At 61.0% G+C, this 56,972-nt stretch carries 50 protein-coding genes (2 of these 50 running past the window's edge); 8 read left to right on the plus strand and 42 right to left on the minus strand.

The window, feature by feature from the left end:
* Positions 1 to 1,801, plus strand: the 3' portion of a protein-coding gene (locus tag E5K00_RS10475) for a penicillin acylase family protein (RefSeq protein ID WP_135463167.1). Its footprint begins 404 nt before the window's first position; the window shows 1,801 of its 2,205 coding nt (coding positions 405–2,205); its start codon lies off the left edge, out of view; the stop codon is at positions 1,799 to 1,801.
* A gap of 74 nt (positions 1,802 to 1,875) precedes the next feature.
* Here the strand turns inward: E5K00_RS10475 and E5K00_RS10480 are convergent, their stop codons facing one another.
* From E5K00_RS10480 to E5K00_RS10500, 5 genes are all read right to left on the minus strand, one after another.
* Positions 1,876 to 2,508, minus strand: coding sequence for a hypothetical protein (locus E5K00_RS10480; RefSeq protein WP_135463168.1), 633 nt, complete (start codon positions 2,506 to 2,508; stop codon positions 1,876 to 1,878).
* Between the two features lie 88 nt (positions 2,509 to 2,596).
* On the minus strand, positions 2,597 to 4,798 hold the full coding sequence (locus tag E5K00_RS10485) for a glycoside hydrolase family 97 protein (RefSeq protein ID WP_135463169.1): 2,202 nt from the start codon (positions 4,796 to 4,798) through the stop codon (positions 2,597 to 2,599).
* Positions 4,799 to 4,899: 101 nt separating this feature from the next.
* Positions 4,900 to 5,223: an antibiotic biosynthesis monooxygenase family protein gene (locus tag E5K00_RS10490; protein ID WP_210114294.1), complete on the minus strand. Its 324-nt coding sequence runs from the start codon at positions 5,221 to 5,223 to the stop codon at positions 4,900 to 4,902.
* A 22-nt stretch (positions 5,224 to 5,245) separates the two neighbouring features.
* A complete protein-coding gene (locus tag E5K00_RS10495) occupies positions 5,246 to 5,932 on the minus strand; it encodes a DUF4288 domain-containing protein (protein ID WP_135463170.1) in 687 nt (228 codons plus the stop codon).
* 20 nt (positions 5,933 to 5,952) lie between these two features.
* Positions 5,953 to 6,387: a GNAT family N-acetyltransferase gene (locus tag E5K00_RS10500; RefSeq protein ID WP_135463171.1), complete on the minus strand. Its 435-nt coding sequence runs from the start codon at positions 6,385 to 6,387 to the stop codon at positions 5,953 to 5,955.
* A 409-nt stretch (positions 6,388 to 6,796) separates the two neighbouring features.
* On the opposite strand from E5K00_RS10500, the gene E5K00_RS10505 reads away from it, so the two are divergent.
* Complete coding sequence (locus E5K00_RS10505; protein WP_135463172.1) at positions 6,797 to 8,383, plus strand: glycerol-3-phosphate dehydrogenase/oxidase; 1,587 nt, start codon at positions 6,797 to 6,799, stop codon at positions 8,381 to 8,383.
* A 102-nt stretch (positions 8,384 to 8,485) separates the two neighbouring features.
* Here E5K00_RS10505 and E5K00_RS10510 read toward each other — a convergent pair whose 3' ends face one another.
* The 9 genes from E5K00_RS10510 to E5K00_RS10550 form a co-directional block, all read right to left on the minus strand.
* Positions 8,486 to 9,121, minus strand: coding sequence for a hypothetical protein (locus E5K00_RS10510; RefSeq protein WP_135463173.1), 636 nt, complete (start codon positions 9,119 to 9,121; stop codon positions 8,486 to 8,488).
* 26 nt (positions 9,122 to 9,147) lie between these two features.
* The gene (locus tag E5K00_RS10515) at positions 9,148 to 10,026 is read right to left on the minus strand and encodes a ChaN family lipoprotein (RefSeq protein WP_135463174.1); all 879 of its coding nucleotides are present in this window, start codon (positions 10,024 to 10,026) and stop codon (positions 9,148 to 9,150) included.
* Positions 10,027 to 10,243: 217 nt separating this feature from the next.
* Positions 10,244 to 11,623 (minus strand): ABC transporter permease, encoded by a 1,380-nt coding sequence (locus E5K00_RS10520; protein ID WP_135463175.1) that lies wholly within the window; start codon positions 11,621 to 11,623, stop codon positions 10,244 to 10,246.
* 177 nt (positions 11,624 to 11,800) lie between these two features.
* Positions 11,801 to 12,751: an ABC transporter ATP-binding protein gene (locus tag E5K00_RS10525; protein WP_135463176.1), complete on the minus strand. Its 951-nt coding sequence runs from the start codon at positions 12,749 to 12,751 to the stop codon at positions 11,801 to 11,803.
* Positions 12,752 to 12,876: 125 nt separating this feature from the next.
* On the minus strand, positions 12,877 to 13,491 hold the full coding sequence (locus tag E5K00_RS10530) for a hypothetical protein (RefSeq protein ID WP_135463177.1): 615 nt from the start codon (positions 13,489 to 13,491) through the stop codon (positions 12,877 to 12,879).
* Positions 13,491 to 13,994, minus strand: coding sequence for an RNA polymerase sigma factor (locus E5K00_RS10535; RefSeq protein WP_135463178.1), 504 nt, complete (start codon positions 13,992 to 13,994; stop codon positions 13,491 to 13,493). The genes E5K00_RS10530 and E5K00_RS10535 overlap by 1 nt, the downstream gene beginning before the upstream one ends.
* Before the next feature lie 434 nt (positions 13,995 to 14,428).
* Positions 14,429 to 15,193 (minus strand): type I methionyl aminopeptidase, encoded by a 765-nt coding sequence (map, locus tag E5K00_RS10540; protein ID WP_135463179.1) that lies wholly within the window; start codon positions 15,191 to 15,193, stop codon positions 14,429 to 14,431.
* 245 nt (positions 15,194 to 15,438) lie between these two features.
* Positions 15,439 to 16,575: a molecular chaperone DnaJ gene (gene dnaJ, locus E5K00_RS10545; RefSeq protein WP_135463180.1), complete on the minus strand. Its 1,137-nt coding sequence runs from the start codon at positions 16,573 to 16,575 to the stop codon at positions 15,439 to 15,441.
* Between the two features lie 126 nt (positions 16,576 to 16,701).
* Positions 16,702 to 17,286, minus strand: coding sequence for a nucleotide exchange factor GrpE (locus tag E5K00_RS10550; RefSeq protein ID WP_135463181.1), 585 nt, complete (start codon positions 17,284 to 17,286; stop codon positions 16,702 to 16,704).
* Between the two features lie 181 nt (positions 17,287 to 17,467).
* Here E5K00_RS10550 and E5K00_RS10555 point away from each other — a divergent pair, with 181 nt between their 5' ends.
* Positions 17,468 to 18,085, plus strand: coding sequence for a GIY-YIG nuclease family protein (locus E5K00_RS10555; protein WP_135463182.1), 618 nt, complete (start codon positions 17,468 to 17,470; stop codon positions 18,083 to 18,085).
* A 10-nt stretch (positions 18,086 to 18,095) separates the two neighbouring features.
* On the opposite strand, the gene obgE is transcribed toward E5K00_RS10555, so the two are convergent.
* The 5 genes from obgE to E5K00_RS10580 all read right to left on the minus strand — a co-directional run bounded on the left by obgE (position 18,096) and on the right by E5K00_RS10580 (position 23,884).
* Positions 18,096 to 19,094: a GTPase ObgE gene (gene obgE / locus E5K00_RS10560; RefSeq protein WP_135463183.1), complete on the minus strand. Its 999-nt coding sequence runs from the start codon at positions 19,092 to 19,094 to the stop codon at positions 18,096 to 18,098.
* A gap of 220 nt (positions 19,095 to 19,314) precedes the next feature.
* Positions 19,315 to 19,941, minus strand: coding sequence for an adenylate kinase (locus E5K00_RS10565; RefSeq protein WP_135463184.1), 627 nt, complete (start codon positions 19,939 to 19,941; stop codon positions 19,315 to 19,317).
* 112 nt (positions 19,942 to 20,053) lie between these two features.
* Positions 20,054 to 20,593, minus strand: coding sequence for a hypoxanthine phosphoribosyltransferase (gene hpt, locus E5K00_RS10570; RefSeq protein WP_135463185.1), 540 nt, complete (start codon positions 20,591 to 20,593; stop codon positions 20,054 to 20,056).
* 112 nt (positions 20,594 to 20,705) lie between these two features.
* Positions 20,706 to 22,946, minus strand: a complete 2,241-nt coding sequence (locus E5K00_RS10575; protein WP_135463186.1) for a sodium-translocating pyrophosphatase — start codon at positions 22,944 to 22,946, stop codon at positions 20,706 to 20,708.
* A 206-nt stretch (positions 22,947 to 23,152) separates the two neighbouring features.
* Entirely contained in the window at positions 23,153 to 23,884 is a 732-nt protein-coding gene (locus tag E5K00_RS10580) for a M20/M25/M40 family metallo-hydrolase (protein WP_317128878.1), read from the minus strand.
* A 293-nt stretch (positions 23,885 to 24,177) separates the two neighbouring features.
* Here E5K00_RS10580 and E5K00_RS10585 point away from each other — a divergent pair, with 293 nt between their 5' ends.
* Both E5K00_RS10585 and E5K00_RS10590 read left to right on the plus strand, forming a co-directional pair.
* On the plus strand, positions 24,178 to 25,425 hold the full coding sequence (locus tag E5K00_RS10585; protein ID WP_135463188.1) for a tol-pal system protein YbgF: 1,248 nt from the start codon (positions 24,178 to 24,180) through the stop codon (positions 25,423 to 25,425).
* Positions 25,426 to 25,447: 22 nt separating this feature from the next.
* Positions 25,448 to 26,809, plus strand: a complete 1,362-nt coding sequence (locus E5K00_RS10590; protein WP_135463189.1) for a hypothetical protein — start codon at positions 25,448 to 25,450, stop codon at positions 26,807 to 26,809.
* On the opposite strand, the gene E5K00_RS10595 is transcribed toward E5K00_RS10590, so the two are convergent.
* Both E5K00_RS10595 and E5K00_RS10600 read right to left on the minus strand, forming a co-directional pair.
* Positions 26,731 to 27,795, minus strand: coding sequence for a glycosyltransferase family 4 protein (locus E5K00_RS10595; protein ID WP_135463190.1), 1,065 nt, complete (start codon positions 27,793 to 27,795; stop codon positions 26,731 to 26,733). The genes E5K00_RS10590 and E5K00_RS10595 overlap by 79 nt on opposite strands.
* Before the next feature lie 72 nt (positions 27,796 to 27,867).
* Entirely contained in the window at positions 27,868 to 28,599 is a 732-nt protein-coding gene (locus tag E5K00_RS10600; protein ID WP_135463191.1) for a GNAT family N-acetyltransferase, read from the minus strand.
* Between the two features lie 181 nt (positions 28,600 to 28,780).
* Here E5K00_RS10600 and E5K00_RS10605 point away from each other — a divergent pair, with 181 nt between their 5' ends.
* Entirely contained in the window at positions 28,781 to 29,713 is a 933-nt protein-coding gene (locus tag E5K00_RS10605) for a glycosyltransferase family 2 protein (protein WP_135463192.1), read from the plus strand.
* 3 nt (positions 29,714 to 29,716) lie between these two features.
* Positions 29,717 to 30,871, plus strand: coding sequence for a dTDP-4-amino-4,6-dideoxygalactose transaminase (gene rffA, locus E5K00_RS10610; protein ID WP_135463193.1), 1,155 nt, complete (start codon positions 29,717 to 29,719; stop codon positions 30,869 to 30,871).
* 37 nt (positions 30,872 to 30,908) lie between these two features.
* Here the strand turns inward: rffA and E5K00_RS10615 are convergent, their stop codons facing one another.
* The 21 genes from E5K00_RS10615 to asnB all read right to left on the minus strand — a co-directional run bounded on the left by E5K00_RS10615 (position 30,909) and on the right by asnB (position 56,315).
* On the minus strand, positions 30,909 to 32,132 hold the full coding sequence (locus tag E5K00_RS10615; protein ID WP_135463194.1) for a glycosyltransferase family protein: 1,224 nt from the start codon (positions 32,130 to 32,132) through the stop codon (positions 30,909 to 30,911).
* On the minus strand, positions 32,132 to 33,391 hold the full coding sequence (locus tag E5K00_RS10620; RefSeq protein WP_135463195.1) for a glycosyltransferase: 1,260 nt from the start codon (positions 33,389 to 33,391) through the stop codon (positions 32,132 to 32,134). The genes E5K00_RS10615 and E5K00_RS10620 overlap by 1 nt, the downstream gene beginning before the upstream one ends.
* 12 nt (positions 33,392 to 33,403) lie before the next feature.
* Positions 33,404 to 34,435, minus strand: coding sequence for a glycosyltransferase family 2 protein (locus E5K00_RS10625; RefSeq protein WP_135463196.1), 1,032 nt, complete (start codon positions 34,433 to 34,435; stop codon positions 33,404 to 33,406).
* Positions 34,436 to 34,541: 106 nt separating this feature from the next.
* A complete protein-coding gene (locus E5K00_RS10630; RefSeq protein ID WP_135463197.1) occupies positions 34,542 to 35,228 on the minus strand; it encodes a DUF1919 domain-containing protein in 687 nt (228 codons plus the stop codon).
* Between the two features lie 73 nt (positions 35,229 to 35,301).
* Positions 35,302 to 36,228 carry a glycosyltransferase family 8 protein gene (locus tag E5K00_RS10635; RefSeq protein ID WP_135463198.1) on the minus strand — a complete coding sequence of 309 codons (927 nt, stop codon included), beginning with the start codon at positions 36,226 to 36,228 and terminating at the stop codon, positions 35,302 to 35,304.
* A 41-nt stretch (positions 36,229 to 36,269) separates the two neighbouring features.
* A complete protein-coding gene (locus E5K00_RS10640) occupies positions 36,270 to 37,298 on the minus strand; it encodes a glycosyltransferase (protein ID WP_245328287.1) in 1,029 nt (342 codons plus the stop codon).
* 71 nt (positions 37,299 to 37,369) lie between these two features.
* A complete protein-coding gene (locus E5K00_RS10645; RefSeq protein ID WP_135463200.1) occupies positions 37,370 to 38,422 on the minus strand; it encodes a glycosyltransferase in 1,053 nt (350 codons plus the stop codon).
* A 57-nt stretch (positions 38,423 to 38,479) separates the two neighbouring features.
* Positions 38,480 to 39,421, minus strand: coding sequence for a glycosyltransferase (locus E5K00_RS10650; RefSeq protein ID WP_167856831.1), 942 nt, complete (start codon positions 39,419 to 39,421; stop codon positions 38,480 to 38,482).
* A 46-nt stretch (positions 39,422 to 39,467) separates the two neighbouring features.
* Positions 39,468 to 40,109, minus strand: a complete 642-nt coding sequence (locus E5K00_RS10655; RefSeq protein ID WP_135463202.1) for a NeuD/PglB/VioB family sugar acetyltransferase — start codon at positions 40,107 to 40,109, stop codon at positions 39,468 to 39,470.
* Between the two features lie 82 nt (positions 40,110 to 40,191).
* Entirely contained in the window at positions 40,192 to 41,271 is a 1,080-nt protein-coding gene (locus tag E5K00_RS10660) for a DegT/DnrJ/EryC1/StrS family aminotransferase (protein ID WP_135463203.1), read from the minus strand.
* An 823-nt stretch (positions 41,272 to 42,094) separates the two neighbouring features.
* Positions 42,095 to 43,909, minus strand: coding sequence for a hypothetical protein (locus tag E5K00_RS10665; protein ID WP_135463204.1), 1,815 nt, complete (start codon positions 43,907 to 43,909; stop codon positions 42,095 to 42,097).
* A 54-nt stretch (positions 43,910 to 43,963) separates the two neighbouring features.
* Positions 43,964 to 45,733, minus strand: coding sequence for an ABC transporter ATP-binding protein (locus E5K00_RS10670; protein ID WP_135463205.1), 1,770 nt, complete (start codon positions 45,731 to 45,733; stop codon positions 43,964 to 43,966).
* A 171-nt stretch (positions 45,734 to 45,904) separates the two neighbouring features.
* On the minus strand, positions 45,905 to 46,843 hold the full coding sequence (locus E5K00_RS10675; RefSeq protein ID WP_135463206.1) for a glycosyltransferase family 2 protein: 939 nt from the start codon (positions 46,841 to 46,843) through the stop codon (positions 45,905 to 45,907).
* A 22-nt stretch (positions 46,844 to 46,865) separates the two neighbouring features.
* Complete coding sequence (locus E5K00_RS10680; protein ID WP_135463207.1) at positions 46,866 to 47,972, minus strand: DegT/DnrJ/EryC1/StrS family aminotransferase; 1,107 nt, start codon at positions 47,970 to 47,972, stop codon at positions 46,866 to 46,868.
* Positions 47,973 to 48,049: 77 nt separating this feature from the next.
* Positions 48,050 to 49,621, minus strand: a complete 1,572-nt coding sequence (locus tag E5K00_RS10685; protein ID WP_135463208.1) for a glycosyltransferase family 39 protein — start codon at positions 49,619 to 49,621, stop codon at positions 48,050 to 48,052.
* Between the two features lie 75 nt (positions 49,622 to 49,696).
* The gene (locus E5K00_RS10690) at positions 49,697 to 50,644 is read right to left on the minus strand and encodes a GNAT family protein (protein ID WP_135463209.1); all 948 of its coding nucleotides are present in this window, start codon (positions 50,642 to 50,644) and stop codon (positions 49,697 to 49,699) included.
* Positions 50,629 to 51,036, minus strand: coding sequence for a sugar 3,4-ketoisomerase (locus E5K00_RS10695; RefSeq protein ID WP_135463210.1), 408 nt, complete (start codon positions 51,034 to 51,036; stop codon positions 50,629 to 50,631). The genes E5K00_RS10690 and E5K00_RS10695 overlap by 16 nt, the downstream gene beginning before the upstream one ends.
* Positions 51,037 to 51,058: 22 nt before the next feature.
* On the minus strand, positions 51,059 to 52,054 hold the full coding sequence (locus E5K00_RS10700; protein ID WP_135463211.1) for a UDP-glucuronic acid decarboxylase family protein: 996 nt from the start codon (positions 52,052 to 52,054) through the stop codon (positions 51,059 to 51,061).
* 69 nt (positions 52,055 to 52,123) lie between these two features.
* Positions 52,124 to 53,464, minus strand: coding sequence for a UDP-glucose dehydrogenase family protein (locus E5K00_RS10705; protein WP_135463212.1), 1,341 nt, complete (start codon positions 53,462 to 53,464; stop codon positions 52,124 to 52,126).
* Positions 53,465 to 53,595: 131 nt separating this feature from the next.
* Positions 53,596 to 54,360, minus strand: coding sequence for a glycosyltransferase family 2 protein (locus E5K00_RS10710; protein ID WP_135463213.1), 765 nt, complete (start codon positions 54,358 to 54,360; stop codon positions 53,596 to 53,598).
* Positions 54,361 to 54,410: 50 nt separating this feature from the next.
* Positions 54,411 to 56,315, minus strand: a complete 1,905-nt coding sequence (gene asnB / locus E5K00_RS10715; RefSeq protein ID WP_135463214.1) for an asparagine synthase (glutamine-hydrolyzing) — start codon at positions 56,313 to 56,315, stop codon at positions 54,411 to 54,413.
* 129 nt (positions 56,316 to 56,444) lie between these two features.
* On the opposite strand from asnB, the gene E5K00_RS10720 reads away from it, so the two are divergent.
* Positions 56,445 to 56,972: the 5' portion of an acyl-CoA-binding protein gene (locus E5K00_RS10720; RefSeq protein ID WP_167856832.1), read on the plus strand. The gene runs 3 nt beyond the window's last position; 528 of the gene's 531 nt are visible here — the first part of the coding sequence; the start codon lies at positions 56,445 to 56,447; the stop codon falls past the right edge of the window.

The following is a 56,972-nucleotide window of genomic DNA, read 5'->3' on the forward strand; positions in this document are numbered from 1 at the left end:
CTACTCCCACCCCACCGTGCGGCCCCGGCTATTGCGCCGCTTCCAGCCCTGGATGCCCTTGATGTTCAGTGAGGGCAGCATCGGGGGCAACATCAGCGTAGTGCCGCTCGAGCGGCTCAAGAACTTTTACAGCCAGCGCAAGTCAACCTCGTGGCAGCGGCCCGACTTCGAGCGGCCCGACCGGGAGCCGGTGGGTTCCAACGGCTTTGCCATTGCCCCCAGCAAAAGCGCCAGTGGCCACGCCCTGCTGCTGATTAACCCCCACACCTCGTTCTACTTCCGCCCCGAAGTGCACGTGAGCAGCGCCGCCGGCCTGAATGCCTACGGGGCCGTGACCTGGGGCCAGTTTTTCGTGTACCAGGGCTTCAATGAGCACTGTGGCTGGATGCACACCTCCAGCTTTGCCGACTCGATGGACGAGTACCTGGAAACCATTGAGCAGCAGGACGGCAAATACCTGTACCGCTACGGCGGCAAGCTGCGCCCCGTGCAGCAGGGCACGATTTCCATTGCCTACAAGCAGGCCGACGGCAGCCTCGGGCAGAAGAAGTTCACTACGTTCCGGACCCACCACGGGCCGGTCGTGGGCCAGCAGGCCGACAACAAGTGGGTGACGGTGCGCATGATGGATACGCCGCTGGAAGCCCTGGAACAGTCGTATCTGCGCACCAAGGCCACGGACTATGCCTCGTTCAGAGAGGTAATGAAGCTCAACGGCAACGCGTCGAACAACACCGTGTTTGCCGACGGCAAGGGCACCATTGCCTACTGGCACGGCAACTTCCTGCCCCGGCGCGACCCGCAGTTCGACTGGAGCATGCCCGTGGACGGCAGCAACCCCAAAACCGAGTGGCAGGGACTGCACAAGGTGGAGGAAATCGTGCAGGTGAAAAACCCGGCCAGCGGCTGGCTCCAGAACTGCAACGCCACGCCCTTCACCGTGGCCGGCCCGAGCAGCCCCAAGCGGGAGCAATACCCCGCCTACATGGCCCCCGACGCGGAAAACTACCGGGGCATCAACGCCGTGCGGGTGCTCAGCCGCAAGCCGCTGTTCACGCTCGATACGCTGATTGCCGCCGCCAAGGACCCGTATCTGGCCGGCTTCGAGGAGCTGCTGCCGGCCCTGGCCAAAGACTTTCAATACCTGCTCGACAGCACCAACCCGCCCGAGGGCGAGGTGGTGGAAGCCATGAAGCTGCTGCGCGGCTGGGACCGGCGCTACAGCAAAACCTCGGTGGCCCAGACCCTGGCTATTTACTGGGGCGAAAGAATCCAGAAGCTGGCCCGCACCCGCGTCACGCCCGATCTGCGGCTGGATAACCTCTCCTTCACGGCCTTCGTCATTGCTAAAACCAGCCCCCAGGAAAAGGCCGCCGCCCTGCAGGAAACCCTCGACGAGCTGACCCGGGACTTCGGCACCTGGAAGATGCCTTGGGGCGAGGTGAACCGTTTCCAGCGCCTGACCGGCAACATCCAGGAAATCTACGACGATAAGCAACCCAGTCTGCCGGTGGCCTTTACCTCTTCGGCCTGGGGCTCGTTGGCGGCCTTCGGGGCCAAAGCCGCGCCCAACACCAAGAAGCGCTACGGCTACGTGGGCAACAGCTTTATTGCCGTCGTCGAGTTTGGGCCCCGCGTGAAGGCCCGCTCGGTGCTGGCCGGCGGCAACCACCACCAGCCCGCCTCGCCCCACTTCACCGATCAAGCCGGGCTCTACGCGGAGGAAAATTTCAAGGACGTGCTGTTCTACCCCGAGGACATCCGCCAGCACGCCGAGCGGACGTATTCGCCGGGGCAGTAGCACCCGGATGTTTCAGGCACAAAAAAAGCCCCGGCAGCAACTGCCGGGGCTTTTTTCGTTGGCTTACATGATGCTTAGTACGGGCTTTTCTCGGTTTTTACGCCAGCCGGCAGCTCAAACGTGGCAGCGGCCAGCTTCATGGCCTTCACTTCGGTAGCCACGCTTTCCATGCTAAACTGCGGGGTATCGACCACAAACTTCAGCGGAATGGCCTTGGTGTTTTTAATCACCTCATACCAGTTGCCAAACTTGTGCTTTTCGTAGAGCTTCGGGTCGAGGGCTAGCTTGGAGGTGAAGTAGTATTTCTGCACACCGCTTTTGCAAGTCAGCGTCAGCTCGTCGCACTTGTAGCCCAGAATCGTGGCAGCGTCTTTTTTCACTTCGGCTTTTAGCACTTCGTCGGGGTTGACGGCAGCATCGTTCCAGATGGCGGCCTCGGAGTTCGACATCTTGGTGTAGAGCTTGTTAGTGTCGGGGCCCGGAAACAGCTGCCACTGCATGAGCGTGCCGTTGTCGATGGTTTTGTAGCTGCCGCCCTTGACGAAATATTCCTGGCTGGTACCCATCATGTCGTTCCACTGCTGGTCGGTTACGTTGGGCAGCTTGGTTTTGTACGAATTGGCGTAGAGGATGCGGCCTTCAAAGTTTTGCGCCAGGGCGCTGACTGTAGTGACGACCCCTAGCAGGAAGGTCAATAGTAATTTCATGGTTACGCGAAAAGTGAAAAACAATAAGAAAAGCAATGGAGCAAGATAGTTACCCAGCCGCCGAAGTTTTCAGCCAAGATCAATAATTCTACTTCCCGACCGGCTTGATGCTCACGGCCGCGCCGCCCCCGGCGGCCAGCTGCAGTTTCAGCACCGTGTTGCTGTCTACCCGCTGCTTGCGGATCTGGTAGGCCATCGGGTTCTTGTCCCAGCTGGCATCAGCGGCGTCGGCGTAGATGGTGGCTTCGTAGGCTTGGCCGGGCGTCAGGAAGTCGAGCTTGACGGTTTGCGGGCGGGCGTTTTCGTCGGTGATGGAGCCCAGGTACCACTCGTCTTTGCCCTTGGCCTGGCGGGCGGTGGTCAGGAACTCGCCGGGCTCGGCCAGCAGGATGCGGGTATCGTCCCAGTCGACGGGCACGTCTTTAATAAACTGGAAGGCGTCGAGGCGCTTTTCGTAGGCTTCGGGCAGGTCGGCGGCCATTTGCAAGGGCGAGTACATCGTCACGTAGAGGGCCAGCTGCTTGGCCAGGGTGGTGTGCACCTGCTTGCCCTTGTTGCGCTCAGGGTTCCAGCTTTCCAGCTGAATCTGGAAGATGCCGGGCGTGTAGTCCATCGGGCCGCCCATGAGGCGGGTGAAGGGCAGGATGGTTTCGTGCTCGGGCGGGTTGCCGCTGCTCCAGGCGTTGAACTCGTTGCCGCGGGCCGCCTCACTAGCCAGCCAGTTGGGATAGGTGCGGTGCAGGCCGGTGGGGCGCACGGCCTCGTGCATATCGACCATAATCTGCTGGCGGGCCATGTTCTCGGCGGTGCGGTTGTAGTGGTTCACCATCCACTGGCCGTCGTGGTGCTCGCCGCGCGGGATGATGCGGCCCACGTAGCCGGTTTTCACCGCGTCGTAGCCGTGCTCTTTCATGAAGCGCAGGGCCTCGTCCTGCCGCCGCTCGTAGTTCGTGACCGAGGAGCTGGTTTCGTGGTGCATCATCAGCTTCACGCCCTTGCCGGCGGCGTAGGCTTGCAGCTCCTGCACGTTGAAATCGGGGTAGGGCGTCACGAAGTCGAACACTTCCTCTTTCCAGTTGCCGGCCCAGTCTTCCCAGCCCACGTTCCAGCCTTCCACCAGCACGCTTTGCAGGCCGTGGCGGGCGGCAAAGTCGATGTAGCGCTTCACATTGGCGGTATTGGCCCCGTGGCGGCCGTTGGGCTTGAGCTTGCTCCAGTCGGTGCCGGCCAGCTTGATGTTGCTGGTGTCGGCGTAGTTCCAGCTGGCTTTGTTCACGTGCATTTCCCACCACACGCCCACGAATTTCTGGGGCTTGATCCAGGCGGTGTTGGTGAGCTGGGTGGGCTCGTTCAGGTTCAGAATCAGCTTGGAGGCCAGCACCTCGGGCGCTTTGTCGCTGACGATGATGGTGCGCCAGGGCGTGTGCTCGGGGGCCTGCAAATAGGCTTTGGCGCCCGTGTTGGTGGCGTCGGGCACGAGCTGGCTGGTCAGGCCGAAGCCTTTGGGTTCCACGTTCAGCATCAGGGCCGGGTAGTTGACCAGGGCCGCCTCGTGAATGTTCACGTAGAGCCCGTCGTCCGACTTGAGCATGAGCGGCGTCTGGATGGTATGGGGCTCGGCTTTCTGCTGAATGACCTCGATGGGCGCGGTATCGACCTCGCTCAGGCGCGAGGTGGTGTAGGTGTACTCGTTGGAGTCGTAGTCGCCCGGAATCCAGAAGGCTTTGTGGTCGGCGGGCAGGTTGAACTCGCTGCGCTCGTCCTGCACCGTGAAATAGGTGAGGCCGGGCTGGGCCGGAAACTCGTAGCGGAAGCCCAGGCCATCGTCGTAGAGGCGGAAGCGCACCACAATGCGGCGCTCTTTCTGGTCGCCCTTGGCGGCCTGGAGCAGCGTCACGGCCAGCTCCTTGTAGCGGTTGCGGATGCTTTTCACCTCGCCCCACACCGGCTGCCAGGTGTCGTCGTGCTGGCTGGAATCGAGGCGGGCAATGGTGAAGTCCTGGTCGAGGCCGGGCTGGTTTTGCAGCAGGATGCCCAGGCGGCTGGGCTGCACCACGGGCTTAGAGCCAAACAAAAGCTGGTAGGTAGGCTGCCCGTCGGAGCCCAGGGCGAAGCGCAGCGTGAGCTTGCGGCCGGGCGAGTGCACGGTATTGACGGGGCCCTCCAGCTCAGCAGGAGCCGAGGACGAGCCCGAAGGCGACGAGCAGGCCGCCAGCAGCAGCAGGGCACCCAGGCGCAGCCCGGTGCTGGCCGTGAGCCACTGGCTCAGGCGGGAAGTGGTAGTCCACATAGGTGGCGAGGTTGAGGTTGCCGGGCAGAGCCGCCCATAAACGCCGCAAGTTATTGTTTCCCGCCGGCAACTGAGCCGCCTTCTTGCCCGGGCGGCGGGGCTTAAAACTCGAAGGTTTCGCAGTGCAGTACCGTGGGCTCGAACTCCAGCAGGTACCGCGCATCCTCGGGGTAGTAGCGGGCCTTGTCGTAGTCGGGGCCGGCAAACTGGCGGATGCTCTCGTAGCTGTCCCAGCGGGTGACGGTCCAGAAGTGGCAGACGTCGCCGGCGAGGCGGCGCAGCACCTGCACGCCGAGGTTGCCGGGGGTGTTTTTGTAGTCGGCAATGCCGGACTGCTGCAAATACTCCAGGTAGGCGTCGGCGTCGAGGGCGGCGGTAGTGCCGTGCCAGATGCGGGTGATGATGGCGGGCATGTCTCTATTCATTATGGCTTGTTACAGAATTGCTTTATTTCCCGTCCCAGGCCCGCTCCGGCGTGAGCTTACGCTTCTTCAGAACAGAAAAGACTTCAACTCCTTCTGGTTGGCTGAATTCTGCCGTAGACTCAATGATGGTCTGGTAACAGTCATCCAAGCTTTCTATTTGCCAGCGCACGAAGTAGCCATCGGAGTTCAGATACGGCTTACCATAGTCGGCACGTGTAGCTTCCAGACGCTCGTAGGCGTCCTCGAAAGAGGCGGCCTTGATTAGCACGTAACGCTCCTCATAGGACTGCATTCCGTGGTCGTCGCCCTCGATTTGAATGGCGACAGTCATTTTTACACAGTAAAACTCCAGCCTTTTCGAAGAGCGCTGCCGCTTCTTTCGAAGGCCGGCAACGTTGAGAATGGATATCCGGTCTACGTCTGGCAACTGGCATAGTACCGGTAGATTTTCGATAACAACTTCCGCTTTCAGACTCCGGGGACGCCGGTGCCCTACGTATTCAATAGTGTGCGACTGAAGCAAGCCGGAACCAACTACTTGGTCAAGATGACCACGCATGAGGTCGTCAATGGCGGCCTTTCTTTTTTCCGGAACCAGATGCTTTAGCTGGTCAACGTCGGGCCAGGGAAAGTGGATGGTTATAGAAGCCACCGCTGAGGCCGCCGCGGTTTCCAGCTTCCACTGGTTTTCATTCAGGATTTTGGACATAGTCAGCGTAGAGCTACGAGTTATTCTTTCGGCCCCTCTCCCCTTTCAAACCGCACCTCCCCGCTCGTGGTCCGGCCGGTTTCGTGCCAGCCCTGGCGGCGGTAAAACGCCTCGGCGCGGGTGCCGGGGGCGGTGCTGAGCCAGATAGGATGCGGGGTTTGCCGGAAATACCAGGTCAGCAGCTGGTCGTGGAGGTGCTTGCCGATGCCCTGGCCTTCGTGGTCGGGGTGCACGAACAGGGCCCAGACGCTGTGGTCCTGCAAGTCGGCAATGGCGAAACCGACTACTGTGCCTTCAGCCGTTTCGCAGAGCCAGCCCCGGCCGCGCCGGGTGAGGTAGTCGACGTAATCAGCGGGCGTCACGCGGGCGGGGTCCGACAGGCGGTTTTCGCGCACGGCCAGCCGCACGAGGCTCAGCTGGGGTATATCGGCAAGAGTGGCCGGGCGGTAGTGCATAGCGGAAATGTACGCAGAACCAGCGTACAGACGCGAAAAACAAGAAACGATGCGGCGAATCGTGGAAGCCGTAGCCGCACCCATCGGAGCCAGGCCGCGAACCGCTGCGGCTACCGCGCGGACCGTTGAAACCAGGCCGCGAACGACCGGAACTACACTGCGGACGACCGGAACTACACTGCGGACGCCTGGAGCTACACCGCGGACGACTGGAGCTACACTGCGGACGACTGGAGCTACACCGCGGACGATTGGGGACGCACCCGCAATGAGTGAGGCCGGGCCGCGGATCGTTGAGCCCACACAGCGGGGTTTTGGTGACCATAGAGCGGGCTTTGACCTGAAAAACCAATGGGAGCCGTTGGGCCCGGAAAACGTATTGTAGCTGATTGGAGTAAGACTCTGAACTATGCCCACCGCTTCGAGCAGCCCTTTTGACCGCGCCACCCTACTGCACCGCCTCACCAGCCAGCCCGAGTGGGACCTGCTCGTTATCGGGGGCGGGGCCACGGGACTGGGCGTGGCGCTGGATGGCCTGAGCCGGGGCTACAGCACGCTGCTGCTGGAGCAGGCCGATTTTGCCAAGGGCACCAGCAGCCGCAGCACCAAGCTCGTGCACGGCGGGGTGCGCTACCTGGCCCAGGGCGACTTGGCCCTGGTGCGGGAGGCGCTGCACGAGCGGGGCTTGCTGCTGCAAAACGCGCCCCACCTGGTCAAAAACCAGGATTTCATTATTCCGAACTACTCGTGGTGGGGTGGGCCGTTTTACACGCTGGGCCTGAAAATGTACGACGTGCTGGCCGGCAAGCGGAGCCTGGGCACGTCGGAGCACCTGAGTCGGGCCGAGACGCTGCGCCGGCTGGGTACGCTCAGGCCGGAAGGGCTGCGGGGCGGGGTGCTCTACCACGACGGGCAGTTCGACGATGCGCGCCTAGCCGTGAACCTGGCCCAGACGGGCATCGAGCTGGGCGGCACGCTGCTCAACCACTTCCCCGTGACGGGCCTGCGCAAGGACGCCCACGGCCGGGTAACGGGCGTAACGGCCACCGACGCGGAAACCGGCCGCTCCTACTCGCTCCGCGCCAAAACGGTGGTGAATGCCACCGGCATTTTCGTGGACGACATCCGGCAGCTCGACGCGCCCGGCACCACGAAGCTGGTGCGGCCCAGCCAGGGCGTACACATCGTGCTGGACCGCGCCTTTCTGCCCGGCGACGCGGCCCTGATGATTCCGAGCACCGACGACGGAAGGGTGCTGTTTGTGGTGCCCTGGCACGGCCGCGTGGTGCTGGGCACCACCGATACGCCTTTGGCAGAAGCCAGCCTGGAGCCGCGGGCCCTGGAGGAGGAAATTTCGTTTATCCTGCGCACGGCCGGCCGCTACCTTTCCCGTCCGCCCCGGCGCCAAGACGCGCTGAGCATCTTTGCCGGCTTGCGCCCCCTGGCCGCGCCCCAGAACGGCTCGGCCCAGACCAAGGAAATTTCGCGCAGCCACAAGATTCTGGTGGCGGCCAGCGGCCTGCTGACCATCACGGGCGGCAAGTGGACCACCTACCGCCGCATGGGCCAGGACGTGGTAGACCGGGCCATTGCCCTGGGCCAGCTGCCGCCCGCCCCCAGCCAGACGGCCCACCTGCCCATTCACGGCGCCCAGCCCACCGCCGACCACAGCGCCCACCTGAGCGTGTACGGCTCCGACCAGCCCGCCCTGCGCCGGCTGATGACCGAGCAGCCCGAGCTGGCCGAAAAGCTGGACGAAGCCCTGGAGTTCTACAAAGCCGAGGTAGTGTGGGCCGCCCGCCAAGAAATGGCCCGCACCGTGGAAGACGTGCTGGCCCGCCGGGTGCGGGTGCTGTTCCTGGACGCCCGCGCCGCCCTGCGCGTAGCCCCGACGGTGGCGGCCCTGCTGGCCCGGGAGCTGGGCCGCGACGACGCGTGGCAGCAGCAGCAGGTAGCCGATTTCTCGCAGCTGGCCCGGGGATATTTGGTGAATTAGTGAATTAGTGAATGAGTGAGTTGATTTCGGCTGTCGTAAGGTCCTTCGCTTTGCTCAGGATGACAGCTGAAATTAAACCACTAAACTCAGCGAGAGTATGCCCTAGCTGAAGCTGTAGGAATAGCCGATTTCCTGGAGGTCGGTGGCCAGCTGCACCCAGTCGGGCAGCTCGTCTACCACGGCCAGCACCAGGGCTTTGGTCAGGGTTTCGCCCCTGTAGATGGGCGCTACGGCTTCGGGCGTAATGGGCTTCCGGTCGGTGTCTTCGGTGAAGTATTCGGTGGCCCACTCGGCGTAGGTTTCCGGCTGGTTGTCCAGAATCTGGAGCAGCTCCTCGGAGCCGTCTTCTTCGGAGCCCAGCACGCCGGTCTGCCAGCCGTGGGCGGGCGTGTACCACAGGCAAAACGTGGTGCCGATGGAATTGACCGGCTCGCCGAACATAAACTCGTCGAAGGCGGCGGGCAGGCCGCGGGTGAGCTGGGCCTTGTCGGGCTGGTCGTACCCGTCGAGGAAGCCGTTGATAACGCAGCCTTCCGGCCGAAACAGAATCAGCATCTGGTCCCCTTCCCCATCGGTCATTTCGAACAGCTCTTCCCCCGGGGCCCAGGCCGGGTTGTAGGAATAGTAGCGGTACTCAAACTCCTGGGAGTTGATGGCGTCGAGCACGGCCAGGGCCTTACACAGGCGCCGGAGCGTGGCGGCATCGGGCAGGGCGGCGGGGTTGCGGGTTGAAAGCATGGGCTGGAGTGTGAAAGGCGAAGCTGTTAATACGTCTTGGTCATGTCCTGGGGTACGACCAGCACGAAATCGGCTTTCTGCGCGTGCTCTTTGTCCAGCCGGCCCAGCTGCGCCTGCAACACGGTGCTAATGGTGCGCACCCGCAGCCCCGGGTTCAGCTGGCGCAGGTAGGCCAGGATTCCGTCGTGGTTGTCGGAGTGGTAGCTGCCGTTGATATGGAGCAGCAGGTGGCCGGCGGGCCGGGCCTGGTTCAGGAAATGGGCCATCGTAGCATCCTTTAGGGCCTGGGCCTGGATGATGTTCTGCACCCCGGCCGCGTGGGCCGCGTCGCCGCCGAACATCTGGGCCATGTTCTTATAGCCGGGCAGCGCATAGTCGACGGTGAGCGGCAGGGGCGCCAGCCAGGCTTTTTCGGCGGCGGGCAGTTCGTCCAGCACCGCCAGGCTGCCCTTGGCAACCTGGGAGGCGTAACGGCGCGGCACGTTGGTAGCTACCACCCGAAACTTCTGTTCCCGGGCCAACTGGAGCAGGGGCTGGTAGTCGGTGGCGTAGTTGGGCCAGGGGCGGCTTTGCTCCGCAAACTCCTTGTCGGCCAGCTCCCCGGTGGCGTAGGCATCGACCAGGGGTTGCACGTCGCGCTCAAACATTTCCAGGCCCAGCACCAGCTGCCCTTGCCGGAGGCGCAACAGGTCTTTGGCCAGTTGCAGCTCCAGCCAGTGGCCGATGGGGTCGTTGTGCTGCTCCCCGAAAAACACGACGTCGGCCGCGGCCAGCTCTTGCAGCATCTTGTCGTAGCCGGCGGGCTTGCCGCGGCCGGTAAACAGGCGGTAGGCGGGCTTGTCGGCGGCGGGGCTAAAGCTGAGCAGCAGCATGAGCAGCGGGAGAAGCAGGAGTTTTTTCAGCATCCGGCAAAAGTACGCAGCCCGGGAAGTAACGCGAAGCTCCACTTCGCGCGTCGTCCGCGCCGCTGCACCGCTGGTCGATGGTCGATGATCGGGCAACGATTCGGGAAGAGGCGCTTCGCGCAGCAGCAGCAAGCCCTTCCGCGCAGATGGCGAGAAAGGGCTTGCTGGTGAAGGGCAGCGGGCGGATACCCGCGCGCTACTTGTCGTGACGAATAAGTTACCCCTTATAAAACATCCAGCGCGACAGTTCCCGGTAGTTTACCTTCTTGCCGTACATCAGAATGCCGACCCGGTAGATGCGGCCCGCCAGCCAGATGGTGAACACGAAGCCGGCAATGAGCAGGCTCATGCTCAGCAGCAGCTGCCACCCCGGCACGGCCCCGAACGGAATGCGCATCATCATGGCAATGGGCGAGGTAAACGGAATCATCGACATCCAGAAAGCCACCGTGCCGTTCGGGTCCCGGATAATCACGCTCTGGGCAATGATGATGGTCAGAATCAGGGGCATGGTGATGGGCAGCATAAACTGCTGGGTGTCGGTTTCGTTGTCGACGGCCGAGCCGATGGCCCCGAACAGTGCCCCGTAGAACAGGTAGCCGCCCAGGAAATAGAACAGGAAGCTGCCCAGAATCAGGGGCAGGTTCAGGCTGGCCAGGCCGGCCGAAAAGCTCTGCTGAAACCGGGCGGCGGCGCTTTCCTTCTTCTTGGTTGGCGTAGCGGCGGTGCCTACCTGCGCCGGGCCGGCGGCCCCGGCGGCATCCACGGTAGCGGGGGCCGAAAGCTGACCGGTGCGGGCAGCCACTACTTTTTCGGCCCCGAACACGCCGGCTAGGCCCGAGGTAACGGCCGTGCTGAGCACAATCCAGAGCAGCAGTTGGGTAAGGCCCACGGCGGCGATGCCCATCACCTTGCCCATCATCAGCTGAAACGGCTTCACCGAGGAAATCACCACTTCCACGATGCGGTTGGTTTTCTCCTCAATCACCCCGCGCATGATCTGCACGCCGTAGATGAAGATGAACATGTAAATCAGGAAGGCGGCGGCGTAGGCCACGCCCGTCGTGACGCCGGTGCTGCTGGCCTTTTCGCCGTTCTCGCTCAGGTTCACGGTTTGCAGGTCCACGTCGGCCTTTATCTTGTCGAGCACGTCTTTGTCGAGGCCGGCCTGGCGCATCCGGGCCGCTTCGATCTTGCGGTTGAGCATGCGCTCCATGGCAATCTGCATGGGCATGCTCAGGTTGTCGCGCGCGAAAATCCGGAAGCCGGTGGGGTTGTTCACGTCGTAGCGCGGGATGTAAAGCAGGGCGGCTTGCTTGCTTTTGCGGAACGCGGCCTTGGCCGTGGCCAGGTCGGTGCTGGCGGCCGGCACGTAGCGAATGTCGCTGTCGGGGTCGTTGGGCAGCTCGCCGGCGAAGATGTTGCCCGCGTCGGCCACGGCCACCACCTTCTTGTTTTCCGAAATCTGCGCGAGCATGATCGGGACGACGATAAAGCCCGCCATGATCAGAGGCGCCAGCAGGGTCATGACCAGGAAGCTCTTTTTGCGCACCCGGGTCAGGTATTCGCGCTGAATGATAAGCCAGATTTTGTCCATAGTATCTTGATGTCTTAGGTCGTGGTTGGGATTGGAGCTATGCTGGTTCCCCTGCTTGTTGAAAGGAGGGGTTAGGGGTGGTTACTAGAGTTAGAGAACGTAGCACTAGTAGTCGTTCTGCGGTTTCAACCACCCCTGGCCCCTCCTTAGCTAAGGAGGGGAACTAGCCTTCTAGCTTTAGCTTTTGACGGCCAGCTCCTGTTGGGTGAGGGTTTCGGGCATGGTTTCCCGCACGCGCCGGATAAAGATATCGTTGATGCTGGGCACCTGCTCGCGGAAGGCGTGCACCTCCACGTTGCCGATCAGGTAGCGCAGCAAGTCGTTGGGCGTGGTGCCGTGGTGCAGCCGGATCCGGTCGTAGAAGTGGCCGTTTTCGCGCTCCTTGTGCTCCAGCACCTCAAAGTCGGGGTGAATGACCATCAGGCGGCCCTTGCCTTCCACCTCGTAGGTCTGGGTTTTGAACGTGTCCTTGATCTGGCCCACCGGCCCGTCGAGCACCTTGCGGGAGCGGTTAATTAGGGCAATGTTGTCGCACATCTCCTCCACCGACTCCATGCGGTGGGTCGAGAAGATGATGGTGGCGCCCCGGTCGCGCAGGGCCAGGATTTCGTCCTTAATCAGGTTGGCGTTGATGGGGTCGAAGCCCGAAAACGGCTCGTCGAGGATAATCAGGCTGGGCTCGTGCAGCACGGTGGCAATAAACTGCACCTTCTGCTGCATGCCCTTGCTGAGGTCTTCCACGTTTTTGCCGACCCAGGCCCGCAGATCCAGCCGGTCGATCCACTGCTTGATGCGGGCGGTGGCGTCGGCCTTGCTCAGGCCCTTGAGGCGGGCCAGGTAGAGCAGCTGCTCGCCCACTTTCATCTTTTTGTAGAGGCCCCGCTCCTCGGGCAGATAGCCGATCTGGGCAATGTGCGAGGGGTTGAGCTTTTCGCCCCGGAAGCGAATTTCGCCCGAGTCGGCGGCCGTAATCTGGGTGATAATGCGGATCAGGGAGGTTTTGCCGGCGCCGTTGGGGCCGAGCAGCCCGAAGATGCTGCCCTCGGGAATGTCGAGGCTCACCCCGTTGAGGGCCACGTGCGCCGCGTACGCCTTGTGCACGTCGATGGCTTGTAGAATAGGAGGCATTGGAAGGAAAGGTTGGTCGTGGTGTGACGTAATATTACTGGAACTCTATAAAGAAGCGGCATTCTTCTTTCCCAAGCGGCAAAACCGGGGGGCTGAATGGTCGAAAAAGGCTGCTGAAGAAGCCGCTATTCCAGCTCCCGCAGGGCGGCTTCGAGCCGGTCGAGGTGCTGGCCGTAGAGGCGCTGCATGTACCAGCGGGTACCGTACACGGCCAGCACCTGCAGCACGGCTCCCAATACCAGGTAGGCCCCCGCCGTGATGCCCATCCGGGTCCAGCGGAAAGGTTCGGGCCGGGCCAGCTCCTGCCCTACCTGAAAGCCCAGCAGCAGCAGCAAGGCCCAGGGCCCGCTAAACAGCGTGAGGCGGTAGTAATAAGACAGTAGCCGGCGCAGGTTGGCCGTCAGGCGCTGCAAGTGGCCCTGCACGTTGCCTTCCACCGAGTCCATCTGCCGGAGCAGCCCCAGCTTGTGGTAGTAGTAGTAGAGCATAGCCGCGCTCAGCAGCAGCATAAACACCGCGTACATCTGGTAAAACGCCTTATCGGCGTAGAGCAGGAAGCCCCCCAGCCCCAGCATCATCAGCACGGTGAAGGCCAGCTCGGCGCGGGCGTTGCGGCGCATGCGGGCCACCAGCGTGCCCGACTGCCGGCTGAGCAGCTCGTGCAGGGCCGGTTCGGGCAGGGCGGGCGGCGTGCCGGGCGTGGGTTGCTGCCAGCGGCGGCGGAGGTCGTCGAGTTCCATCAGACGGGTTGGGTTAAAAGGTGGCGAAGCTTGTCCTGCACGCGGTGCATTTTCACGCGCACGTTGTTCTGGGTAATGCCCAGGATATCGGCCATTTCCTCGTAGGTGCGCTCTTCCAGGTAGAGCAGGATAAAGGCTTTTTCCACGTCGGAGAGCCGGCCGATGGCCCGGTAGAGGTCGGCCAGGTCGTCGGCATCGGGGCCCGACTCGGGCGGCGGGGCCACCTCGGGCGGCACGTCGCCCAGCCGCTCGGGGGCGGGCCGGCGGGTGCGCTGCCGCAGGTTGCTGATGGCCACGTTCAGGGCAATGCGGTAGAGCCAGGTGCTGATTTTGGCCGTGGGCCGGTAGCCGGGAAAGGCCCGCCAGAGCTGGAGCACGACTTCCTGGTAGAGGTCCTGCCGGTCGTCGGCGTCGGAGCAGTAGAGCCGGCACACCCGGTGCAAAATGCCCTGGTTGGCATTGAGCAAGGCCAGAAAGTCGGAGCTAGCGGAGGCGGGATTCACAGCAGAAGGTTCTAGCCGAAGTACACCCTATATATCGACAAGCCAATGCTGGCATTACAGCGGCCACCGAATTATTTTTCGGATGCCCTCCGCTCGTGTAATCTATTTCTGGGAATCTATTTTATTGATTTCACAGAATAGATTACACGCCGCAAATTTATTTTGTAATCTATTTTTTTAAAATTCAGAAATAGATTACAAGCCGTATATCGGTGTAGAGACGCATACTTGCGTCTCGGCGTTGAACGATGATCTAGCCCGGCAACGTCAGCAACGATTGAGACGCAAGTATGCGTCTCTACACCTGCTGCAAACCGTGCGCAGCAACGCGTACCAAAAAAAGCCCGTCTTCCACTGCTGGAGAACGGGCTTTTCAGGTAAATATCGGCGGTAAGCGGCGCGGCCTGAAGCGGTTTTCTGCTCCCCTGCCGCTTTTAGTCCCAGATGCCGTTGGCGGCGGTCAGAATCAGGGGCTCTCCGTCGGTGACGACCAGCGTGTGCTCGTGCTGGGCCACGAAGCTGCCGTCCTTGGTGCTCAGCGTCCAGCCGTCGCCGAGCTGGTGGGCGAAGCTGGCGCGGGTAGAAATAAAGGTTTCCACGGCCACCACCGAGTCTTTCTTGAAGCGCTTCAGGTTGTGGCGGTCGTAGTAGTTGGGAATTTCGCTGGGCTCCTCGTGCAGGCTGCGGCCTACGCCGTGGCCGACGAGGTTCTTGATAACCCGGAAGCCGGCTTTGCGGGCTTCGGCCTCAATCAGCCCGCCAATATCGGCGATGCGCACCCCGCCCCGGATGCGGCTGATGGCCGTGCGCAGAATCTGGCGGGAGGCATCGACCAGGGGCTGGTGCTGGTGCACGTCGGCGCCGAGCACGAATGAGCCGCCGTTATCGGCCCAGTAGCCGTCCTTCTCCGCCGACACGTCGATGTTGATCAGGTCGCCTTCCCGCAACACTTTGTGCGCGGCCGGAATGCCGTGGGCCACCTCCTGATTGACGCTGATGCAGGTCCAGCCGGGGAAGCCGTAGGTGAGGCGCGGGGCCGAGCGGGCGCCCAGCGCGGCCAGCAGCCGGCCGCCGTATTCGTCCAGCTCCAGGGTGTTCATGCCGGGCTGGGCGTACTGGCGCATCTGCTGGAGCGTGGTAGCAACGGCCGCGCTGATCTGCTGGAGGCCGGTCAGGTCGGCCTGGGAGGTGATGGACATGGCAAGGAGGTTGGAGGTAGAAACACGGCCCGCAGCGGGCAATACGCTGGCCAAACAACCTGGCAAAGATATAGTTCGAAAGGCGCGTAGCCCCCCGCGCCGGCCACTCCCCTGCGGCCGGCAAGAAAATACCGCCCCGGCCTGGGTGAAAACGCCACCGCACGAACTGCGCCATTGGCAGCCCGTGCGGTGCGTGTGTGGCTGGCTTTTTATTCCAGCTCAGCTTCTGTGCTCAACAACGGCTTTTACTGGAAATACTCCTTCACTTTCTCGAAGAAGCCCTTCTCGTTTTTGCCGGGGTTGGGCGTGAAATTCTGGGCGTTGCGCAGCTTTTCAAGCAATTCACGCTCCTCGCTGCTTACGTTCTTCGGCGTCCAGACGCTGAGGTGAATCAGCTGGTCGCCGCGGCCGTAGCCGTTCAGGTCCTTGATGCCCTTGCCGCGCAAACGCAGGATTTTGCCGGGCTGGGTGCCCGGGTCCACCTTGATTTTTACCTTCCCCTCGATGGTCGGCACCTCGATGCTAGCGCCCAGGGCGGCATCCACGAAGGAAATGTACTGCTCGAACATGATGTTGTTGCCGTCGCGCTTCAGCAGCTCGTGCGGCTCCTCTTCGATCTGAATGAGCAGGTCGCCGGGCACGCCGCCCCGCTCGGGGTAGTTGCCTTTGCCGTTCATGCTCAGCTGCATGCCCTCAGCCACACCGGCCGGGATGTTGATCGGAATAACCTCCTCGTGCAGCTGCCGGCCTTCGCCGTGGCACACGTCGCACTTGCTGCTCACGATCTTGCCTTCGCCGTTGCAGGTGGGGCAGGTCGAGGAGCTGACCATCTGGCCCAGCATCGTGTTTACCACGCGCTTCACCTGGCCCTGGCCGTGGCAGGTGCCGCAGTCCTTCAGGTCGGTGCCGTTTTTGGCGCCAGTGCCCGAGCAGGGCTGGCAGGCCACGTAGCGCTTCACCTTGATCTTCTTCTCGACGCCGTTGGCAACTTCTTCCAGGTCCAGCTTGAGCTTGATGCGCAAGTTGGAGCCTTTCTTGACGCGCCGGCCGCCCCGGCCCTGCCCGCCCCCGAAGAAGCTCTCGAAGCCACCGCCGCCGAAGATGTCGCCGAACTGGGAGAAGATGTCCTCCATGTTCTGGGCGCCGCCGCCGCCGCCCATGCCCTGGTGACCGAACCGGTCGTAACGGGCGCGCTTGTCGTTGTCGGACAAGACTTCGTAGGCCTCCGCGGCTTCCTTGAACTTGTCTTCGGCCGTGGGGTCGTCGGGGTTTTTATCGGGGTGAAACTTGATGGCCACCTTGCGGTACGCCTTCTTTATCTCCTCAGCCGAGGCGGTCTTGGCGACGTCCAACACCTCGTAATAATCTCGCTTCGTTGCCATTGCTGTGTATTGCTAATCGTCATGTCGAACGAAGTGAGACATCTCGCGTGCTGCCGTTGCCACGGTAACCAAGTTACCATTGCATGCGAGATGTCTCACTTCGTTCGACATGACAAATGCTCTGTATTAGGCTCCCAGCACCACTTTGGCGTGCCGGATTACTTTGTCGCCTAGGTAGTAGCCTTTTTCCACTTCGTCCACCACCTTGCCTTTCAGGTCCTCGGAGGGAGCCGGAATCTGGGTAATGGCCTCGTGCAGGTCAGCGTCGAAGGCACCGCCCTTGGTTTCCATCGGGGTCAGGCCTTTCTGCTGCAGGGTTTTCTGGAGCTTGCCCGAAATAATGTCGATGCTTTCGCGCACGGCCGAAGCGTCCTCCGTGTCTTTGGTATGGTGGCGGGCCCGGTCAAAATCGTCGAGCACGGGCAGCAGCGCTACCATCAGCTCCTGGTTAGCGGTTTTGAACAGGTCGGTCCGCTCCTTGGCGGTGCGGCGCTTGTAGTTATCAAACTCGGCGGCCAGGCGCAGGTACTTGTCTTTGAGCTCGGCCAGTTCGGCGTCGGTTTTGGTCGCACCGGCTTTGGGCGCGCCGCCGTCGGCAGGTTCTACCTCACCCAGATCGGGCGCGTTGGGGTCTTCGGGCAATTCGCCAGCCGTGTGGTCAGGTTCAACGGACAGATTGTCGTCCTGGGGCAGGGTGGTATCTTCAGCCATTTTCGTAAATATTCGTCGGAAAGGGTTTTTCACGGGATGTTGCCGTTGGGCTACGCTGAGGGCACAAGGAGTTTGCCAAAGCGGGTTGGGCTGTCATTGTGGCATTTGGGCTACCCGAGCTATTTTGCACACGAGAAGCCCAACATCGAAGTAGTAGTATATGATTCCCAGCCATTCCCTCATGATTCCCCTCAGCGTTGTCTATGTGTTGTCTAATCCTGCGATGCCTGGATTGATAAAAATCGGACGCACCAACCACGACAATGCTAAAACCCGCATTGATCAGCTCTATACAACGGGAGTACCGGTGCCTTTTACGCTAGAGTTCGTCTGTAAAGTCCCCAACTCGGAAGAGGTTGAAAAAGCACTACACACAGCCTTCGCCCCTTATCGAGTCAATCCTAAAAGAGAGTTTTTCAGTATCGACGCCAATCAGGCCATAGCCATCCTCAAGCTTCTCCACGTTCAGGACGCTACCCCTGAAATAGAAAGTCAACCTAGTACGCTGGATCAGTCTGAGATAGATGCTGGCGCGCAATTGAAAAGAAAGCGTCCCAACTTGAATTTCGAGGAAATGCAGATTCCAATCGGCGCCATTCTCACTTGTTCGGCCAATCTTGCTTCTGCAAAGGTGACGGCCTCCAGAAAGGTAGACTTCAATGGCGAAGAAATGTCACTCACCGCGGCCACCCGCCAAGCGTTGGGAATTGACTATAGCGTAGCACCCTGCCCGTACTGGATATTCGATGGACGCTCTTTGAGCGACATTTATGCGGAGACGTACGGCCAATCAGAGTAACTGCCTCGCCTTACTCCTTGGCGTGCAGGGCCTGCCAGATCATGTCCTTGAGCTGCATGATGTTCTTGTTGGCCAGGCTGGAAATGAAGATGGTCGGCAGGTCGGTCGGCAGCGTCTCGCGGATTTCAGCTTCCAGCTCGTCGTCAATCAAATCGGCCTTGGTGATGGCCAGTAGGCGCTTTTTGGTCAGCAGCTCGGGGTTGAACTGCTCCAGCTCGCTGAGCAGCACCTGATATTCGGCGGCAATGTCGTTGCTGTCCACCGAAATCATAAACAGCAGAATGGAGTTGCGCTCGATGTGGCGCAAGAAGCGCGTACCCAGCCCCCGCCCTTCGGCTGCGCCCTCAATGATACCCGGAATGTCGGCCATCACGAACGACTTGTAGTCGCGGTAGGCCACCACGCCCAGGTTGGGCACCAGCGTGGTAAAGGCGTAGTCGGCAATCTTGGGTTTGGCCGCCGACACCACCGAGAGCAGCGTGCTTTTGCCCGCGTTGGGAAAGCCCACCAGGCCTACGTCGGCCAGCAGCTTAAGCTCCAGAATCACGTACTCGTCAACGCCGGGCTCGCCGGGCTGGAAGTAGGTCGGGGCCTGGTTGGTCGACGATTTGAAGTGGTCGTTGCCCAGGCCTCCCCGGCCGCCGGGCGTCAGAATCAGGCGCTGGCCGTGCTCGGTGATTTCGAGCTTTTTCTCGCCGGTTTCCGCGTCGCGGGCAATGGTGCCGAGCGGCACCTGGATGATGATGTCGTCGCCCTGGGCGCCGGTGCGCAGATTTTCGCCGCCATTTTCGCCGGCCTTGGCAATCAGGTGCTTCTGGTACTGCAGGTGCAGCAGGGTCCAGAGCTGGGAGTTGCCTTCCAGGATGATGTGGCCGCCGCGGCCACCGTCGCCGCCGTCGGGGCCGCCGTTGGGCAGACCTTTGGCGCGGAAGAAGTGGCCCGAGCCGGCCCCGCCTTTTCCGGAGCGGCAGTTGATTTTGACGTAGTCGATGAAGTTATTGGAAGCCACGGCGGGAGGGAATTAAGAAGTAAGAAGTAGAAATCAGGAATTGAAGGCAATTCGAAACTCCTGCTTCTTAAAGTGAGCTGTCTAAAAAAAGGCTGTCATCCTGAGCAAAGCGAAGGACCTTACGACAGCCGAACGATTCGTTCCAGCGTGATAAGGTCCTTCGCTTCGCTCAGGATGACAGAAATATTCTGCCGCTACCTATGGGGTAGCAGCCGCAAAGTTACGCTTTTACTTCGTCTGCCGCCGTCTGGCTGTCGGCAACGGAAGTAGCCGGCAGGTGCTGATCCACGATTTCGCAGATCTGACCGAAGATATCGTCGATGGCACCGATGCCGTTGAGGCCGTGAAATTTGCTTTGCTCGGCGTAGTAGCCGGCTACCTGGGCAGTTTCGGTGTTGTATACCGTCACGCGCTTCCGGATTTTGGTTTCGTCCTGGTCGTCGGGGCGGCCACTGGTTTTGCCGCGCTCCAGCAGGCGCTTTACCAGCTCTTCCTCGGCTACTTCCAGGGCAATCATGCAGCTCACGCCGGTGTCGTAGCGCTGGGTGAGGGCGTCGAGGCTCTGGGCCTGGGGCACGGTGCGCGGGAAGCCGTCGAAGATAAAGCCGGCGGCCGTGGTGTTGCTGGCCAGCTGGCTTTCAATCATGCCGATAACCACTTCGTCGGGTACGAGCAGACCTTCGTCCATGAGCTTCTTCGCCCGCAGACCAAGTTCGGTTCCTTGCGTAATCTGGGAGCGAAGCAGGTCGCCAGTGGAGAGATGCACGAGGTTGTAACGGGCAATCAGCTTCTGGCTTTGCGTTCCTTTGCCGGCGCCGGGAGGGCCGAAGAGTACGATATTGAGCATAAAGCGGGGTATTTCGCGGGGAGAGGAAAAGCGGAGGGAGTTGGGAAAGATAACAAATCGGAAACAAAAGGCTCCTTACGGCCGCCAACTTGTTTTGGGTGTGCCCATGGGGTTAGACGGCAGTGTATACGTCGGGGTAGTTGCGGCCTAAGCCATCATAATCAAGGCCGTAGCCCACAATGAAATCGTTCGGGATGCTCAGGCCCACGTAGCGCAGCCCCAGCTCGTGCTGCAGGCACTCGGGCTTGAGAAACAGCGTGGCCACTTCCAGGGAAGCCGGCTTTTTAGCCTGCAACAGCTCCAGCAACGACTTCATGGTGTGGCCCGTGTCCACGATGTCCTCCAGGATAATCAGGTCGCGGCCGGCCACGTCTTCCTGCAGGCCCATGATTTCGCGCACGGTGCCGGTGCTGGCAGTGCCCTCGTAGGAGGCGACGCGGATAAAGGCTATTTCGCAGGGCAGCTGAATTTCCTTCAGCAGATCGGCTACGAACATGAACGAGCCATTGAGCACTGCTACGAAAAGGGGCTGTTTGCCAGCGTAGTCGCGGTTGATGGAGGCGGCTACCTCACGCACGGCCGCCGTGATTTGGCTGGCGGTCAGGTAAGGAGCAAACTGCTTGTCGTGCAGCGAGATAGTGGACAATGGCATCCGGGTGGGGTTGGTCCTCAGGGCAAAATGCGGGTCAAAGGTAGTACAAAAAAGCTGCCCCTCCGGTGAGGAAAGGCAGCTTATCTGTGGGGTAAGGCGGCGGGCTGGGGCCCTAGCGGGTTTCGCGCAGCAGCACGAACAGAACTTTGGTCGCCTCGGGGGCCAGCTCGGCGTAGCGCACCTTGGGCTCCAGGCTCAGGGCGGGCCGCTCGACGGGGCGCGGAGCCACGGCCCGCTCGGGGGCGGCAATGTGGGGCGCAATCACCAATGACACGATGGACATGAGCTTGATCAGGATGTTCATCGACGGCCCGGAAGTATCCTTGAACGGGTCACCGACGGTGTCGCCGGTCACGGAGGCTTTGTGGGCATCGGAGCCCTTAAACTCCATCTTGCCATTCACCAGCACGCCCTTCTCGAACGACTTCTTGGCGTTGTCCCAGGCGCCGCCGGCGTTGCTCTGGAACATGGCCATCAGCACCCCCGACACCGTGACGCCGGCCAGCGTGCCGCCCAGCACTTCGGGGCCGAAGGCAAAGCCGATGATGATGGGCACAATCAGGGCAATGGCCCCGGGCAGCATCATCTCCCGGATGGCGGCCTGGGTGGAAATGGCCACGCACTTCTCGTACTCGGGCCGGCCGGTGCCTTCCATAATGCCGGGAATCTCGCGGAACTGCCGCCGCACTTCCTGCACCATTGCCATAGCGGCGCGGCCCACGGCCGAAATAGCCAGGGCCGAGAAGATAAAGGGAATCATGGCGCCCACGAACAGGCCGGCCAGCACCCGGGCGTTGCTGATGTCGATGCTGGAAATATTGGCCGTACCCATAAAGGCGGCAAACAAAGCCAATGAAGTAAGGGCGGCGGAGGCAATGGCGAAGCCCTTGCCGGTAGCGGCGGTGGTGTTGCCCACGGCGTCGAGAATGTCGGTCCGCTCGCGCACTTCCTTGGGCAGCTCGCTCATTTCGGCAATACCGCCGGCGTTGTCGGCAATGGGCCCGAAGGCGTCGATGGCCAGCTGCATGGCGGTGGTGGCCATCATGCCGGCGGCGGCAATGGCCACGCCGTAGAGGCCGGCAAACTCAAACGACAGCACGATACCGGCCGCCAGCACGATGATGGGCAGCACCGTGGACTCCATGCCCACGGCCAGGCCGCCGATAACGGTGGTGGCGTGGCCCGTGCTGCTTTGCTGCACGATGCTGTTCACCGGGCGCTTGCCCATAGCCGTGTAGTACTCCGTGATAATGCTCATCAGCGTGCCGACAATCAGGCCCACCACGACGGCGTAGAACACGTCCAGCGAGGTGAACGGCACCGAGCCGGCCCGGCCAATGACCAGCTCGCCGGGGGGCAGCATCCAGCGGATGATAAAGAAGGAAGCAATGCCCGACACGATAACCGAGGCGTAGTTGCCGAAGTTGAGGGCGGCCTGCACGTTGCCGCCTTCCTTCACGCGCACCAGCAGAATGCCCACCAGGGAGGCCACGATGCCCATGCCGGCAATGACCATCGGCAGCAGAATCGGGGACAGGCCGTTGAACTGGTCGCCGGCGGCTACTACTTCGCGGCCCAGGACCATCGTGGCCAGAATGGTGGCCACGTAGGAGCCGAACAGGTCGGCGCCCATGCCGGCCACGTCGCCCACGTTGTCGCCCACGTTGTCGGCAATGGTGGCGGGGTTGCGGGGGTCGTCCTCGGGAATACCGGCTTCCACTTTGCCCACCAGGTCGGCCCCGACGTCGGCGGCTTTGGTGTAGATGCCGCCGCCCACGCGGGCAAACAGGGCAATGCTTTCGGCCCCGAGCGAGAAGCCGGTGAGCACCTCCAGGGCGGTTTCCATCTCAATGCCGTTAGCGCCGCCGCCCTTGCTCACCACGAACAGTTGGTAGAACACGATAAACAACGAGCCCAGCCCCAGCACGGCCAGGCCGGCCACGCCCATGCCCATCACCGAGCCGCCCGAAAACGACACGTTCAGGGCCTTAGCCAGACTGGTGCGGGCCGCCTGGGCGGTGCGCACGTTGGCTTTAGTGGCAATTTTCATCCCGATAAAGCCGGCCAGGGCCGAGAAGACGGCCCCAATCAGGAAGGCAATGACGATAACGGGGCTGGATTTTTCGCCCGTTGTGCCCAGGTAGCCCAGAAAGGCGCAGGCAATGAGGGCAAACAAGGCCAGCACCTTGTACTCGGCGCGCAGAAAGGCAATGGCGCCGTCGGCAATGTAGCCGGCAATGGTGCGCATCCGCTCGTCGCCGGCGTCTTGCCGGCTCACCCAACCCGAACGAACCCACGTGTAAACAAGGGCCAGCACGCCCAGCGCAGGCGCTACGTAGAGAATATTCATCATAGAAGCGTGATGGGATTTTAGGAAGGTGGTGGTAGTTGGAAAAGCTTTGTGCTTGTAAAATAGAGGTTTTACAAGCAAATCCAACTCCGTACGCTCCCTTATATCCCGGCGCCCCTATACTTTGCGGAAGTAATTAACGGACACCCGCTCGGTGTACCAGTAGAGCAGGTAGCTGCCGATGGTGACGACTGGCGCTCCTGCCCTGCTTACAGTTGTTGCATCAGCACCTGATAGAGGGCCAACATGCTGGCAATATCCCGCTTATCTACCAGCTCGTCAGGCGAATGCACGTGGTCTTCGGGGGCGCCGATGAAGCACCAGTCCCAGGGCTGGGCCCCGTGCTGCAGCTCCTTGGCGTCGGAGCCGCCGCTGCCTTCCACTTCCAGCTGGTGCGGAATACCGGCCTCGCGGGCAATGCGGCGGATACGGTCCACGTAGGCGCGGCGCGGAATCAGGGAGTCGCGCAGGGAGATGACCACGCCCTGCCCGGGGTGCACGCCTTCCGTTACCCAGGTAATGTCGGAAATCAGGGCCTGACGCACCCCGTAGGTTTCGTAGATGTACTTGGCCAGGTACGCTACCGAGCCGCCGCCGTGCTCTTCCCAGCAGCTGAAGACCAGAATGCCGTCCTCCAGGGTTTCGGCCAGGCGCAGCGCATTCCAGACGCCAAGGCGGTTGTCGAGGTAGCACGACTGCACGGTGGTTTCGGTTTCGCGAAAGTCGCAGGCGAAGGTTAGCTCCGTGCCCCGTTCTATTTCGCGGGTGAACTCATAGCCCAACTCGCCCGTTTGGGTATCGACGGTAAGAGTACAGGCAATATCCCCCTGCGCGTCGTGGCCCACCAGGCGGTAGCCGGTTTCGGCGCGGGGGCCCCCGATACGCACCAGCTCTTGCCCGTAGCGAACCGTAAACCCGATACTGTCGATATGCGCGAACACCGCCGTCCGAGGCTTACCAAATACCAGAATAATGCAATCCTGAAATCCTTCCCCGGATAACACTTCCGGTTGGACGCGCCACGTACTTTGCTGCTGAGCAATGTAGTTTAGGAGGAATTTAGTGAGTGGGGCCTCATTGCCAGCCGGAGCAGCTATTTGGCACAAGGTACGTAGAAGGTCCATTGCAGCGCGTTTATTCGTCCAAATCTAGGATAAAAGTCATACTTTAGCTTCTCTGTTGCGAGGCTTTGGGTTAGCGAAAGCCGCCCGCTCGCCCGCCACCATCCGCTCCCATGATCCAAAAACTCCGTTTTATCCTGTTGCTCCTGCTGCTGCCCCTGGCGGCGCGGGCCCAGCAGCCCGATACAACCCGTACGCCCGCTCCCATCCGCAAAATCGAGCTGGAGAACGTGGACATTGCGCCCGGAGCCGTCGATACCAAGGGCTGGCTGCTGCTGGACAAGGATATTCAGACGGAGCTGGAGGGTGCGGTGCAGAACCTCTACAACTTCAAGTACGACAAGGCCGAAAAGCAGTTCCGCTCCCTGCGCCGCCGCTACCCCCAGCACCCGATGCCGTACTTTCTGCTGGGCCTAAGCGCCTGGTGGAAAATCGTGCCGACCAACGTTCAGACCAAGATTTACGACAAGCCGTTTTTCGCCTACATGGACACGGCCATTACCTACAGTGAGCGGCTGTACGAGGCGGATAACAAGAACTACGAAGCCTGCTTTTTCCTGTCGGCCGCCTACGGCTTTGATGCCCGCCTGAACGCCGAGCGCAAAAACTGGCGCAAGGCCACCGTGAGCAGCAAGCGCGCCCTCGACTACCTGGAAAAAAGCAAGGAAGCCAACGGCCTGAGCCCGGAGTTCCTGTTCGGCCAGGCCCTGTTCAACTACTACGCCGTCTGGATTTCGGAAAATTACCCTTTGCTGCGGCCCGTGCTGCTGTTTTTCCCGAAGGGCAACCGCGCCCTGGGCTTGCAGCAGCTCAAGAGCGTGGCCGACAATGGCTTTTACACCGGTCTGGAAGCCAAGACTTTCCTAATGCGCATCCTCAACAACGAGGAAAACAACACGGCCGCCTCGATGCCGGTGGCGCGCTACCTTGCTTCCAATTACCCCGACAACGCCTACTTCCAGCGCTTCTACGCCCTGCTCTGCTTCAACGAGGGCAACTTTCCGGAGTGTGAGCGGGTGAGCCGCGAAATTCTGGACAAGCTCAACCGCGGACTGCCGGGCTACGAGGGCATCAGTGGGCGCTACGCCACCTATTTCCTGGGCTGGCTGATGCAGAACAAGTATAAGGACCGGGCCAAGGCCAAAGACTATTACCAGCGCAGCATCGTATTCGCGGAAAGCACTGGCGACACCAGCGGCGGCTTCTATCTGTATGCCAACCAGAAGCTGGCCCAGATTGCCGATAAGGAAAAGGATACCCAGGCGGCCCTGCGCTATTACGCCGTAGTAGCCGACAAGGCCGAGCACAAATCGGCGGAGTACAAGGAGGCCAAGGCCTACGTGAAGAAGAACAAGAAATAAGGGGGTTGTACTCCTTCGTCGAATGGAACTACAAGACCTGCTGCTGACGCCTTTTTACCTGGCCATCTTCTACGGCATTGCCTACGGCGTGCGGGGCAAGGTTACGAATGCCTTTACGCGCCGGTATTTCATTCCGGCCCTGACCTTGAAGTTCGTGGGGGCCATTGCCCTGGGCGTGATCTACCAGTTCTACTACGGCGGCGGCGACACGTTCAACTACACCAAGCACTCGACCATCATCTACAACGCCTTCGGGGAGTCGCCGACGGCCGCCATCCGGATGATTTTTTCCCACGGGGAGTTCGATGCGCTGACTTCGCGCTACACCAGCCAGATGCCTTGGTATACCTCGACCACCGAGTTTTTTGTGGTGCGACTAGCCGCCATTGCCGCCCTGCTGAGCTTCAATACCTACTCGGTTATTGCCCTGTTTTTCGCCGGCCTGAGCTTCAGCGGCATGTGGGCCATGTACCTGACGTTCGTGCGGGCGTATCCGCTGCTCTACAAGCGCCTAGCCATTGCCACGTTCTTTCTGCCGTCCGTGTTTTTCTGGGGCTCGGGCGTGATGAAAGACTCCATCTGCATCGGGGCGCTGGGCTGGGTGTTCTACGGCTTCTACCACGCGGCCGTGCTCAAGCGAAACATGCTGTTCTCGGCGACGGTGGGCTTGCTGGGCGCCTACGTCATCATGACGGTGAAGGTCTACATCCTGCTCTCCTTCATGCCGCCGGCCCTGCTCTGGATATTTATTGAGAACAACCGCCGCATCAAAAGCGCCGCCCTGCGCGCCATTCTCAAGCCGTTCTTCCTGCTGCTCGGCGTGGGGGCGGGCTACCTGGGCGCTACCAACCTGACGGCCGACGACGACCGTTTTGCCGTGGATAAAATCGGGGAGCGGACCAAGATCAACCAGGAATACCTCTACGGCCTGACCAAGGACCAGGGCTCGGCCTACAACATCGGGGCCATCGACGGCAGCCTGGGCAGTATCGTGACGGTTGCGCCGCAGGCTATTGTGGTGGCTTTATTCCGGCCGTTCCTGTTCGAGGCGCGCAACCCCGTGATGCTGCTCTCGGCTTTGGAAGCCACGATGTTCATCTACCTGACGGTGATGATGTTTTATCGAACGGGCGTACTCAAGAGCTTCCGGCAGATTGCCAGCACGCCTCTCGTCACGTTCTGCTTTCTGTTCGCCATCGTGTTTGCCATCGGGGTGGGCACCAACAGCGGCAACTTCGGCACGCTGGTCCGCTACAAGATTCCGCTGATGCCGTTTTACCTGGCGGCGCTCTACATCATGCAGTTTCAGGCAAACAGCGCCAAGAAATTGGGCCGGTTTGCCTCGACCGAGAAGCGGGCCTCGATGGTAGCCCGGGCCGCCTGACCAAAGCGGGTGCGCAGGTCGTGGTCCTGGAGCAGCTTTTCCAGTCCCTGGTACCAATCCTGGTAGGAAGCGCAGATGTAGCCGTTCACCCCGTCGGTTACCACTTCACTGTTCATGCCCACCGGCGACACCATAGCCGGCACGCCCAACGCCATGTATTGCAGGGCTTTAAACGCGCACTTGCCCTTGGCCCACGGGTCGTCTTCCAGCGGCATCAGGCCAATGTTGAAGGTCAGCAAATCGGCTATTTCGGTGTCTTTGCGCCAGGGGCGGAAGGATAAGGACTTGAGCGGCAGTTGGGGCTCCTGGTTAGATATTACCCGGAACTCGAAGGCGTAGTGCTGCTCCAGCTCGGCCAGCACCGGCACCACCTGCTCCAGGTACTTCATGGTGGAGTGCGTGCCCGTCCAGCCGATAACCAGCTGCTCGGTGCGCTGATCCTTCACCTGGTTGTGCAGGTTCACGGTGTCAATCGTGGTGGGGTTAACAATGGCGTTGGGATTGAACTGCCGGGCGTAATCCCGCAGATACGTGTTGCCACAGCTGATTTTGTAGGCCCAGCGGCAGATGCTGCCCACCTTGTGGTGCCACTTCACTCCGGCCACGATGCTGTTGGCCGCCGACGTATTCGGAATCCAGATGGCGTCGTCGAAGTCGTACACGATCCGCTTGCCGAAGAGTTTGGCAATAATCCACTCGAAGATGGGCGGCCCGATGGGCGAAGCTTCGCGGTGAATGAAAACGAAATCGGCCTTCGGCACGGAAAACAGCAGCAGAAAGCGCCGCAGAAACCCGCCGATGATGCCCAGGGCCTTGCTCAGCGTGTGGCCCGGCTTGTAGAGAATACTCCAGGTGTCTTCCGAAATAAACGGCTCCAACTGGTAGGTGTGGCCCGCGCCGGCCAGGAAATGCAGGTACTGCTCGAACCGGAACCGCTGAGAAGGAGCTTTGCCGGGAGGATACGGCACCAAAAACAAAATATGCATAAACAGAGAAGTAGCCCGTAGGCAGTCGTATACGAAGCGAGCTGCAAAAGTACGCTAACTCCGTGCAAGACCCTACTGCTGCTCCGGCAGCCACAGGTGAAACACCAGCTGCCGCTCTACCAGGGCAAAGCCCGCCTGCTCATAAAACCGGCAGGCCGCCTGATTCGCGCCCTGCGTGGTAACGCGCAACGCCCGAAAACCCGCTGCCCGCGCCTGCCGGTAGGCGCCGGCCAGCAGCGCCTGCCCGATGCCCCGCCGGCGCCACTGCCCGTCTACCGCCACCAGGCCAATAGCCAGCTCCGCACCCTGTTCTTCGAGCGTAAGCAGGCCCTGCGCACCCTGGCTGGCCCCGGGCTGATACGCCAGTACCATCCCGTTGGCCAGCGCCTTGGCCAGCCACTGGGCGTACAGCTGCTCGAACTGGCCGGGCGCGAAATGGGGGTCGGTGCGGAAGCGCGAATATTCCCCGCTTTGCACCGCCAGGGCCGTCAGTTCGGGGGAGGCAGTGGGGCCCGAAATCCGCCGCACGGCTGCGGGCACCACCGGGAGCCGGGCCGGCAAAGCCCGCGCATAGACGCGCTTGTCGTCGGCAGGGTGCAACCCCAGGGCTTGGGCCGCTTCCCCCGAAACCACATCTTCGGGGCTTACAAACCAGTACAGCAACCGCCAGCCCTGGCCGCGCGCTTGAACCAGCAGCTCCCGCAGATCCTCCGCCAGTAAGCCGGTCCCGACGAGCCGGCCGGTGGGAAAGCCGAAAAAGGCGCTGTCCCACGCCAGGGGAATAATAGAATGGTGGGCAGTCATAAGTCGTGGCGGGTATGGGAAACGGCAGCGCCCGGGGTGGCTGATGGCGGCTGCCGGACGCGGGCCGAGTATATTCGCCGGGCAACGGGCGGCTCGTATTACCTTTGGCAAAGTAGCGGCTTATTTTCGGCTGCGGCCCGGCTTTTTCCGCCTGTTCTCTCTGCTTCCCTCCTGCCCCCGTATGCCCACTGCCCCCGTCAGGCCGCTTTTCTCAGTTGTCAGCCCCGTGTACCGGGCTGAGCACCTGTTGGCGGAGCTGGTGCAACGGCTGCATACGGCCCTGGCTCCGCTGACCGATTCCTACGAAATCATCCTAGTCGACGACAGCAGCCCGGATGGCAGCTGGCGCCGGATTCAGGAGCTGGCCGCGCGGGATGCGCGCATCCGGGGCCTGCGGCTGAGCCGCAACTTCGGGCAGCACCACGCCATTACCGCCGGCCTCGATGTGGCCCAGGGCGAGTGGGTGGTCGTCATGGACTGCGACCTGCAAGACCGGCCCGAGGAAATACCGGCCTTGTACCAGCGCGCCCGGCAGGGCTACGACGTGGTGCTGGCCAGCCGCACGGCGCGCCAGGATGGGTGGCTTAAAACCAGACTTTCCCGGGGATTCTACGCCCTGCTCTCCTACCTTACCGGCACCCGCCAGGATGCGCAGGTGGCGAATTTCGGCCTCTACCACCACCGGGCCATTGCGGCCGTGGGACAGCTGCGGGAAAGCATCCGCTACTTCCCCACCATGATTCGCTGGGTGGGCTTCCGGCAAACGACCGTGGCCGTGCAGCACGCGCCCGAGGGCCGGCCGGGCACCTACAGCTTCGCGCGCCGGCTGCAACTGGCCACCGACGTTATCCTGGCTTCTTCCGACAAGCCCCTGCGGCTGCTGGCCTACCTGGGCCTGCTGCTCTCGGGCGGCGCGTTTCTGCTGGGACTAGTTACGCTGATTCGCTACGCCGTGGGACAGATTACGGTGCCGGGCTACACCAGCCTGCTGCTGGCCATCAGCTTTTTCTCGGGCCTGATTCTGCTGGCCCTGGGCACGGTGGGTTTGTACGTGGGCAAGATTTTCGAGAGTGTCCGCCACCGGCCGCTCTACATTGTGGAGGCGACTACCTGAGCTATGGAGCAGCCGTTTATTCCGTTTAACAAGCCTTTTCTGGCCGGCCAGGAGCTGGTGCACATCCAGCAGGCGCTGGCCCACGGCAAGCTGTCGGGCAACGGCTACTTTACCCAGCACAGCCAGCAGTTTCTGCAAGCCCGCTACGGCCTGGGCCGCGCCCTGCTAACCACCAGCGGCACGGCGGCCCTGGAAATGGCGGCCCTGCTGCTCGGCATCCAGCCCGGCGACGAGGTCATCGTGCCCTCGTTCACGTTTACTTCCACGGCCAATGCCTTCGTGCTGCGCGGGGCCACCATCGTCTTTGCCGACAGCCTGCCCCACCACCCCAACCTGGACACCGACCAGGTAGCGGCCCTGCTCACGCCCCGCACCCGCGCCATCGTGCCGGTGCACTACGCCGGCGTGGCCTGCGACATGGCCCCGCTGCTGGCCCTCAGCCGGGCCCACGAGCAGCTGTTTATCGTGGAAGACGCGGCCCAGGCCATTGAGGGCCGCTACCACGAGCAGCCGCTGGGGGCGGTGGGGCATCTGGCCGCTTTTTCTTTCCACGAAACTAAAAACATCATCTGCGGCGAAGGCGGCATGCTGGCCATCAACGACCCGGCGTTTGCGGCGCGGGCCGAAATACTCTGGGAAAAGGGCACCAACCGGGCCGCGTTTTTCCGGGGCGAAGTGGCGCGCTACCAGTGGGTGGACGTGGGCTCCTCGTTTCTGCCCTCGGAGCTGAACGCGGCCTACCTCTGGGGCCAATTGCAGCAGCTGGAGGCCATTCAGGAGCGGCGCACTGCGCAGTGGCAGCGCTACTACGAGGCCCTGCGGCCCCTGGCCCGCCAGGGCTGCTTCGCGCTGCCTTTCGTGCCCGACTACGCCCGCCACAACGCCCATATCTTCTACCTGCTCTGCACCGGCCTTGCGGAGCGGGACGCGCTGATTCGCCACCTGGGCCGGCACCAGATTCTGGCCGTGTCGCACTACCAGCCTCTGCACGCCAGCCCGTTTTACCGGGCCCGGCACGACGGCCGCCCCCTACCCCACGCCACGGCCCACGCCGAGCGTCTCGTGCGGCTGCCGCTCTACTACGAGCTGAGTTCGGCTGAGCAGCAGCAGGTTATTGCGGCGGTACAGCGCTTTTACCTGGGGCCTCCCGCACGCTAGCGCGCGAGAAAACCGCACATTGGCAAGCCGAAGCCCGTTACAGCTGCGCGAAAATCGTGTCGACGGTCGGCAGGTACTGACTCAGGCCCCGGTACTCGATGCCAGCCTGCCGGCATTTTCGGCGCAACGCCTCTTTGTCGGTCGCCAGCAGCTGCGCTACCTGTGGATATACCCGTACTGCCTCCGCCTGCGTGAAGCTGCTCACGACCACGCCCACGCCGTACTTTTCGGCCACCAGATCATCTTCCGAAACGCCAGCGCACACCAGATACGGCAGGCCGCAGCACAGGTACTCCCCTACCTTAATGGGCGAGCGGAATTTCTGAGACGGCTGCGACGGGACGGCCACCACCCCGAAGTCGGCGGCGGAAATGTAGTCCTGCACCTGCTCGTAGGGGCTGCGCGTGATGGTGTAGCTGGTTTCGGGCAAGCCTTCGGCCTGCATCAGACCGGCAATGTGGGCCGGAGCATCGGGCGACACAATCAAGAAAAAGAGGGCTGGATTCTGCCGGTAAAATTCCCGGAAGAGCACCGCTATTTCCCGGTCGTAGTAGATGCCGCCAAACTTGCCCAGGTACAGAATGACCTGCTTCTGGGCCGGAATGTTGTATTTAGCCCGAATCCGGTCCCGGCCTTCGGGGCGGAAGAAAATCTTGTTTTCATCAATGCAGCTGGGCAGCTTATACACCTTGGCCGGCGTGCCCCATTCCTGCATCCGCCGCACCATATGCACCGTGCCGGTCGATAGAATATCGGCGTGCATCCCGCTGAGACGCTCCATGTAGTGCAGCCCCCGGTACGCCAGGCTCGATTCGGGCCATACATTGCAGTCGAGCATAAACTCGCTGTGGGGCTCGTACTGGTAGCCGTAGTAGCGCAGCCCCAGCACTTTGGCCATCATGAAGGCAAACGAGCCCGCCACCGTACCCAGCCCGCTGATGCTACGCGCGCCCACCCCGATTCGCAGCTTGAGTACCAGCAGGAACCCCACCAGCAGATCATAAGCTTTCTTGAGCAGCTTGAAGCTGCCCGAATGCCATTGGAGCGGGTGCCACTCAATGTTGTAGGTCGCCAGATCGGCCCGCACGTGCGCGGCCTGCTCTTCGCTCAGGGCGTAATCCTGCTGCTCGTAGGTGATAAGGTGCAGCCGCAGGTCGGGTTGCTGCCGGCCGACGTGCTGCAGAAACAATAGCAGATTGCCCTTAAACAACGGGTCGTTAAAGCTATTGTAGACGTAGATAATGACGTGGCGCAGTTTCATTATGTGCTTGGTTGGTTGAGCAGAGCTTCCCACTGCTGCATAATCTTGCCGGGAGCAAAATCCTGCACCCGGCGGTGCGCTTGCGCGGCATAGTACGTACGTTTCTGCTGATTGGCCAACAGTCCCGTCAGGGTCGCGGCCCACACGGGCGCGCTGTGGGCCAGGACCGGCCCCGCGCCTAGCAGGGGCAGCAGCAGGCCAAACTCGGCCCACTCCGGCGCGCGGGCGTAGTCGCTGGCCGGGGTTTGGGGCGCCAGAATCTCGCGCGGGCCCGTGGGGCAGTCGGTCGAGGCGACGGGCACGCCGCAGGCCATAGCCTCGCAGAGCGCCATCGGAAACCCTTCGGTGGACGAGGAGAGCAGCGACACCGACGCCCGGGCAATGTACTGGAACGGGTTGCTCTGAAAGCCCAAGAAATACACGTCGTAGTCGGCCGTCATGGGCGCCTCGTTCCACACCTGCCAGGCGCGCAGCCCCAGCTCCTGGCAGCGCTGCAGCAGCTCGGCGCGCAGGGGCCCGTCGCCGAGCAGCACCAGCTTGGCCGTATGCTGGCCGCCGGCGCGCATGGTGCTGAGCACTTCCAGCAGGGCCGTCTGGTTTTTTTCGCGGGCCAGGCGGCCGGCCGTAATCAGCACGGGGTGCTCGTCGAACAGCTTTTGCTCGACGGGCAGCAGCGGCTCCTGACTGCGCTGCCGGATGCCTTCCACGTCGAAGAAGTTGTTGATGGTCTGCACCTTCTGCGGCGCCAGGCCAAACATGTCAATCAGCTCCTGGCGCAGGTCGCGGCTCACGGGCACGATACGGTCGGCGGAGCGGTAGAGCAAGGGCATCAGCAGGCGGCGGCGCACCCAGCCCAGCGCCCCCCGGATGTTGGGGTCGTGGCGCTTGGAGTTGTGAATGCACAAGAGCACCTGCTCGGAACCTTTGCTGAGCAGGTTCAGGTAGTCGGCGCCTTCCAGGTGGCTGATGCACACGTCGATGCGGTGCTCGCGCTTGAGCTGCTTCACCCGCTGAATGCGGCCCACGAAGCTGCGCAGCTTGCCCACCAAACCGGTACCGGCGGGCACGTCCAGGGCCACCAGGGTATTGGCCGTGGGAAAGGCGACGTCCGTGTTGCTGTCGAACACGCACTCGACCACGTGGTGGTGCCGGGCCAGCTGCTGGCCGTGGTCATGGAAAACCCGCTCGGCCCCGCCGTAGGTGAGCTGAGGAATGAGCAGCAGAATATTTTTACGCGCGGGCGTCGAGGAGTTCGTCATACACTTGGCGGCTTACAAATGCCGCAGCACGTAGCTTTTCAGCAGAAATTTACCCTGGAGCTTGGCCGGCACCCGGTGATGCTGGGCCAGGGGCTGGCGCCGGTATTCGCGCAGGGAGTTGACGCGCTTGTCGGGGTTGAGGTAGCAGGTCAGAAACCACCGCTCGGCCACGCAGCGCAGCATGGCAGCGGGGTCGGCGTAGCGGCGCGTCTGGTTGAAGGTGTGAATCTTCCAGAGCCAGGCGTGCACTTCGGCCAGGGTAATGTCGCCGAGGGTGAAGGGGAAATACGATATGGTGTTGTGCACGTGCAGCTCCCGCTCCGTGAAGGGAATGCCGAACACGCGCAGCTGCCGCTCCCGGATCTGGTTGGACTTGGCGTTGCGCCGGGCGTGCACGTCGGCCTTCAGCGTCTGGGGCAGGGTGCGGTAGTGCAGCAGAATCTCGGGCTGATTCACGATGTCGGTGACCTGCGCGAGGCGGGCAATAAACTCGTAATCTTCGCCAAAGGTGTCCTGAATCGTGTCGTCGTAGCGCAGGCCGTGCTCTTGCAGCAGGGAGCGGCGGAAAAAGGCCGTGGGGTTGGCCACCGGCATGTTGAACAGCATAAAGCTGCGCACCGCGTCGGCCGACAGCGGGTACTCATACACGATGTCCGACTCGCCGAAGCACTTCATGAAGCTGCTGGTGAGGCCCACCGTGGGGTTCTGCTCCAGAAAATCGACCTGGGTTTGCAGCCGGTGCGGCAGGGCCACGTCGTCGGCGTCCATCTTGGCAATGTACTTGCCGCGGGCGTACTCGGCGCCGTAGTTGTCGGTAAAGGAACGCCCCCGGTTCTGCTCGTTGGCCAGCACCGTCACGCGCGGGTCGGTTTCGTAGCTGCGGGCCACCGCTAGGCTTTCATCCCGGGAACAGTCGTCGACGATGATCAGCTCGAAGTCCTGAAAAGTCTGGTGCAGGATACTATCAATGGCGGGCCGCAAATATTCCCCGGCATTGTAGACGGGAATAATTACGGAAACGAGCGGCGGCTTTGTGGTAGGCATAATAGCGCAAAGGTACGGCGTCCGGCGCAATAACCCCTACCGGCCCGTAAGTTGCCCGCCCGGCAGCGTCAGCCCGCTTCGGCCCGGCCCACGCTCGAAATCCGCCTTAGCCGCCGCTGCCCAGCAGTTTGTGCATCACCCAGTTGGCCAGCGTGAATTTGGGGTTGCCGGTGTTCACCCAGTTCACAAAATCGTAATCGGGCAGGGAGTTGAGGAACATGTGCGCCCCGTTGGTGGTGTACTGCGGCACCACCACGGCCGTGGCGGCGCCGGGCACGGGCTCTTTCACCAGCAGCAGGCGGCGGTAGGGCATCTGCTCAAACTCGCGCACCAGCTCGGGCGTGGCCCCGTCCTTGCTGCCGTCGAACTTGACCAGCAGGTTGTCCCAGTTGATGCGGGCCACGCGCCGGGTCCATTTCTCGCGGGCTTCCTCCGGCGAATGGTAGTGCAGAAAGCTGATTTCGACCTTGCCGCCCAGCGTAGCCAGCGGGTACGGGTTTTTCGCCCGGATCTGGTTGATGACCTCGTAGCGGGACGTGTCCTGAAAAACCAGCTCCTGGGTTACGTAGAATTTCGGGTCGCGCAGAAACTCGATGAAGCACGGGCCCATCAGAAACAGCCCGATGAAGGGCGTGTTGAAGGGCCGGTCCAGGTACTTATACACCTCGGCGCCCCAGCAGTCGTTGGAGAAAACCGTGAAATCCGGATTGGTTACCAGGCGGCGCTGGCGGCGCTTGGCTTCGAAGCGTCGTTTGCCGGCAATCCGGTTGGCTACTTTATTCAACAGCGACATCGGGCAGGGAGCTTAGGCAGTGAAACGGGTACTTAAGACACGACTGGTACTTCGGGGTTGGGCAACAGCTAGGCTACGCTCTGCGCCACGGGGTCAGCAGGGCCGGATAATCGACCACCAGCTCGCTTAGCCGGATGGCCAGCATCCGCCGGATTTTGTGGCGGTTCCAGCTGAAGTCGTCGTAGCGGCGGCGGTATTTGGCCGGCACCTTCTTCAGGTAGCGAAAGTACAGATCCCGCAGCTTATTCTCCCCCAGCATGCTCCAGGGCTTGTTCTGGGTGGTGTAGTGCAGGATAACGGTTTCCTGCAAAACGCTCCTGAGCTTTTTGCGCGGCTGATCCCGCGGAATCTCCGGAAACATCCGGTTGAACCGGCTGTCGAGCTTCACCCAGCTCTGGGCCAACACGGCGTTGAGGGCATCCTGGTCGGGGTAGAGCAGCAGCTCCGAGTTGGTGCGGATGAAGGCAATAGCCTGGTTGGTAACGTCGCGGGCCAGCCACTGGGCCCGGTCAATCAGCAGTACGCCGGAGTTGAAGTAGCTGTCGGCCTCGAAGATGCCCAGCTCGGGCCGCGCGGCCACAAAGTCGCGGACGGCGGCCACGGGCAGGCCCTGCATATCGGTGGCAAAGAGGCTGCGCAGCTTGCCCAGCACGATGATGTCCGTATCCAGGTACACGAACCGCTCAATGTCCGGCGCCATTACCAGCGGGAACAGCAGCCGGTAGTAAATGGAGGCCGTCCACCAGAGCGTGGGCGGCAGCACGAAGTCGCGGCCAAAGCTGTCCTCGATGTCGTAGTAGCAAATGGTGCTGGCGTAGGAAGCCACGTAGCTTTTCAGCTCGTCCTGCTCGGTGGCGGCCAGCCCCGTGGCAATGGCATGAATCACAATGGATTCGTGCTGATTATTCTCGAAAATAGAGGTAAGTAACGCATACACAGGCGTCAGATAGTTTTCATCGAAAGCTATGGCAATGTGCATCCTGTTACTGGCGGTACTCATCGGCGTTGGGTGTGGTGGGCGTATTCGGCGGCGCAGGCAGGCTAGCTACCGGCCAGCCGCTGCCGCAGGGCGCTGATCTGCCGGAATACGTTGACTGCCTCCTCCCGCTGCTTCAGGGACGTCTGGAAGTTGTAGTACAGCCGCAGGGTTTCAAAATTGCTGATCAGCCCTTCCTGGTTGCGGCGGAAGGCGGCGTTCAGCAGGTTGCCGGGCTGCTTGGCCATCTGGGCGGCCAGCCACACCAGCCGCTTGTTGTAGAGGAAGCGGAACTGGCTTTCCGTCAGGTCGGGGTTGCGGAAAATGAAATAGTACACGATGCTGGTGAGCTGCGAGGAAGCCGTGCCCTGCCCGATGCGCAGCAAGTAGCTCCAGGTGAGGCGCTCCTTGAACATGAAGTGCTTGAAGCGCAGCCGGTCGTCGTACCAGAGCTTGTAGCCGGCCAGCTGCAGGGCGTCGCCCAGCTCCACGTCTTCCCCGCTCACGATGATTTTGCCGCGCTTGGTGGAGGTGGTGAACTTAAAGCCGTGGGCCACCAGCTTCAGCCACGCCGACTTGCGCACCACCGAGCCGGCCCCGTAGAGGTAGCCTTCGTGGTCGGGCAGCGGGCCGCTCTTGCCCCCGTTCTGGGGCCCGACGGCGTACACGGCCTGAAACGTGTCGAACCAGGCCGGAGCCGGCACTTCGAACATGCCTTCGGCGTGGCCGCCCAGCACCCCGATTTCGGGGTGGGCACTCATGATTTCGTCGACCAGCGCCAGGTAGTTGGGGGCAATCCAGTTGTCGTCGTCGATGATGACGATGTTCTCGTAGGCCGCGTCGTTGAAGCCCCGGATCAGGGCGTTTTCCTTGCCGGCCACGGGCTCTTCCAGCACCCGGAAAGGCACCTGAAACCCCAGGCTGTGCTGCAGACCTTTGGCGACTTCCACCGTGTTGTCGGAGGACGCATTGCTGATGAGCAAAACCTCCCAGGCCACGGCGCTGCTCACCTGCTGAGCGGCGACGTAGCGCAGGGTATCGGCCAGGCGGTTAGCGCCGTTGTGCGTGCAAATCAGAACAGTTATTCCGTTCACGTTTTTCAAGGATTAAATGGAGAAACGGGCCGGCGAGGCAAGCCCGGAAACGGTGGTTGGGCGCCGGGTGCTTAGTTGTTCAGGGCCTGGAGCCGGCCAATGAAAGCCTGCACTTCCGCGTAGCTTTTGTCCTGGCTCAATTCTTTTTTCACCAGGGCCTTAAACTGCTGCCAGTAGTAGCGCGCCCGGATGGACGAGGTGTCGCCTTCCCGGAAACGCTCCCCGGTTTTGAGCGTTTTGCCCAGGAAGGAAACCGTGTATTGCAGCGAGTATTTGGCGTTGCGCAGCCACACCAGCGGCTTATTGGCCACGGTGGGGCGGTGCAGGGCCGCAATGTAGTCGACGTAGGGCCGCAACGCCGCTTCCGACTCCGCGTTGCCCTCGAAGATACGCTCCACGTAGTTCCAGGTCAGGCGCTTGGCCGGAATAAAGTGCTGGAAGCGCAGCCGCTCGTCGTACCAGATTTTGTAGCCGGCCAGCACGAAGGCGTAGCACATTTCATTGTCCTCGCCCGAGGTCAGCTTGTCGCCGTGGCGGCCGGTGAGCATGGATTTGAAGCCGGCCCGGTAGATTTTTTCCCAGGCCGCTTTGCGCACCACGCAGCCCGCGCCGTACACGTAGCTGGGCCCGGCGGTGATGTCGCCCTGGTGCGGGGCCTGGGTGTCGGCCGCGTAAATGGCGGCAAAATCCTTGAACCAGAAAGGCGGCGTGATTTCGCACTGGGGCCGGCCAATGCCGCCCAGCGCCCCGATTTTCGGGTCCTTTTCCATCACCTCCCAGGCCAGAGCCAGGTAGTCGGGCTGCAGCCAGTTGTCGTCGTCGACGATGCACACGTACTCGTAGCGGGCCGTGGCAAAGCCCAGCTCCAGGGCGTTGCTTTTGCCGCTCTTGCCTTCGTAGAGCACCTGGTAGGGAAAGGGGAAATCCAGCTGCTCGAACGTAGCCGCCGCCACCTGCGACGTAGCGTCGGTCGAGGCATTATCCACCAGCAGTACCTCCACGGCAAATTCGGTGGCATTCACTTGCTGCCGGGCCAAGGCCTGCAGGGTTTCCGTAATGCGGGTGGCGCTGTTATAGGTACAGATCAGGACGGTAATACCGCGCTCAGGTCGGACAGGGTTCATAGCAAAACTAGGCTGGGAGCAGAATTCGGGAAGTAATGGCGGGGCGCTGGCAAACGGTTATTTCCCGGTTAGCTTTTGGTACCACTGGTAGGCCAGCTGCTTTAAGTGGCTGACGGTGCGGCCCCGCCCAACGACCGAAATGGCCTTCCAGTAGTTGTAGTAGCTTTCCAGGCGGTTGCCATCCTGCCGCAGCCGGGCGCTTTGGTCGAAGTGTAGGCCCTCCAGAAACTCGTTGAAGCGGCCGTGGTACCGGGCGTCGACCATCTGCTTGTAGTAGCTGGTTTCGAAAATCTGCTTTTTGTTGCGGGCAATGATGCGCGCGTTCTGCGTGGCCGACATAATGCCGCCGGGGTGCAGCCGGTAGTGCGACATCACCTCGGGCAGGTAATAGATGTTGCCGGTGCGCGTCAGCAGCAGGTGCAGGGAATAGTCGCCGCTGAAGGCGCTGTGCACCCACTCCGGAATCGGAAACAGGGCCGAGCGGCGAAACACCATCGAGGCGGTAGGAATAAACCAGCCGTACTGAGCAATGTCGCCCTGGGTAAACTCCTTTTCGTGCTTGGGCAGCACCGCCGAGTACTTGTCGCTGAACAGGCGCGGCGGTATCGAGTTGTCGTCCATGAACTCCTCCGCGTCGTGGATGCAGGTGGTGCAGCCGGGGTGGGCCTCCAGAATATCGACCTGCCGCTGCAGCTTGTCGGGGCTGGTCCAGTAGTCGTCGCCTTCCAGCAGGGCAATGTAGGTGCCGGTGCTGGCCTGCAGCGTCGCCAGGAAGTTGCCCATCACGCCCAGGTTCTTTTCGGGCAGCAACAGCCGAATCCGGTCGGGGTAACGCCGCTGGTAGTCGAGGGCAATCTGCCGGGTGCTGTCCGTGGAGCAGTCTTCGCCCAGCACCAGTTCCACGGCGAAGTCCGTTTTCTGCATCAACACCGACTCAATGGCCTGAGCCAGAAAACGTTCGTGGTTGTAGGTAATGCAGCAGACGCTTACGGTGGGCATACTTGGAATCATGAAGAGGAGCTTGAATGCTTCTGCAAAGGTGCAACTATTCGGCCGCTACCGCCCGCCGCACGATGCGGCCCGGCACGCCAACGACCGTGGCTCCCGCCGGCACATCCTGAATAACGACGGCGCCGGCCCCGATTTTGGCCCCCGCTCCTACCTTCAGGCGGGGCAGCACCGTGGCATTGGCCCCCACCATCACCAGGTCGTCGAGCTGGCAGCCGCCGAGCAGGCGCGCGCCCGGCGAGATTTCGCAGTAGTTGCCCACCACCACGTTGTGGTGCACGGCCGCGCCGGCGTTCAGCAGCGTACCTTCCCCGAGGCGGGTAGCGTTGGCCACAAACGTATGGTGCATGATGTTGAGGCCCGCGCCCAGTTCCACCTCGTGCTGGCCAATCTGGGCGGAGGAGGCCACTACGGACTGCAGTTGCCCGCCCAGCCCACGGAATTTGTTGGCCAGCCGCTGCCGCAGGGGCCCGCCGCCCAGGCCCAGCACAAAGGCCGGATCCTGCCGGAACAGGGCCGGCACCTGCTCAAGGCTGCGCAGCACGGGGTATTTCCCGAACAGCAGCAGCTCCAGGTCCGGCGTCACGTCGTCGAAGAAATACAGGGAATCGGCTTCGGCGAGGTGCGGCAGGCACTGCAGAATTTCTATTGCGTGGCCACGGGCTCCGACTATCAGCATGCAGTCAAACGGTAGAAATTAAACTGGGAGAAAGGCTACCCGAGGCAGCCCGCTTTCGATGCAACTGGCTTTTCAACTACGCTTACAGGGCCGACTTGATGACGCGGCAGATTTCCCGTACTTCCTCGTCCGTCAGCTCGTAGTACAGCGGCAGGCATAGGGCCCGGGTGGAAATGTCTTCGGAAACCGGGGCCGACTGCGGGCCGGCATACTCCAAGGTGTTGAGCGAGGGGTAGAAGTAGCGGCGCGGGGTTACGTCGGCAGCGTTCAGGGCGTCGCGCACGGCCAGCAGCACCTGCTCGGAGGGCATCACCGTGGGGTAATACGAGTAGTTGTAGCGCGTCGTGTGCTCCTGTAGCTGGGGGCGGCGCACGGCGGTATCGGCCAGCAGCGCGTCGTACAGCTCACTGATTTCCCGGCGGCGCCGGATCAGCTCATCGACTTTGGGCAGCACGCACAGGCCCATGGCGGCGTGAAACTCCGAGCTTTTGCCGTTGACGCCCACGCCCCAGAACGCCTCGGGCCCGTTGTGTCCGAAGTTGCGCATGTAGCTGATGCGGTGGGCCAGCTCGTCGTCGTTGGTGACGATGGCGCCGCCTTCCACCGTGTGAAACAGCTTAGTGGCGTGAAAGCTCAGGGTCGAGATGTCGCCGTAGTTGAGCACCGACGTATTCTTGTAGGTCACGCCGAAGGCGTGGGCCGCGTCGTATATCACGCGCAGGTTGTGGCGCTGGGCTACGGCTTCAATGGCTTCCACGTTGCAGGGGTTGCCGTAGACGTGCGTGGCCATAATAGCCACCGTTTGGGGCGTAATGGCGGCTTCGAGCAGCGCCGGGTCGAGGCACAGCGTCAGCGGGTCGATGTCGACGAATACCGGGGTGCTGCCCTCCCACACGATGCTGGAGGTGGTAGCCACGTACGAGAAAGGAGTCGTCAGGATTTCGCCTTTCAGATCCAGCGCCTTCAGGGCTATCTGCAGGGCAATGGTGCCGTTGTTAACGAAGAATAAGTGCTTAACGCCCAGGTAGTCTTTCAGGCTTTTTTCCAGCTCCACCACCAGTGGCCCCGCGTTGGTCAAGTATACCCGCTCCCAAATACCAGCCAGATAGCCGATATATTCCTCCATCGGGGGCAGATACGACTTGGTTACATTAATGCTCATAAAAGCGGAAAGAACGTTGTAGTGAAAAATTACGCGGGGTCGGTGTTAGTCCTCGTAGCCGCGCACCGGGAATAGAACCGGGCGGCAACTGACGCTTGCCCCCGCCGACAAGGCAAGCGGCCGGCTAGGGACAACCGGAAAATGAGGGAATAAGCCTGAGCAAGGGATTAAAAATCATTTTGCACTTAACCAATATCCCTATTTCCTACTCCAGCCGCGCCCCGCGCCCCTGACATGATCTGCATTATGGCCGAATTCCCCAGCCCGAGAGACTGCAAATAGCGCCGGCGGCGGCCCGTATAGCGGATGATTGTGATGCCCATGTCCTGTGCCTTGCCTGATAAAGTAACCGAAAGGCTGCCACATGGCCCCGTATCGGATTCACAGTTCTCAAACCTTAGGTGGCGCAAAGCTAAGTATTTTGCGGCAGATAGCGCATTTATAACTAGGCCCCAGCCCCCGTCGGCTTTGCTGGCATTCAGCCTGTCGGCAGTTCGGCAGCAGCCTTTTCCGCTAGCTTGGCCACCATAAGCACCTTGGCCAGAGCCCATGAAACGGCACCATTTCGTTGCTGCCCACCGAAAGAATAGTTTTTGCGAGATATACGCGCCTGGCTGGCACACTCAGGATTTGCCCCTTGCCCCAGCAAACAAACCCGGAGTAACTTTCTAGCAGCAAGCCCCGCTCATGCTCAGGGAATAGTTATTTAAAATTATAACTATACCTATATCACAAACTCCCGGGCACCTTCCTGTCTTAAGCACAAACGCCCGCCAGCCACCTAGTATGCGGCTGGCAGGCGTTCCTGCTCGGTGGCCCCCGGCTACAGTTCGGCCCGCAGGCGGCGCGGGGCGTATACCGTGAGCGTATCCTGGTAGTTGCGCCAGTTGTACTGGTTGGGATTGTAGGGACTCAGCAAACGGCGTACTTCGACGTAATCCTGGGGAAAGTGCATTCCGTGGCTGTTCATGCAGGTCAGCAGCTCTGCGCCCGGCTTTTCGTTGATCAGCAGGAAGGCCGAGGTCAGGTCCATCTTGGTTTTGGCCAGCGCGTCGCAGTTGCGCACGTCCAGCTGCCCGAACATCCACGGGTTGCCCGGCGACACCCCATCCAGCACGTATACCAGGCCCGGCAGGTCGTACATGGCTACCACGGGCATCCCGGGCCGGAAGCCCGCCTGCCGCATCGACTGGGCCACGTCGCCCATAAACTGCGCCGTTTTGGGGTCGAGCTTCAGCACGGCGGGCGTGTGGGCTTTGCCCACGGTAACGGGCACGGTCTGCTCCAGCATGTTGGCCGCCTGCACGTAAGGAGCCAGCAGCAGGCCGTAGGCGCACTGCTCGGCAATGACGAGGGCCGGCACCACAAACACCAGGATGCGCGCCGCCGGGGCCTTGGCCACCACCGGCATGCTGACGAACATGATGAGCATCAGGGCAAACCAGTAGTTGATGTCGAGCATGAAGTTCATGAACAGGTTGTTGTAGGTGCCGACGGCGCCCACGAAGGGCAGCACGAACAACCAGCCCGCAATGATGAGCTTGCGCCACTTCAGCTTCTTGTAAGGCTCTTCCAGGTAGGCCGCGCTGAACATGGCCGTCACGATGAGCAGAATCGCCAGAAACCACACCGCCGACCGGTCGTGGTTCAGGTGCGTGTTCTTGTACAGATCCGTCCGCAGCGATTGGTAGGCCAGAAACGCCACAATCAGCAGGCCAAGGCCAATCTGAACGATGGGCGCCAGCCGCAGCTTGCCCCGCAGGTAAAACCGCGTCAGGAAAAAGCCCATCAGGATAAAGATACCGAAGGGGTAAATCAGGGTGCGGATGATGGGATACGCATCCTTCAGATACCGCACCAGCAGGCCCCCGTTGTAGCTGGTTTGCAGCAGCAGCTGGGTTTCGTGCACGAAGTTGGTACTCCAGACGCCAAACGACTGAATGCTCACAAAGAACACCAGCAGGCCCGACAGAAAGCCCAGCACCACCAGCGCCACGGGCTTGTACCACTCCTTCACGTTGGCCAGGCCGGCGTACAGACTCAGCACCAATACGCCGGTGCTCAGGGCCACCACGCTGGAGCTGCCCTTCACAAACAGGTCGAGGCCCACAAAGAGCGCGCCGAGGTAGAGGTAGGCATGCCGCCATTTCAGCTTATCGGCGCTCGGGTAGGCGCTGTACAGCAGGATGCTGCTGGCAAAAATGGCAATGCAGAAGGAGTTGATGTTGTTGTAAAAGATGGTCCGGGGAAAAATGGAGTACTGCAGGAAGTTGCCGATGACAAACAGGCCCGCAATCAGCCAGTACGGCAGCGAGCCGGCCTGGTATTTTTCCTGAATCCACTTCCAGAGGCCACCGGCCAGCAGCAACGCCGAGGCAATGGTGGTAAACAGGCTGGCCGCCCGGTAGCCGATAATAGAGGTATACGCCGGGTTCAGCACCTTGTTTACCAGCAGGTTGAAGCTGGTAAATCCGGAGCTGTACTCTTCGGGATACGTGTAGCCCAGCAGGTAAAAGCCTTCGTCGGTTAGGTCGAAGCCCTTATTTATCGTCCAGAGAAAAAGCCCAATTAGAAATGCTGCTATCAGCCCTACGAGCAGGGAGTAAAGAGAAAGCCGCGGCGCGGAGCTGTGATTCATACGGGGACAACCTGGAGGACGAAAAGCAGAGAAAAAAAGGGTGATACCGCCGAATTACAGCACCCGGTTCAGCAGATCCTGGTACTGGTGGGTGGAAATAATCTTGCCGGCGTTCAGCTCGTAGATCTGGTCACAATCGCGCAGGGTCGTGATGCGGTGCGCGATGATGAGAATGGTCATGTCGGTGCTCGACAGCCGGTCGATGGCCTCGTTTACTTCCCGCTCGGTTTCGTTGTCCAGGGCCGAAGTAGCCTCGTCCAGAATCAGGATTTCGGTGCGCTTGTAGAGGGCCCGCGCAATGCCGATGCGCTGCCGCTGCCCGCCCGACAGCTTCGAGCCCCGCTCCCCGATAAAGGTATCCACCCCGTCGGGCAGGCCGTTTACGAAGCCGCGCAGCGAAGCCTGCTCAATGGCGTATCCCAGGCGCTCCTGGTCCACGTTGGCATCACCCAGCGTGATGTTGTCCTTAATGGAAGCTTCCATCAGGAACGTATCCTGCTTGACGTAGCCAATAATGCGGTGCCAGGCTTCGATATGCTCCGGACCCAGCACTTTGCCGTCAATCAGGATGTGGCCTTGGTCTTCAATATAAAAGCGCAGCAGCAGGTTCATCAGCGTGGTTTTGCCGGAGCCGGAGCTGCCGATAAAGCCCACCTTTTGCCCCTTGCGCACCGTGAGCGACACGCCCTGTAGCGCCGGCGTCGTGGCGCCGGGGAAGCTGAACACCAGGTTGTCCAGCGTGATGTTGTTCTGAAACGAGAGCTCGGCCTGCTGCTCGGCCTGGGCCACGCGGTACTTCGGCTCCCGGTAAGCTTCCAGGTCTTCGATGGTGTACTGGCACTGCTTGAGCTGCACCATGGCCATCAGCATGCGGTTCACCGATGGCATCAGGCGGTAGGCGGCGGCGGCAAACAGGCCGACCAGCGTAATGAGGTTGGTCGAGGAGCCGGGCACGTAGATGGCGTACAGGAAAATCGTGAGCACGCCCAGGATAGCCACCATTTCGATGACTTTCAGCGGCAGCAGGGTGTAGAGGTACACCTCGGCGTCGAGCTTCTGGATTTCCCGCTGGTTGTCCAGCAATTGGTCTTTGAAGCGCTGCTGCTTGTTGGCCAGCTTCAGCTCGGCAAAGCCCGTGAACAGGTCGCCGATGATGCTGAAGGAAATAGGACGCAGTTCATTGATGCGGTTGCCAATCGACTGGGCCCGGGCGCGCAGGGCGCCGTAGGTTAGCAGCGTGGTAGGCACCAGCACCAGGGCCAGAATTACCAGCAGCAGCGGCTTATACACCAGGATGCTGACCACGATAACCAGCACGACGGCCACTTCGGAAAAGAAGATAAACAGCGGCCGCAGAATCATGTTCACGTAGGTGCTGGGCACCTGCAACGTACTGTTGATCAGCTGTGAAGAGCCCAGGTCGTTGAAATACCAGAAGGGAAAGTTCAGGTACTTGGCCAGCTGGTTCTGAATAATGCTCAAGCCCACGTTAGCCGTAAAGCGGGTTTGCAGGTAGTTGACCCAGGTCGAAAACAGGTTTTTGAACAGGAAAAACAAAAACACGCCGACAATCAGCACCAGCAGGAAGCTGCGTTCCGACTGGAAGCCCAGCCCGTCGTAGATCGGGCCGAAGTATTTGCTTTTTTGCACTCCTCCCGGCTCGGCGGCGACCATCATTACCGGTACGAGGGAAGCCAGGCCCACCACATCCAGAAAAGAAGAAACCAACAGCAACACAAACATCCAGACGGCTTTGCGTTTTTGAGGGGTAGTAAGATAATAGCGGATGCTATTAAGGGAGTATCGGATAATTCCGGTGTTCATGGCTGCGAGGTTCACGCCGAAAGCTGAGACTGGAGCCTGGCACTTGCGCGCAGCAGGCCAGGTCCGGTCTCAGTTAAGCTGGGTAGGTACGGATTTTAGCTTCTGCATGTTTTGCGAAGCGTACCGGGAACTGTAAAAGCGCCCAAGCGCCCAAACTACAAGGGAAGCAAGCTAGTGTTGCTTGCCGTAAAGGTTCTTGACAACGTACAGGGGCCGGCTGCGGGCGGCATCCAGGCCCCGCCACACGTATTCGCCGATGATACCCAGGGCAATCATCTGGAAGGCGGATACGAACAGAAGCACCAGCATCAGGGTGGTCCACCCTTCCACTTCAATGCCGCCGAATACTTTCACGCCCAGAATGTAGAGGCCGTAGAGCAGGGCCACGAAGCCCATGCCTACGCCCAGCACCGAAATGGCCCGGATGGGAAAAAAGGAAAAGGCCAGAATGGAGTCGATAAACAGCTTGATCTTCTTCTGGATGGTCCAGCGCGACTTCCCGATTTCGCGCTTGCGCCGCACGTACGGAATGTTCACGTAGGGGTAGCCCAGCCACACCATCAGGTAGAACAGGTTGCTGTTGCGCTCCTTCAACTCCAGGATATGCTCGCCGACCTGCCGGTCGAAAAAGACGAAGTCGAAGCCGCCGTCCGGAATGTTGGGCAGGGCAATTTTCTTCATCAGGGCGTGAAAGGTTTTAGCGAACAGCTGCTGCAAGCCCGTTTCTTCCCGGTCTTGGCGGTTGCCGATAATCAGCTTCAGCCCCTTTTTCCAGTAGTCGTACATCTGCACCATCAGCTCGGGCGGGTCCTGCATGTCGGCCGTGATGATGGCCATACAGTCGCCGGTAGCCTGCTCGATGCCGGCCACAATGGCGTTGTAGGAACCCACGTTGCCGGCCAGCTCCACTACCCGCACCTTATCGGGGTAAGCCGCCTGAAAGGCCAGCAGCTCCCGCAGCGTCCCGTCACCGGAGCCATCATCCACCAGGACGTACTCGAAAGTCAGCTCGGACGGGAACAGGGCCTCATTGGCAATCAGCTCCCGGCTGGTGACCGGAATATTACCTTCGTTGAAGTAGCAGGGAATGATGATCGATAACTTGGGCATCGAGGGGAAATAAGGACAGAAATTACGACTTGAAGAACGCGCGAATCGCGCGGCTGACCACTTCTACCTCTGCTTCCGTCATCCCGGGCCACATCGGCAGGCTCAGGCAGCTGGTGGCCAGCGCCTCGGCAATGGGGAAGTCACCCGCCTTGAAATTCATAAAGCGGTAGGCTTCCTGCAAGTGGGGCGGAATGGGGTAGTGAATCAGCGTGCCGATGCCCTGCTCGCCCAGGTACTTCTGCAACTCGTCGCGGCGGCTGGTACGCACCACGTACAGGTGATACACGTGGGTAGCACCGTCGGCCGTGGCGGGCAGCGCCAGATCGGCAATGCCGGCCAGGTGCTTATCGTAGAGGGCGGCTACTTCCTGGCGCTGGCCCGTCCACTCCATTAGCATGGGCAGCTTGGCACTCAGCACGGCGGCCTGCAGCTCGTCGAGGCGGGAGTTGTGGCCGATTACCTCGTTGTAGTACTTCTGCTGGGAGCCGTAGTTGCGCAGCGTCCGGACCTTTTTCGCCAATTCCGCGTCGTTGGTCGTCACGGCTCCGGCGTCGCCGAGGGCGCCCAGGTTTTTGCCGGGGTAGAAGCTCGTGGCATTCACGTCGCCGAAGCTGCCGGTGATGCCGCCGCGGTAAGTAGCGCCCTGCGACTGGGCGTTATCTTCCACCACGTACAGGTTGTGGCGCTTGGCCACCGCCATAATAGCCTCCATCTCGCAGGCCTGCCCGTAGAGGTGCACCGGCATAATGGCGCGGGTGCGGGGCGTAATGGCGGCTTCGAGCAAGGCGGGGTCCAGGTTGTAGGTCGCGGGGTTGGGCTCGACCGGCACGGGCGTCGCGCCCACGAAGGAAATAGCCAGCCACGTGGCGATGTACGTGTTGGAAGGCACAATTACTTCGTCTCCTTCCTTGATATCGAGGGCTTTGAGGGCCAGGTGCAGCGCGTCCAGACCGTTGGCGACGCCGATGCACTCGGTCGTCGTGGAGAACTGGGCGTACTCAGCTTCGAACTGCTTAACGGCCTCTCCCAGTACGTACCACTGGGAATCAAACACCCGGCTCATGGCTTCGAGCACCTGGGAACGAATAGCCTGATTTTGGGGCGTGAAGGAGAGAAATGGAACTTTCATACGGCGAAGATAAAGGATACCGGCCAAGCCGGCAGAGAAGTGTGTCGTTTTTAACTGTGATTCCGGAAGCCACAGGATCAGGCAGCCACAGTGGTGCGTATAGATTTTTGCAGCCGACGGGGAAGCCAGCTGGCGATTATAAGTGCGGCCGGGACCAGCATCACAACATCAGCCTGTAGCAAGTAGCGCATTTCCATCGAACGAAAAATAATGGCCATGTAGACAAAGATGATGGCACTGAACGCCAGCCCGGGCCACAAGCCAGCCACTTTTCGGTAGCGCCAGGCACCCAGCAGGCCAAAAGCCAGCAGCACGGAGCGCCAAATGAACAGTACGCCCGAAAGGCGTTGGGCCATGGATACCTGACCATCCGGCCCCGGCTTCAGCTGATTTTTGAACAAAACTTTCTGCAGGTTTTGCAGGGGCACCGCTATCCGCCCTTTCCAAGGATGCCGCTGCAAGTAGCTTTCGCGCAGCCGGTCGTAGCCGGCACTGACTTGCGCGTTGCAGTTGTGGTGGCGCAGGGTGTTGGCAAACTGCGCTTTTCGGTATTGATCTAGGCCTTGGAGCGAGGCTTGGCCGGCCCGTGGATCTGGGCGTTGCAGCTGCATTCGCACGTGAAAGCTGGAGGCACAGGAACGGCTCAGGACAATCAAGGAATCAAGGAGCTGCTTTTCGGCCAGGGTATGAATAACCTCGTCGGGAAAGCTGGGCTTTGCGGCAAACATAAGTTCATCCATGCCCGTTGTTACGTCGTTGGTCCAGGTCAGCATCCAAGACAATGCCGATTGCACGTCTTCCCGCAGGTTGGCATAGCCAGCCGCAGCCGGCTTAAGGGGAATGAAGCGCCCCAGAACCATGTAGTTCCGGACAGGCCACCACGTGTACAGCAGCAGAAAGCCAGCCAGAGCAAATACCAACGGCCGTCGGGCAGTCGATCTGAACCGCCCTTTCATGGCATACACGGCCAGATACAGCAGCGTGATGGCCATGCATACGCCCAGAAACTCCCGTACAAATACAATAACTGCCAGCAGGGCGCCCAGCAGGGCCCAGTTCCGGCGCCGGGGATTGGCCAGCAACATAGTAGCCCACCACAGTAGCACCAGAAGCAGGCCCAGCGACTCAGTGCCAAGAACCGTGATCCACAGGATGCTGAAGGGGTAAAAGGCAAGCAGCAGCGCAGCCAGTGCGGGGGCCCAGGAATTTGGGGGCGCCAAGCGCGCCGTGATGGTATATAGCAGCCAGATTCCCAACGTATCGAGCACTAGTTGCGTAACGGCAACTGCTTGTAACGCCCCCGAGCCGAAAATCAGGTAGTGCAGCCCGTAAAACAACGGATAGCCGGGCATACGGCCCACCGCAGCTTCTGGCTCCGTTAGATCGAACGTATAACGGCCGTATTCCAGTAGGTTGTGAAAGCTAAGCAGATAGGAATAAGAATCCCCATTCGTGTAAATATCACTCTGGCGACCCAGATAATAGATTTTGGCTCCTACCAACAGGAAAAGCACGCGTATGGCCAGTCCCACAGCCAGCAATGGCCACACCTTGGGCCAGGCACTGCGCAAGCTGGCTCGCAACCCCGGTAAGTAGGCAGGCGCATCTTCTACTTCGCGGCCAGTAGCACCGACGGGGTTCAGTATCATACGATTTAAATTATACCGCAAGGCAGATTATGAAACAGAAGAATAGCCAGGGAACAGAGGCGCTTGCGCCACTTCCTACTTCGACCAGGCCAACACGTGGCTGGAACCGCCGAGCTTAAAGCCCAGCTTCTCGCAGGTCCGGAACACGGCCCGGTTGGTTGCCTGCGTCGTCATCAGCACGTATTCCGCGCCCTGCTGCCGGGCCCGCTGCACCGTTTCCGACACCAGTTTCAGGTGCCAGCCCCGGTTTTCGGGGCCCACGGCGGTGAGCACCACCCGGGAAAAGCCAGTGCCCAGCTCGGCGGCGTGAGCCCGCAGGTCGCTGATGGCTAAGAAGGAATCGACGGGGAGGTTTTCCTCGGCCGGCACCAGCACCGCGTCGCAATAGCCTTCCACGGCGGCCGAGGCATACCGGGCCAGAAACCGGTCACCGGTGTCGCCCGCAAACCAGCGGTCCGCGTGGAAACGGTCGTACTCGTTGCGCGCGGCGGCCGAAATCTGCCCAATGGCAGTGGCTTCCTCCTTGCGGGCCAGCCGTACCGGGTAGCGCGGCTGCTCAAACGTGGCAACGGCATCGTGAAAGAACAGCAGCCGGGTTTCGACCATGCGCCAGCCAGCGGCCCCCAGGGCCTGCGCCACGCGGGTATCTTCGGCCGGCAGCTCGGCAAAGCAATACGTAGCTCCCTGCTGCTGCAAGTGCTGCCGAAACGCCGTGCCTGCCGCAGCCAGCACGGCCGCCGAAGCGTCGGCGGCAAACAGCATGGTGAACACCTTGTAGACCTCGGCCTGGAAAAAGTCACTGTCCCAGGCCAGGTAGCTGTACAGAAACTGCACGGTAGCTCCCTCCTGCTCAAACGCAAATACCCGGTGCGTAGAATCAGCAGCGTACTGCTCGGCCAAACCAGTGCCGAACAGCCGCTGCTGCGTTTCTACGTCAAGCTTGCGCAGGAAATTATAGGGCGAATAAAAGAACAGCTTATCCGCCCGGGCGGCTACCAGCGCCGGGTTTACTTGGGTCCCCATACGCGGCGAAAATCTTCGTAATGCCGGATGTAATCCTGCTCGTTGTAGCGGGTAGAGGCAAACACCAGCTGCACGGCCGTGTGCGAGTACTGCATGGTGTGCCACGCATTCGGGGGCACGTACACCCCCACGTGCGGCGACTCCAGGACGAAGGTTTGCACCTCGCCATCGGGCATTTCCGTCGTCACGATGATGCGGCCGGCCACGGCTACCAGCACCTGTTCGGTGGCGTGGTGGGCATGGCGGCCCCGCACGATGCTTTCCGGCGTAAAATACGTCCAGAACGTGCGCTCAATAGGAAACGGAATAATTCCGTTGGCTTCCCCGACGGAAATGTAGCCGATATCGGTGGCGCCCAGCTTTGGAAACTCAATTAAGTGTGGCTTTTGCATATACGTCGGGGAAGACCTGGAATTAGAATGTGCGAGGCGTGTTATTTACCTGCCCGGCGGCGGCTACCTGCACGTGCTCCTTGAAGTACTCCAGGGTGCGGCGCAGGCCCTCGGCGCGGTCTACCTTCGGCTCCCAGCCCAGGATTTCCTTGGCCTTGGTGATGTCCGGCTTGCGCTTCATCGGGTCGTTCTGGGGCAGCTCCTGGTAGGTCGGCTTAAACTCCACGTTCATCAGCTTGGCAATTTCTTCCCCGAACTCCTTGATGGTGATTTCGTCGGGGTTGCCGATGTTCACGGGCAGGGCGTAGTCGCTCAGCAGCAAACGGTAAATGCCTTCTACCAGGTCATCCACGTAGCAGAACGAGCGGGTCTGCGAACCGTCGCCGAATACGGTCAGGTTCTCGCCGCGCAGGGCCTGGCTCAGGAATGCTGGCAACACGCGGCCGTCGTTCAAGCGCATGCGCGGGCCGTAGGTGTTGAAAATCCGCACGATGCGGGTTTCCAGCCCGTGGTGGTTGTGGTAGGCCATGGTAATGGCTTCCTGGAAACGCTTGGCCTCGTCGTAGCAGCCGCGCGGGCCCACGGGGTTTACGTTGCCGAAGTACTCCTCCACCTGGGGGTGAATTTCGGGGTCGCCGTACACTTCCGAGGTGCTGGCAATCAGCATGCGGGCGCCTTTCACGCGGGCCAGGCCCAGCAGGTTGTGCGTGCCCAGCGAGCCTACTTTCAGCGTCTGAATCGGAATTTTGAGGTAGTCGATGGGCGAGGCGGGCGAGGCGAAGTGCAGGATATAATCCAGCTTGCCGGGCACGAATACGAATTTCGACACGTCGGCGTGGTGAAACTCGAAGTCCTCTTTGCCGAACAGGTGCTCGATGTTGGCCAGGTCGCCGGTGATGAGGTTATCCATGGCAATGACATGGTAGCCTTCGGCCAGGAACCGGTCACAGAGGTGGGAGCCCAGGAAGCCCGCACCGCCCGTAATCAGGACGCGTTTTTTATCGGAAGTAGTAGCCATTTGGTAGCAATTGGCGCCGGCCCTGCGGCCGGCGCGTGAGGAAATATGAGCTAAAGAGTTGCCGTTTGGTTAGGCAACGGGCTCTTTGTGGTCGGTGCGGATGCCGATGCAGTGGTAGGTGAAACCAGCCTCGTGCAGCTCCTTGGCGTCGTAAATGTTACGGCCGTCGAAAATGGCTTTCTGCTTCATCAGGCGCGCTACCACGTCGAAGTTGGGCGAGCGGAAGTCGGGCCACTCGGTCACGACCAGCAGGGCGTCGGCGTCAATCAGGGCGTCGAACTCGTCCTTGGCGTAGGTGATACGGTCGCCGAGCGAGTGCTTGGCTTCTTCCATCGCCACTGGGTCGTAGGCCGACACGGTGCAGCCCGCGTCGAGCAACTTGTCGATAATCACCAGCGAGGGCGCTTCGCGCATGTCGTCGGTCTTGGGCTTAAACGACAGACCCCAGACGGCCATCTTTTTGCCTTTCAGGTCGCTGCCGAAGTGCTTGTACACTTTGTCGAACAGCACTTCCTTCTGGGCGTCGTTTACGCTTTCTACCGCCTTCAGCACCTGCATTTCGTAGCCGTTCTCCGAAGCGGTTTTGATCAGGGCCTTCACATCTTTGGGGAAGCACGAGCCGCCGTAGCCGATGCCGGGGTAGATGAACTTGGTGCCGATGCGGGCGTCGGAGCCGATGCCTTTACGCACCATGTTCACGTCGGCACCCATGATTTCGCACAGGTTGGCAATGTCGTTCATAAACGAAATCTTGGTCGCCAGCATCGAGTTGGCGGCGTATTTCGTCATTTCAGCCGACGGAATATCCATGAAGATAATCGGGTGGCCGTTGAGCAGGAAGGGCTTGTAGAGCTTGCTCATCACTTCCTCGGCGCGGGCCGAAGCCACGCCCACCACGATCCGGTCGGGCTTGAGGAAATCGTCGATGGCGGCGCCTTCCTTCAGGAACTCGGGGTTAGAGGCTACGTCGAACTCGATGTCGGCCCCGCGCTTGGCCAGGGCCTGCTCGATTTCGGTGCGCACCTTGGCGGCCGTGCCCACGGGCACCGTGCTCTTGGTCACGATAACGCCGTAGTTGTTCATGTTCTCACCAATACCACGGGCCACGGCCAGCACGTACTTCAGGTCGGCCGAGCCATCTTCGCCGGGAGGCGTACCCACGGCAATGAAAGCCACGTCGGCATCCTTAATGCCTTCGGCCAGGCTGGTCGAGAAGTGCAGACGCCCTTTCTCCACGTTGCGGCTCACCATCTCTTCGAGGCCGGGCTCATAAATCGGCAGGATACCCTTGTGCAGGTTGTCGATTTTTTTCTGGTCGATGTCGATACAGGTGACGTCAATCCCTACCTCGGCGAAGCACGTGCCGGTAACCAGCCCTACATAGCCGGTACCTACTACTGCAATTTTCATATATGTTGATGTTTGGGGAGAGAGATATTCAAGTGAAAGCCAGCGGGATGCCCCACTGGCGCGAATTGGTTGACAGGCAAAACAGGCCCAGCCCGGAGCGGCATACGGTTTATACCGGCCCCGGTTAAGCGCTACAGCTTCGCAAATAAACCATATTTGAAGATGCAATAGATGGCTCGGAACCCGTCGCGCCACCCAATTTTCTTGCCTTCGGCATACGTGCGGCCGTAGTAGCTGATGCCGACCTCGTAGATCCGCACGTTGGGCACCCGGGCTACTTTGGCCGTGACTTCGGGCTCGAAACCAAACCGGTTTTCTTCCAGGCGCAGGCCCTGAATGATGTCGCGCCGGAACAGCTTGTAGCAGGTTTCCATGTCCGTCAGGTTCAGGTTGGAAAACGCGTTGGACAGCATCGTCAGCCAGTAGTTGCCGATGCTGTGCCAGAAGAACAGAATCCGGTGCGGGTTGCCGCCCATGAAGCGGGAGCCGTACACCACGTCGGCGAAGCCGCGCAGCACGGGGTTCAGCAGCAGGTTATACTCCTGCGGATCGTACTCCAGGTCGGCATCCTGAATGATGACGTAGTCGCCGGTGGCTTCCCGGATGCCGGTGTGCAGGGCCGCGCCCTTGCCCTGGTTGATGGCGTGCTTGAGGTAGCGGATGGGCAGATCGGGGTTGGCGGCAATGTAGCGCTCAATGGCTTCCTCGGTGTTGTCGCGCGAGCAGTCGTTGACGATGATGACCTCTTTGGCCAGGCCGCCGGCCAGCTCCACCTTCTTAAGCTGATCCAGAATCAAGTGGATCGTGGGTGCTTCGTTGTAGGCCGGAATCACGATGGAAAGCGTACGCGGCGGAAACTGAATACCCGAAAGTGGTGAAGTAGGCGGTGATATCATTAACAGAAGACAGACAAGGCGTGAGTAACGGCAGCGAAGCTAAGGAGTCCTTACATCATGTGCCGCTTCCACCAGTGCTGAAACACGATGAGGGCCCAGATCCGGGCGTGCACGTCGCCGGGGTTGCGCGAAAACAGCTGCGTCTTCAGGGCCCGGATACCGTCGACGCTGAAAATGCCCTGGGCCTCGATAAAGCCGTCCGACAGGAGGTCGTCCTCAATCAGGGGCCGTAGCTCGTTGCGGAACCACTTGAGCAGGGGCACTTCGAAACCGTGCTTGGGGCGCTTGTAGAGCTCCTCGGGCAGCATAGGCCGGAAGGCGTCCTGCACGATCTTCTTTTTCATCTTCGCGTCGATTTTGCTTTCGACGGGCAAGGAGAAGGCGAAGTTCACCACGTTGGGGTCTAGGAAGGGCGGGCGCACCTCCAGGGAGTTGGCCATGCTCATCAGGTCGACCTTGGCCAGCATATCGTAGGGCAGCACCAGGTTCATGTCGGTGAGCAGCACCTCGTTCAGGTCGCCGTCGGCGTGCAGGTGTTGCAGCACGTCCTTGCGGCGCTTCTCGGCCAGCTTCTTGCCCACCTTGCGGCGCGAGTCGGCGCTGAGCAGGTTGCGGGCGTCTTTCTCGTTGACAAACGTGGCCCAGTCCCAGTACCGGTCCTTGGGGCCGCTGAGCATGCCGCGCGAGAAGCGCTGAAACTGCCGGATGCGGTTGCCGAAAAACGAGTTGCGCGACTTGGGCAGCACGTCCCAGAGCAGGTTCAGGCCCGTGACGGCCTCGGCCTTGAAGCCGCCCTGCCGCACCTGAAACTCGCCCATGTGCTTGTTGTAGCCGGCAAACATCTCGTCGGCCCCGTCGCCCGACAAGGCCACGGTGGCCTTCTCGCGGGTCCGCTTGCTGAGAATATACACGGCCAGGGCCGAGGAATCGGCGAAGGGCTCGTCGATGTAGTCGAGTACGTCGAAGATGTGGTCGTAGAGGTCCTGGTTGGTGAGCGAGAAAACCGTGTGGTTGGTTTTGTAGCGCTCGGCCACCAGCTTAGCGTACTTGGTTTCGTCGAAGAAGGGCTCGTCGCGGTAACCGATGCTGAACGTGTTCAGGTGCTGGGTGTGGCGCGAGGCCAGGGCCACAATGACGCTGGAGTCGATGCCGCCGCTGAGGAAGGCGCCCAGCGGCACGTCGGCCACCAAGCGGCGGGCCGTAGCGTCGTCGAGCAGCTCGACCAGCTTTTTCTGCTGATCCTCGTAGCTGAGCTTGTTTTTGGCCGTCTTCTTGGGGTCGTACGGAATCTTGTAGTAGCGCTTTTTCACCACTTTGCCTCCTTTGATGAAGAGGTAATGGCCGGGTAGCAGCTTCTTGACGCCTTTGAAAATAGTGGCCGGGCCGGGAATGTAGTTGAGCTGCAAATAGTGGCTCAGGGCTACGTAGTCGAGCTTGCGGGGCACGCCCAGGGCCAGCAGCGACTTCATCTCGGAGGCGAAGAACATCTTGTCTTCGTCGCGGTACACCAGCAGAGGCTTCTCCCCCATCCGGTCGCGGGCGATGAACAGGGAATCTTCCTCCTTATCGTAGATAGCCAGACCGAAAAAACCGTTTAGCTTTTTCAGAAAGCCCCGGCCCTCGGCGATGTAGAGCTGCAGGATAACTTCCGTATCGGTCTGGGAGTGGAAGCGGTGCCCTTTCTTGATCAGCTTCTGGCGCAACTCCTTGAAGTTGAAAATCTCGCCGTTGAAGACAATCGTGTAGCGACCCGACTCGTCGGTCATCGGCTGGTTGCCGTCGGCCGTCAGGTCGAGGATAGCCAGGCGGCGGAAGCCCAGGCCGCAACGATCGTACACAAAATGCCCCTGAGAATCAGGCCCACGGCTAATAATAGCGTCGGTTGAGGCATGCAACGCGGACAGCGAGCGGCGTCCTGCGTCGGTAAAAGCGAATACTCCGGTGATTCCACACATAATTGGCGGGCAAAAGTACGAACTCTGCGCACTTACTTTCTGAAAAACTTAGCAGCGCGCCCCCGCAACCAAAGCCGTGCCATGCTAGTAAACCCCTTTTACATTCCACTCTCTAGACTTTCTGATCTTATGGACCTTCAGCAGCAAATGGATTTACAACAGCAGTTTGAAGCCGCTGTATCGCGCGTTGACACCCTGCCCGGCGACAAAGCCGCCGCCCACATGACCGAACTCTACGGCTTGTATAAGCAGGCCACCGAAGGCGACCATGACACGAAAGGCGAAGTCGTGGGCGACGACTCGCCCGACAACCCCAGCGGCAACGCGGGCCTGTCGCAGGCCCAGTGGGACTCCTGGAGCAAGTTCAAGGGCGTGAGCGAGGACGACGCCAAGCGCCAATACGTAGAGAAAGTAAATGCGTTGGCCGGGCCCGTGGGCGAGCAGACGAACATCATCACCGGCAACGGGCAGGCGGCCACGGCCTCCTTGGTAGGCGGCGCCGATGCCAACTCCAGCCCCAGCGTTGAGGCTGATGACAACACCACCACCTCCCGCCAGGCCGATACCGGCCCGGGCGTTTCGCAGGGCGGCCTGCGCGGCGACATTACCGCCGGGGCACCCTACGGGGGCGAAGACAAGCTGAAAGGCGAACAGTCG

It is taken from the genome of Hymenobacter aquaticus (assembly GCF_004765605.1).
Classification (GTDB): domain Bacteria; phylum Bacteroidota; class Bacteroidia; order Cytophagales; family Hymenobacteraceae; genus Hymenobacter; species Hymenobacter aquaticus.

Bases quoted from the DNA above. Each gene is read 5' to 3' on its own strand.
- E5K00_RS10520 (WP_135463175.1), bottom strand. From the start codon at position 11,623: ATGGACAAAATCTGGCTTATCATTCAGCGCGAATACCTGACCCGGGTG.
- E5K00_RS10655 (WP_135463202.1), bottom strand. From the start codon at position 40,109: ATGCTGATAGTCGGAGCCCGTGGCCACGCAATAGAAATTCTGCAGTGC.
- E5K00_RS10600 (WP_135463191.1), bottom strand. From the start codon at position 28,599: ATGACTGCCCACCATTCTATTATTCCCCTGGCGTGGGACAGCGCCTTT.
- E5K00_RS10670 (WP_135463205.1), bottom strand. From the start codon at position 45,733: ATGAACACCGGAATTATCCGATACTCCCTTAATAGCATCCGCTATTAT.
- E5K00_RS10555 (WP_135463182.1), top strand. From the start codon at position 17,468: ATGATTCCCCTCAGCGTTGTCTATGTGTTGTCTAATCCTGCGATGCCT.
- E5K00_RS10700 (WP_135463211.1), bottom strand. From the start codon at position 52,054: ATGGCTACTACTTCCGATAAAAAACGCGTCCTGATTACGGGCGGTGCG.
- E5K00_RS10590 (WP_135463189.1), top strand. From the start codon at position 25,448: ATGGAACTACAAGACCTGCTGCTGACGCCTTTTTACCTGGCCATCTTC.
- E5K00_RS10620 (WP_135463195.1), bottom strand. From the start codon at position 33,391: ATGACGAACTCCTCGACGCCCGCGCGTAAAAATATTCTGCTGCTCATT.
- E5K00_RS10505 (WP_135463172.1), top strand. From the start codon at position 6,797: ATGCCCACCGCTTCGAGCAGCCCTTTTGACCGCGCCACCCTACTGCAC.
- E5K00_RS10510 (WP_135463173.1), bottom strand. From the start codon at position 9,121: ATGCTTTCAACCCGCAACCCCGCCGCCCTGCCCGATGCCGCCACGCTC.
- E5K00_RS10585 (WP_135463188.1), top strand. From the start codon at position 24,178: ATGATCCAAAAACTCCGTTTTATCCTGTTGCTCCTGCTGCTGCCCCTG.
- E5K00_RS10705 (WP_135463212.1), bottom strand. From the start codon at position 53,464: ATGAAAATTGCAGTAGTAGGTACCGGCTATGTAGGGCTGGTTACCGGC.
- map (WP_135463179.1), bottom strand. From the start codon at position 15,193: ATGTCCATCACCTCCCAGGCCGACCTGACCGGCCTCCAGCAGATCAGC.
- E5K00_RS10495 (WP_135463170.1), bottom strand. From the start codon at position 5,932: ATGTCCAAAATCCTGAATGAAAACCAGTGGAAGCTGGAAACCGCGGCG.
- E5K00_RS10490 (WP_210114294.1), bottom strand. From the start codon at position 5,223: ATGAATAGAGACATGCCCGCCATCATCACCCGCATCTGGCACGGCACT.
- E5K00_RS10500 (WP_135463171.1), bottom strand. From the start codon at position 6,387: ATGCACTACCGCCCGGCCACTCTTGCCGATATACCCCAGCTGAGCCTC.
- E5K00_RS10710 (WP_135463213.1), bottom strand. From the start codon at position 54,360: ATGATATCACCGCCTACTTCACCACTTTCGGGTATTCAGTTTCCGCCG.
- E5K00_RS10575 (WP_135463186.1), bottom strand. From the start codon at position 22,946: ATGATGAATATTCTCTACGTAGCGCCTGCGCTGGGCGTGCTGGCCCTT.
- E5K00_RS10485 (WP_135463169.1), bottom strand. From the start codon at position 4,798: ATGTGGACTACCACTTCCCGCCTGAGCCAGTGGCTCACGGCCAGCACC.
- E5K00_RS10530 (WP_135463177.1), bottom strand. From the start codon at position 13,491: ATGGAACTCGACGACCTCCGCCGCCGCTGGCAGCAACCCACGCCCGGC.
- E5K00_RS10625 (WP_135463196.1), bottom strand. From the start codon at position 34,435: ATGCCTACCACAAAGCCGCCGCTCGTTTCCGTAATTATTCCCGTCTAC.
- E5K00_RS10605 (WP_135463192.1), top strand. From the start codon at position 28,781: ATGCCCACTGCCCCCGTCAGGCCGCTTTTCTCAGTTGTCAGCCCCGTG.
- E5K00_RS10525 (WP_135463176.1), bottom strand. From the start codon at position 12,751: ATGCCTCCTATTCTACAAGCCATCGACGTGCACAAGGCGTACGCGGCG.
- E5K00_RS10480 (WP_135463168.1), bottom strand. From the start codon at position 2,508: ATGAAATTACTATTGACCTTCCTGCTAGGGGTCGTCACTACAGTCAGC.
- E5K00_RS10690 (WP_135463209.1), bottom strand. From the start codon at position 50,644: ATGGGGACCCAAGTAAACCCGGCGCTGGTAGCCGCCCGGGCGGATAAG.
- asnB (WP_135463214.1), bottom strand. From the start codon at position 56,315: ATGTGTGGAATCACCGGAGTATTCGCTTTTACCGACGCAGGACGCCGC.
- E5K00_RS10650 (WP_167856831.1), bottom strand. From the start codon at position 39,421: ATGCCCACCGTAAGCGTCTGCTGCATTACCTACAACCACGAACGTTTT.
- E5K00_RS10550 (WP_135463181.1), bottom strand. From the start codon at position 17,286: ATGGCTGAAGATACCACCCTGCCCCAGGACGACAATCTGTCCGTTGAA.
- E5K00_RS10630 (WP_135463197.1), bottom strand. From the start codon at position 35,228: ATGTCGCTGTTGAATAAAGTAGCCAACCGGATTGCCGGCAAACGACGC.
- E5K00_RS10645 (WP_135463200.1), bottom strand. From the start codon at position 38,422: ATGAACCCTGTCCGACCTGAGCGCGGTATTACCGTCCTGATCTGTACC.
- E5K00_RS10615 (WP_135463194.1), bottom strand. From the start codon at position 32,132: ATGAAACTGCGCCACGTCATTATCTACGTCTACAATAGCTTTAACGAC.
- E5K00_RS10680 (WP_135463207.1), bottom strand. From the start codon at position 47,972: ATGAAAGTTCCATTTCTCTCCTTCACGCCCCAAAATCAGGCTATTCGT.
- E5K00_RS10595 (WP_135463190.1), bottom strand. From the start codon at position 27,795: ATGCATATTTTGTTTTTGGTGCCGTATCCTCCCGGCAAAGCTCCTTCT.
- E5K00_RS10665 (WP_135463204.1), bottom strand. From the start codon at position 43,909: ATGAATCACAGCTCCGCGCCGCGGCTTTCTCTTTACTCCCTGCTCGTA.
- E5K00_RS10515 (WP_135463174.1), bottom strand. From the start codon at position 10,026: ATGCTGAAAAAACTCCTGCTTCTCCCGCTGCTCATGCTGCTGCTCAGC.
- E5K00_RS10675 (WP_135463206.1), bottom strand. From the start codon at position 46,843: ATGCCCAAGTTATCGATCATCATTCCCTGCTACTTCAACGAAGGTAAT.
- E5K00_RS10635 (WP_135463198.1), bottom strand. From the start codon at position 36,228: ATGAGTACCGCCAGTAACAGGATGCACATTGCCATAGCTTTCGATGAA.
- E5K00_RS10685 (WP_135463208.1), bottom strand. From the start codon at position 49,621: ATGATACTGAACCCCGTCGGTGCTACTGGCCGCGAAGTAGAAGATGCG.
- E5K00_RS10660 (WP_135463203.1), bottom strand. From the start codon at position 41,271: ATGAGCATTAATGTAACCAAGTCGTATCTGCCCCCGATGGAGGAATAT.
- E5K00_RS10695 (WP_135463210.1), bottom strand. From the start codon at position 51,036: ATGCAAAAGCCACACTTAATTGAGTTTCCAAAGCTGGGCGCCACCGAT.
- hpt (WP_135463185.1), bottom strand. From the start codon at position 20,593: ATGCCATTGTCCACTATCTCGCTGCACGACAAGCAGTTTGCTCCTTAC.
- dnaJ (WP_135463180.1), bottom strand. From the start codon at position 16,575: ATGGCAACGAAGCGAGATTATTACGAGGTGTTGGACGTCGCCAAGACC.
- E5K00_RS10565 (WP_135463184.1), bottom strand. From the start codon at position 19,941: ATGCTCAATATCGTACTCTTCGGCCCTCCCGGCGCCGGCAAAGGAACG.
- rffA (WP_135463193.1), top strand. From the start codon at position 29,717: ATGGAGCAGCCGTTTATTCCGTTTAACAAGCCTTTTCTGGCCGGCCAG.